Source organism: Nocardioides sp. Z24_21, from assembly GCF_058134345.1.
On record NZ_JBYTTH010000005.1, the window covers coordinates 218,578 to 274,505 of the forward strand.

The following is a 55,928-nucleotide window of genomic DNA, read 5'->3' on the forward strand; positions in this document are numbered from 1 at the left end:
CGGGCGGCGAGGCGTCCACCATCGTCGACGTCACGGTCCCGGACGGACGGGTGCTGCGCCTCGGCGCGCTCTCGCTGGAGCAGCTCAACGCGGCGATCGAGGAGCACGGCGTGGTGCTCCAGGACCAGGGATAGGCGGATGCGGGAGTACCTCCTCGTCTTCCTGGTCGCCCTCTCGGTGACCTACCTGCTGACCGTCATCGCCCGCGAGATCGCCCTGCGCACCGGTGCGGTGGCCGCGGTCCGCGACCGTGACGTGCACGCCGAGCCGATCCCCTACCTCGGCGGCCTGGCCATGCTCGGAGGCCTCTCCGCCGCCTACCTCGTGGCGCGCGAGCTGCCCTTCCTGGGCCAGCGCAGCGAGGGCTTCGTCTTCAAGGACGCCGGCGTGGTGCTCCTCGCCGGGGCGCTGGTCTGCGCCGTCGGCGTCATCGACGACATCTTCGACCTCGACGCCCTGACCAAGCTGGGCGGGCAGGTCCTCGCCGCCGGGCTGCTGGTCGCGATGGGGGTGCGCTTCTACTACTTCCCGGGTGCCGACGGCACGCAGTTCTCACTCGACGACGTGCAGGGCGCGGTGCTGACCCTGGTCGTGGTGATCGGCACGATGAACGCCGTCAACTTCGTCGACGGCCTCGACGGGCTGGCGGCCGGCGTGGTGGGCATCGGCGCGGCCGCGTTCTTCTTCTACTGCTACTTCGCCTCGGCGCAGGCCAACCTCACGCTCGCGACCACGGGGGCGCTGCTGAGCGCCGCGCTGGCGGGGGCGTGCGCCGGGTTCCTGCCCCACAACTTCCACCCCGCGCGCCTGTTCATGGGCGACTCCGGGTCGATGCTGATCGGGCTCGTCCTCTCGGCGAGCGCGCTGACGCTCACCGGCCAGTTCGTCGGCATGCCCGTCACGACCGGCAACAGCCTGTTCGTGACCGTGCTGCCGGTGCTGCTGCCGATCTCCCTGCTGATGGTGCCGATCGTCGACCTGGTGCTGGCGGTCGTGCGACGCACGCGGGCGGGCCGCTCGCCGATGAGCGCCGACAAGCAGCACCTGCACCACCGGCTCCTCGAGATCGGCCACTCGCAGCGCCGCGCGGTGCTGATCATGTGGACGTGGGCGTTCACGATCGCCACCGGCGCGGTCGTGGTGAGCCTGTTCGACGCCGCGTGGGTGTGGTGGAGCGTGGGCACGATGCTGGCGCTGGCGGTCGCCCTGACGTTCGTGCTGCCCAAGATGCACCGCCCGCGCAAGACCGGCCTCGGCGACACCGGACTGCCCCACAACGCGACCGTGGAGGGGCGGGCCGACGAGCCCGCGGCGGGTCCCTGAATTCAGCCGTTCGACGACTTTGTGATAGTTTTCACGAGCGTACCCGCACCGCCCGCACCAGACCAGACAGGCCGCCGACATGACGACCGAGACCAGCGAGAGCAGCGCGGTCACCCGCCGCCGCAGCCTCGCGGCGGGCGCGCGAGTCGTCGCCGGTGCCGCGGTCGCGACGGTGCTCGCCGGCGCCGTGCTGGTGGCCCTCGCCGCCGTGGTGCACGGGTCGGAGGCCGCTGCCGCTGCCGCCGTGGGGGCGGGCCTGGTGGTGCTGGTCGTGTCCTTCGGCACGCTGTCGCTGCACGTCGTCGCCAGCGCGATGCCGACGGCGTCCCTGCTGGTCGCCCTGGCGACCTACGCGACGCAGCTCGCGATCGTGCTGCTGGTGTTCGTGGCCATCACCCGGGGCGGGTTGTTCCCCGGCGACCAGGCCCGTGGCTGGCTGGCCGCCTCGATGGTGCTCGCCACCGTCGTGTGGACCGCCGCTCACCTCGTGCTGACCGCGCGGCAGCGCACGCCCTACTTCGACCTCCCCGGGGGTGAGTCGTGAGTGCCACGACTGCTAAAGTCCGCAGCGCCATGGCCGAGTCCGGTGCCTCTTCCTCCCAGCCGTCGCGCATCAGTGCCCCCAGCTACCTGGTGGCGGGGGTGCTCTTCTACGGGGCGGTCGGTTGGCTGCTGGACCAGTGGCTGGACACCCGCTTCCTCGTGGCGGCGGGGGTCCTGCTCGGAGGCGCGCTGGGCACCTACATGATGGTCGTGCAGCTCAACCGCCAGACGGCCGCCGAGCACGAGCGCGACGGCGGCACGAGCAACACGCGTCACACCACGAGCAACACGAACAACGAGGAGTCGGAGTGATCATCAGCCAGCCTGTCGCGGCAGAGGGCGGTTCGGGATTCCACGCCCCCGGCCCCGGGAGCTTCGAGCTGCCGCCGATCTTCGGTGACGTCACCAAGCCGATGGTGCTGCTGGTCCTGTCGGCGGTGCTGGTCTTCGGGTTCTTCTACGCCGCCTCGCGCAAGGCCTCGCTCGTGCCGGGCCGCCTGCAGTTCGCCGGCGAGATGATGTACGGCTTCGTGCGCAACAACATGGCTCGCGACAACATCGGCAGCGAGCACTACATGAAGTTCGTGCCCTACCTCTTCACGCTGTTCACCTTCATCCTGGTGAACAACTACTACGGCGTGATCCCCTTCCTGCAGTTCCCCAGCTTCTCCCGCATCGGCTTCATCGTGCCGCTCGCCATGCTGAGCTGGCTGATCTACGTCGGTGCCGGCGTCTGGAAGCACGGCCCGCTCGGCTACCTCAAGCACGCCACCATGCCCGGCGGCGTCAAGGGTCCGATCCTGCTGCTGCTCGTGCCCCTGGAGTTCTTCTCCAACATCATCATCCGCCCGGTCACGCTCACGCTGCGTCTGTTCGGCAACATGTTCGCCGGCCACCTGCTGCTGATCCTGTTCGCGACCGGCGGCGCGGCCCTGCTGGCCAGCGGCAACATCCTCTACGGCGCCGTCGGCGTGCTGTCCTTCGGGCTCGGCATCGGCGTCAGCTTCCTGGAGATGCTGGTCATGTTCCTCCAGGCCTACGTCTTCACCCTCCTGAGCTCGATGTACATCGGCGAGGCCCTCGCCGACGAGCACTGATCCGCACCACCCACAAGTTTCGCCAAACAGCGGCGCGAGAGACGCGTCGCCGACGAAAGGAAAAGCCGTGGAAGGCTCCATCAACCTGGTCGGTCTCGGCCTGTCCGCCATCGGTCCCGGCGTAGGCATCGGCCTCATCTTCGCCGCGTTCATCTCCGGTGTCGCCCGCCAGCCCGAGGCCCAGAGCCGTCTGCAGTCGATCGCGATTCTCGGCTTCGTTCTCGCCGAGGCGCTCTTCATCATCACCGTCGCGCTCGCGTTCGTCCTGCCTCTCTGACGACCGTCGCACCCCAGCTCTAGACCGTAGGAGTTCGACTCATGGACCACATCGTCCTGGCGGCGGCGGAGGGCGAGACCCACAGTCCGGTGCTGCCGGTCTGGTCAGAGGTCATCCTCGCCCTCATCGTCTTCGCGATCCTCTATGTCCTCGTGACGAAGTTCGTCGTCCCGATGTTCGAGAAGACGTTCGCGGAGCGCACGGCGGCCATCGAGGGTGGGCTCAGCGCGGCCGAGTCCAAGCAGGCCGAGGCCGACGCCAAGCTCGCCGAGCTCGAGAAGCAGCTCGCCGACGCCCGGCACGAGGCGGCGCGCATCCGTGAGGAGGCGCGCGAGCAGGGCGCCGCGATCATCGCCGAGATGCGGGAGCAGGCCCAGGCCGAGTCCACCCGGATCGTGGAGCACGGCAAGACGCAGATCGAGGCCGAGCGCCAGCAGGCGGTCACCTCGCTGCGGGCCGAGGTCGGCGCCCTGGCGACCGGTCTCGCCGGTCGCATCGTCGGCGAGAGCCTGGACGACGAGGCTCGCCAGAGCCGCGTGGTCGACCGGTTCCTCTCCGAGCTCGAGGCGCGCGGCGGCACCACCGCAGGGAGTGTCAACTGATGTTCCGAGGTGCGTCTGCCGACGCGTACGCCGCCACCGCCGGTGCCCTCACGGGCGCCGGTGACGCGGGGACCGTCGGTCGGGAGCTGTTCGGCGTGGCGGACCTGCTCCGCGCCGAGCCCGCGCTGCGGCGGGTCATGACCGATGCGTCGATCGACGGCGACGCGAAGGCCGGCCTGCTCCGCGAGGTGCTGGCCGGCAAGGTCTCCGAGCTGGCGCTCGCCGTGGTGACCATCGCGGTCGGGCAGCGCTGGACCAACGGCCGCGACCTCGCCGACGCCCTCGAGCGTCTCGGCGTGGTCTCGGTGGTGACGTCGGCCGGCGGCGACGCCGGTCGGCTCGAGGACGAGCTGTTCGCCTTCGGACAGGTCGTGAAGGACAACCCCGGGCTGCGCGACGCGCTGTCCGACCCGGCCCGCAGCCGCGACGACAAGTCGCGCCTGCTGGCCGACCTGCTGGGGGACAAGGTGCTCCCGGCGACGGTGGCGCTGGTGCAGCAGTCGCTGTCCGGCAGCTACCGCACGGTCGGGGTGGCCCTGGCCGACTACCAGAAGGTGGCCGCAGAGGTCCGCGGCCAGGGAGTCGCGACCGTCCGCGTCGCGCGTCCCCTGTCCGACGCCGACCGCCAGCGGCTGGCCGACGCCCTCTCCCGCAACTACGGTCGGGAGATCCACCTCAACGTCGTCGTCGACCCCGAGGTCATCGGCGGCATCCGCGTCGAGACCGGTGACGACGTGATCGACGGGACGGTCTCCAGCCGTCTCGACGAAGCCCGCCGCCGCCTCGCCGGCTGAGCACCCCGGCGCCAGGCACGCCACCCAGCACCACCCAGAACCTTCGAGCAGACCAGACCAGGAACAGGTGAGATGAGATGACGGAGCTTTCCATCCGTCCGGACGAGATCCGGGACGCGCTCCAGCGCTTCGTGTCCGACTACAAGCCCGACACGGCGACCACGGAGGAGGTCGGCACCGTCGCGGAGGCCGGCGACGGCATCGCCCGCGTCAGCGGCCTGCCCTCGGTCATGGCCAACGAGCTGCTCGAGTTCGAGGACGGCACGCTGGGCATCGCCCTCAACCTCGACACCCGCGAGATCGGCGTCGTGGTCCTCGGTGACTTCGACAAGATCGAGGAGGGCCAGCCGGTCCGCCGCACCGGCGAGATCCTCTCCGTCCCGGTCGGCGACGGCTACCTCGGCCGCGTGGTCGACCCGCTCGGCACCCCGATCGACGGTCTCGGCGACGTCGAGACCTCCGGTCGTCGCCCCCTGGAGCTCCAGGCCGCGTCCGTGATGGAGCGCAAGTCGGTGCACGAGCCGCTCGCGACCGGCATCAAGGCCATCGACGCGCTGACCCCGATCGGCCGTGGCCAGCGCCAGCTGATCATCGGTGACCGCGCGACCGGCAAGACCACGATCGCGATCGACACGATCATCAACCAGAAGGCCAACTGGGAGTCGGGCGACCCGGAGAAGCAGGTCCGCTGCATCTACGTCGCCATCGGCCAGAAGGGCTCGACCATCGCCTCCGTGCGTGGCGCGCTCGAGGAGGCCGGCGCCCTGGAGTACACGACCATCGTGGCCTCCCCGGCGTCCGACTCGGCGGGCTTCAAGTACCTCGCCCCCTACACCGGCTCGGCCATCGGCCAGCACTGGATGTACGAGGGCAAGCACGTCCTCATCGTCTTCGACGACCTCACCAAGCAGGCCGAGGCCTACCGTGCCGTGTCGCTGCTGCTGCGCCGCCCGCCGGGCCGCGAGGCCTACCCGGGCGACGTGTTCTACCTGCACAGCCGGCTGCTCGAGCGCTGCGCGAAGCTGTCCGACGAGATGGGCAAGGGCTCGATGACCGGCCTGCCGATCATCGAGACCAAGGCCAACGACGTCTCGGCGTTCATCCCGACCAACGTCATCTCGATCACCGACGGCCAGATCTTCTTGCAGTCCGACCTCTTCGCGGCCAACCAGCGCCCTGCCATCGACGTGGGCGTCTCGGTCTCGCGTGTGGGCGGCTCGGCGATGACCAAGGCGATGAAGGCCGTCACCGGCTCGCTCAAGGTCGACCTGGCGCAGTTCCGCGCGATGGAGGCGTTCGCCATGTTCGCCTCCGACCTCGACGCGGCCTCGCGCCAGCAGCTCGATCGCGGTCAGCGGCTGATGGCCCTGCTCAAGCAGCCGCAGTACTCGCCGTACCCGGTCGAGGAGATGACCGCCTCGCTGTGGCTCGGCACCACCGGCCGCCTCGACCGCGTCCCGACCGACGACGTGCTGCGCTTCGAGCACGAGTTCCTCGACTACCTGCGGCGCAGCCACGAGGGCATCCTCGCCGGCATCCGTGAGACCACGAAGTTCGACGACGACGCCGACGCCGAGCTCGCGAGCGCCTACGACTCCTTCCTCGACCAGTTCGAGACTTCCGACGGCCAGAGCATCAAGGCCGGCAAGGAAGAGCACGTCGCCCTCGCGGACGAGGACGTCGAGCAGGAGCAGATCGTCAAGCAGAAGCGGAGCTGACGCAATGGCCCTCTCCGTACGCGAGTACCGCGCGCGGATCAAGTCGACGGAGTCGATGAAGAAGATCACGCGTGCGATGGAGCTCATCGCTGCCTCGCGGATCATCAAGGCCCAGCAGCGCGCGCAGGCGGCTGCGCCCTACGCCCGCGAGCTGACCCGCGCCGTGTCGGCCGTGGCGACGTTCTCCAACGTCGACCACGCGCTGACCACCGAGCCGGCGGACCCCAAGCGGGCCGCCGTCCTGGTGGTCACCTCCGACCGCGGCCTGGCCGGCGCCTACTCCTCGAGCGTGCTCAAGGAGGCCGAGCGCCTCGTCGAGAAGCTCAAGGGCGAGGGCAAGGACGTCGACCTCTACACCAGCGGTCGCAAGGGTGAGGCCTACTTCAAGTTCCGTCAGCGCGACGTCGTGCGGGCCTGGACGGGCTTCTCCGACCAGCCCACCTACGACGTCGCGGCCGAGATCGGCGCCACGCTGATCGCGGCGTTCCTCGCTGACGAGGACGACGACACCGACGCCCGGCCGGTCGACGAGGTCCACGTGGTCTTCACGCGGTTCCGCTCGATGCTCAGCCAGGAGCCCACGGCCGTACGACTCCTCCCGCTGGAGGTCGTCGAGGGCACCGAGCCGCCCGCCGAGGGCGACCTGCTGCCCCTCTACGAGTTCGAGCCGTCTCCGTCCGACGTGCTCGACTCCCTGCTGCCGCGCTACGTCCAGAGCCGGATCTTCTTCGCCCTGCTGCAGGCGGCCGCCTCCGAGCTGGCCGCCCGCCAGAAGGCGATGAAGTCCGCGACGGACAACGCCGACGAGCTCATCAAGAAGTACACCCGAATCGCCAACCAGGCCCGCCAGGCCGGCATTACCCAGGAAATCAGCGAGATCGTCGGTGGCGTCAACGCCCTTGCCGACGCCAACGCCGGGAGTGAGTGAGAGAAATGACTGCCACTGTTGAAGAGACCACCACGAGCGGCAACGCCGGCTCGGTCGGTCGCATCACGCGCGTCATCGGCCCGGTCGTGGACATCGAGTTCCCGACCGACGCCATGCCGGCGATCTACAACGCCCTGAAGGTCGACCTGACCCTGAGCGGCGAGACCACGACGATCACCCTCGAGGTCGCCCAGCACATCGGTGACGGCATGGTCCGTGCCATCTCGATGAAGCCGACCGACGGCCTCGTCCGAGGCGCCCAGGTGACCGACACGGGTGAGTCCATCACCGTGCCCGTCGGCGACGCGACCCTCGGCAAGGTGTTCAACACCACCGGTGACTGCCTCAACCTGGCGGAGGGCGAGACCCTCGACGTCAAGGAGCGGTGGGGCATCCACCGCAAGGCCCCGGCGTTCGACCAGCTCGAGGCGAAGACCCAGATGTTCGAGACCGGCATCAAGGTCATCGACCTGCTCACCCCCTACGTGCAGGGCGGCAAGATCGGCCTGTTCGGTGGTGCCGGCGTCGGCAAGACCGTGCTCATCCAGGAGATGATCGCCCGCGTCGCCAAGGACCACGGTGGCGTGTCGGTGTTCGCCGGTGTCGGCGAGCGCACCCGTGAGGGCAACGACCTCATCGTCGAGATGGAGGAGGCCGGCGTCATCGGCCAGACCGCCCTGGTCTTCGGCCAGATGGACGAGCCGCCGGGCACCCGCCTGCGGGTCGCCCTGTCGGCGCTGACGATGGCGGAGTACTTCCGCGACGTGCAGCAGCAGGACGTGCTGCTCTTCATCGACAACATCTTCCGCTTCACCCAGGCGGGCTCCGAGGTCTCCACGCTCCTGGGCCGCATGCCGTCGGCGGTGGGCTACCAGCCCAACCTCGCCGACGAGATGGGCCAGCTGCAGGAGCGCATCACCTCGACGCGTGGTCACTCGATCACCTCGATGCAGGCGATCTACGTGCCCGCCGACGACTACACCGACCCTGCGCCCGCCACGACGTTCGCGCACCTCGACGCCACGACGGAGCTCTCGCGAGAGATCGCCTCGCTCGGCATCTACCCGGCCGTCGACCCGCTGACGTCGACCTCGCGGATCCTCGACCCGCAGTACATCGGCGAGGAGCACTACCGCTGCGCGGTGCGGATCAAGCAGATCCTGCAGCGCAACAAGGAGCTCCAGGACATCATCGCCATCCTCGGTGTCGACGAGCTCTCCGAGGAGGACAAGATCATCGTCTCCCGGGCGCGTCGCATCCAGCGGTTCCTGTCGCAGAACACCTACGTGGCCAAGCAGTTCACCGGCATCGAGGGCTCGACCGTCCCGGTGGCCGACACCATCGAGGCGTTCAACAAGATCGCCGACGGCGAGTACGACCACGTGGCCGAGCAGGCCTTCTTCATGTGCGGCGGTCTGGACGACGTCGAGAAGAAGTGGGCCGAGATCCAGAAGAGCCTCTGATGGCCTCCACCGACAAGTCCCTCCAGGTCGAGCTGGTCGCCGCCGACCGGCTCGTCTGGTCGGGCCAGGCCACGATGGTCATCGCCCGCACCACCGAGGGCGACGTCGGCATCCTGCCCAACCACGCCCCGCTGCTGTCCTCGATCATCGAGGGTGTGGTGGACGTGCAGACGGTGGACGGAGAGACCTGGATCGCCGCGGTCGACGCCGGCTTCTTGTCGGTGGCCGACAACCGGGTCTCGATCCTGTCGGAGCGGGCCGAGATGTCGCACGAGATCGACCTGGAGAAGGCACGCCAGGAGCTCGAGCGGGCCCAGGCCTCCGGCGAGAACGACGACGCCGCCAACGAGGCCGTGAGGCGTGCCGAGGCGCGGATCCGCGCCGTGGAGCGGGCCTCCTGACGAGGCCTCCGAGCTGACTCGCTAGGGTGGGCGCACGAACCGACCGGTTCGTGCGCTCACTGCGTTTCGGAGGGTGTGGATGGCGGTCTGGGAATGGGCGCTCGACATCGTCGGGCTCTGCCTTCTCCTCGTCCTGCTCTACGGCATCACCCTCATCGTCCGCCGCCGCCTCCTCGCGCGCCACGGCGGCACCTTCGAGCTCAGCTACCGCGCGCGCACCGATCACCCTGGTCGCGGCTGGCTGCTGGGCATCGGTCGCTACTCGGGCCAGACGCTGGAGTGGTTCCGGATCTTCTCGCTGTCGCCGCGCCCCAAGCGCGTGTGGGCGCGCGACCACCTCGAGTACACCGGCCGCCGCTCGCCGGAGGGGGCCGAGGAGATGTCGCTCTACGCCGGGCACCTGGTGGCGAGCTGCCGCTACGACGGCGAGCCGCTGGAGATCGCGATGAGCGAGGCGTCGCTCACCGGCTTCCAGTCGTGGCTGGAGTCGGGCCCGCCCGGCACGGACTGGAACCGGCGCCAGTAGCGTGCCCGCGCTGAGGGTCGCCCGCAACGCGGTCGGGCTGACGTTCTTCCTCAACGGGCTCGTCTTCGCCAGCTGGGTCTCGCGCATCCCGGAGGTCCGCTCCGGCTTCGACCTCACCAACGGCCAGCTCGGGCTCGTGCTCCTCGCGATCGCGCTCGGCTCCGTGCTCGCCCTGCCCACGACGGGCGCCGCGATCAACGCGCTGGGCACCGTGCGCGTCGTGCGGCTCGGGGCCACGGCGGCGGCGCTCGGCATGGCGGCCGCCGCCCTCGGCCTGGGCCACCTGCTCGCGGTGACCGTCGCGGGGCTGTTCGTCTACGGCCTCGGCATCGGGGTGTGGGACGTGGCGATGAACGTGGAGGGCGCCGAGGTCGAGCGGGGCCTGCGCCGCACGATCATGCCCCGCTTCCACGCCGGGTTCAGCGCGGGCACCGTGGTCGGCGCGCTCGCGGGCGCGCTGCTGATCGAGCTCGGCGTGCCCGCCGCCGTCCACCTCGTCGCGGTGGTCGCGGTGTCCGTCGCGCTGGTGTGGCGCTCCTCGCCGTCGTTCCTGCCCGTGGCCGATCGGCACCAGGAGAGCGCCGCGTCGGCGGCGCGTGCGTGGCTCGAGCCGCGCACGCTCCTCATCGGCGTGATGGTGCTGGCGCTGGCGATGACGGAGGGCACCGCCAACGACTGGCTCGCCGTCGCGCTCGTCGACGGCCACGACGTCTCGCACGCGGTCGGCGTCGCGGGCTTCGCGGTCTTCGTGCTGGCGATGACCGCCGGCCGGTTCGCCGGCACCGGGCTCATCGACCGGTTCGGCCGGGTGGCGGTGCTCTGGGCCACCATGGTCGTCGCCGCCGTGGGGGTGCTGCTGATGGTGCTGGCCGACCACCCGGCACTCGTGGTCACCGGCATCGTGCTGTGGGGGATCGGTGCCTCGCTCGGCTTCCCCGTCGGGATGAGCGCGGCCGCCGACGACCCGGCCCGGGCCGCGGCGCGGGTGAGCGTGGTGTCGACGATCGGCTACGCAGCGTTCCTCGCCGGACCGCCGCTCCTGGGGTTCGTCGGCGACCGGGTCGGCACGCTCGACGCGCTGCTGGTGGTCGCGCTGCTGCTGGTGCCCGCCGCCCTCGTCGTGCCCGCCGCCCGCGAGCAGCGGACGGGGGAGCGGCCGGCCGCCGGCGAGGGGCCCTAGGCCCAGCGCGCGGAGTCGGGGGTCGGCTCCGGGGCGTCCTCCTCGGAGTGCGTCAGCCTGTGGGCGCCCGTCGGGTCAGCGGTCGCCGCCGGGCACCCAGAGCACGTCGCCGTTGGCGCGGTTGGCGTGGCGGGCGAGGATGAACAGCAGGTCTGAGAGCCGGTTGAGGTAGGTGATGGCGAGGATGTTCATGGTCTCCTCGTGCTCGGCCCAGGCCGCCCACGCGGCCCGCTCCGCGCGTCGCGCCACCGTGCGCGCCACGTGCAGGTTGGCCGCGGCGACGGTGCCGCCGTTGAGGATGAACGACCGCAGGGCGGGCAGGTGCTCGTTGTAGTGGTCGCACCACGCCTCGAGGCGGTCGACGTAGTCCTGCTCCACGCGCAGCGGCGGGTACTCCGGGTCGGGCACCACCGGGGTGCAGAAGTCGGCGCCGACGTCGAAGAGGTCGTTCTGCACCCGGGTGAGCACCTCGACGACGTCGTCCTCCAGTCCGCCGTGGGCGAGGGTGACGCCGATGTGGGCGTTGGCCTCGTCGACGCAGGCGTACGCCTCGAGCCGCGGGTCGGTCTTCGAGGTCTCGCTCATGTCGCCGAGCCGGGTGCGGCCGGCGTCACCGGTGCGGGTGTAGATGCGCGTCAGGTTGACCATGGGCGGAGCCTAACGGGCCGGACTCGCCGGAAAAGATGAGGCACGGGGGCAACCTCGCGAGGTACAACTACGTCAGGAGAGGTGACAGCAGTCACAGCAGGCGTCGGGGGACGCCGGTGAGGAGCACCGGATGGACATCGTCTCGGACGGTCACACGCTCGTCCTGCACGGAGCGTTCGACGTGCGCAGCACCGGCGAGGTGCGCCACGCGATCTACGAGCACCTCGACGGGCTCGACGACGACGTGGTCATCGACATGACCGACGTGTCGACCATCGACGCCACGGCCCTCCGTGTCCTGGTGGTCGCCACCCGCCACGCGTGGCTGTCGGGACACAGCCTCACCGTCCGCAACCCCGGGCCCGCCGTGCGCCGGATGGCCCACCTCACCCGCCTCGCCCACGCCATCGAGGTCGAGCGGGTGGCCGCGACCGCCTGACGGTCCGAGGTGAGGCATCAGTCACAGCCCGCGGCGGTGACTGACGGGTAACCGCCGCCCTACTGTGTCGCCATGACGGAATCTGCGGCTCCGGTCCACCAGAAGGACCGCCCCTGGGTGATGCGCACCTACGCCGGCCACTCCACGGCCGAGGCCTCCAACGCGCTCTACCGCACCAACCTGGCCAAGGGCCAGACCGGCCTCAGCGTCGCCTTCGACCTGCCGACGCAGACCGGCTACGACCCCGACAGCCCGCTCAGCCGCGGCGAGGTCGGCAAGGTCGGCGTGCCCGTCCCGCACCTCGGCGAGATGCGCAAGCTCTTCCGCGACATCCCGCTGACGGAGATGAACACCTCGATGACGATCAACGCGACGGCCATGTGGCTGCTAGCGATGTACCAGGTCGTCGCCGAGGAGCAGAACCCCGACCTCGCGCCCGACGAGGTCGCCCACCTGCTCGCCGGCACGACCCAGAACGACATCATCAAGGAGTACCTCTCCCGGGGCACCTACGTCTTCGGGCCCGAGCCGTCGCTGCGGCTGATCGGCGACCTGATCGCCTACACCGTCCACGAGATCCCGAAGTGGAACCCGATCAACATCTGCAGCTACCACCTGCAGGAGGCCGGCGCGACGCCCGTGCAGGAGCTGGCCTACGCCATGTGCACCGCGATCGCCGTGCTCGACCAGGTGAGGGGCTCGGGGCAGGTCTCGGAGGACGACTTCGAGAAGGTCGTCGGCCGGATCTCCTTCTTCGTCAACGCCGGTGTCCGCTTCATCGAGGAGACCTGCAAGATGCGCGCGTTCGTGCGGCTGTGGGACGAGATCACCCGCGAGCGCTACGGCGTGCAGGACCCGAAGATGCGCCGCTTCCGCTACGGCGTCCAGGTCAACTCGCTCGGCCTCACCGAGGCGCAGCCCGAGAACAACGTGCAGCGCATCGTGCTCGAGATGCTCGGCGTCACCCTGTCCAAGGACGCCCGCGCCCGCGCCGTGCAGCTCCCCGCGTGGAACGAGGCCCTCGGCCTCCCGCGTCCGTGGGACCAGCAGTGGTCGCTGCGCTTCCAGCAGGTGCTCGCCTACGAGTCCGACCTGCTGGAGTACGACGACATCTTCGCCGGCAGCCACGTGATCGAGGCCAAGGTGGCCGAGCTGGTCGAGGGCGCCCGGGCCGAGATCGAACGGGTCCAGGCGATGGGTGGCGCCGTCGCCGCCGTCGAGTCGGGCTACATGAAGCAGAACCTCGTCTCGGCGCACGCCGCGCGCCGCGCCCGGATCGAGTCGGGCGAGGAGGTGGTGGTCGGCGTCAACAGGTTCGAGACGACCGAGCCGTCCCCGCTGACCGCCGACCTCGACGCCGCCATCCAGGCCGCCGACCCGGAGGCGGAGCGCTCGGCGCTGGCCAGCCTGGAGGCGTGGCGGGCCGAGCGCGACGAGATCGCGGTGGCCGAGGCGCTGGCCGCGCTGGCCGAGGCGGCGAAGACCGACGCCAACCTGATGCACCCCACGCTCGTCGCCGCCCGCGCTGGCGCGACGACGGGGGAGTGGGCCGGCACCCTGCGCGAGGTCTTCGGCGAGTTCCGCGCGCCCACCGGCGTCAGCGGCGCGGTGGGCGTGGCCGACGCCGGTGCCGAGCTCGGCGCGGTGCGCGAGCGGGTGCGCCGAACGGGTGAGGAGCTGGGCGGCCGGCTGCGGGTGCTCGTCGGCAAGCCGGGGCTCGACGGGCACTCCAACGGTGCCGAGCAGGTCGCCGTACGCGCCCGCGACGCCGGGTTCGAGGTCATCTACCAGGGCATCCGGCTCACGCCGGAGCAGATCGTCGCCGCCGCGGTGGCCGAGGACGTCCACCTCGTCGGGCTGTCGATCCTGTCCGGCTCGCACATGGAGCTGGTGCCCGACGTGCTCGACGGCCTCGCCGCCGCCGGGCTGGGCGACCTGCCCGTGATCGTCGGCGGCATCATCCCCGCCTCGGACGCCCGGGCGCTCGCCGAGCGCGGGGTCGCCGCGGTCTACACCCCCAAGGACTTCGGGCTCACCGAGATCATGGACGGCTTCGTCGACGTCATCCGTCGCGCCCACGGGCTCGAACCAGAGGTAAGGCAACCCTAACCACATGCTAGGGTCCGGGGCGTGGGCAAGGGCAAGCAGGAGGGCAAGCAGGAGGGCAAGCAGGAGGGCAAGAAGGCGCGGGCCACGGCCAAGGCCGCCGCCCGGACGACCCCGCGCAAGCTCCCCAAGACCGAGTGCTGCGTGTCGAAGAAGCGCTGCGAGCGGTGCCCGCTCCGGATGCTGAAGGAGGGCACGCTGCCCGCCGGCTACACGGTCCACAAGCGCAAGCTGGTGCGACTCGACGGCAAGAAGGTCACCAAGAAGAAGCTCGCCAAGGCCGCCTGAGCCTCATCCCACCCCGTTCGTCCCCGACCCAGGAGCCCACGTGCCGGCACCCCGCTTCATCGACCAGCTCAACACCCAGATCGGCAACGAGCTGGCCGCCCACAACCAGTACCTCGCCTGCGCGATCCACTACGACGCGCTGACCATGCCCCGGATGGCGGCCTTCTTCTACGAGCAGGCGCTCGAGGAGCGGGCACACGCGATGATGATGGTGCAGTACCTCCTCGACACCGACGCCGACGTCGTCGTCCCGGCGGTCCCGGCCCCGCGCTCGGACTTCGCCGACGTCGTGGAGCCCGTGCAGCTCGCGCTCGACCAGGAGCGCACGGTGACCGAGCAGATCAACGGCCTGCTGCGCATCGCCCGGGAGGAAGGCGACTTCGCCTCCGAGCAGTTCATGCAGTGGTTCATCAAGGAGCAGGTCGAGGAGGTCGCCACCATGACCGACCTGCTCGCCGTCACCACACGCAACCGCGACGACATCGAGGACATCGAGGAGTACGTCGCGCGCGAGCAGGGCGCCGAGGGCGTCGACCCGACCGCTCCGCGGCAGGCCGGCGCCTGACGCTGGCAGACTGCGGCCATGGCCACCTTCCCGCGACGCGTCATCGTGGTGGGGGCGGGCGTGGTCGGGCTGACCTGCGCCGTGCGCCTGCTCGAGGCCGGGCACCGCGTCGACGTCGTCGCGCGCGACCTGCCGCTCGAGACCACGTCGGCGATCGCGGCCGCGCTCTGGTACCCCTACCGTGCGCTGCCCCAGGACCACGTGACCGCGTGGTCCGCGACGTCGTACGGCGTCCTCGCGGAGCTCGCCGCCGACGACGAGAGCGGCGTGCGGATGCTCACCGGCACCGAGGTGCTCCGCTCACCGCAGCCCGACCCGTGGTGGCGCTCGGCGGTCCCGTCGCTGGACCGCGAGACGGCGCTGCCGCCGGGCTACGACGACGGATGGACCTTCGTCGCGCCGGTCATCGACATGCCGGTCCACCTCCGCTGGCTGGTCGCTCGGATCGAGGAGCTCGGGGGCACGCTGACCCGGATGAACCTCTCGACGCTGCCCGACGACGGCAGTCTCGTCGTCAACGCGACCGGGCTCGGCGCACGGCACTTCGGCGCGGACCCGACGGTGACACCCGTGCGTGGCCAGGTCGTGGTGGTGGAGCAGGTGGGCCTGGACCGCTGGACGCTCGACGGTGGCGGACTGACGTACGTCGTGCCCCGCAGCGCCGAGATCGTGCTCGGCGGCACCGACGTCGAGGGCGAGTGGAGCCGCACGCCGGACCCGGAGGTCGCCCAGCAGGTGCTGCACCGGGCCTGCGCACTGGTGCCCGAGCTGGAGGGCGCCCGCGTGCTGCGGCACAAGGTCGGGCTGCGGCCCGCGCGGCCCGAGGTGCGCCTCGAGCGGGTCGGCGAGGTCATCCACTGCTACGGCCACGGTGGCGCCGGCGTGACCCTGTCGTGGGGCTGCGCCGACGACGTGGTGGGGCTCGCCGGTGACTGACCTGCAGTGCGCCGCCCGGGTGTTCGTGGCCCGGCACGGCGAGGCGTCCTACGAGAGCGAGCTGCTCAGCGACTCCGGCGGCTGGCTGACCCGGCGCGGGCGCGAGCAGTCGCGCGACCTCGCCGCCCGGCTGGGTGGCGAGCGGGTCGCGGCCGTGTGGTCGAGCCCGATGTCGCGGGCCGTGCAGACGGCCGAGATCGCCGCCGTGGGGCTCGGCGTCGACGTGGTGGTGCGGGAGGGCCTGCGCGAGTTCGGCGTCGGGCACGCGGCGGGCACGACCGGTGACCCGGACCCGTTCGCCAAGACGTTCGCCGCCTGGCTCGGCGGCGACCTGTCCGCCCGGATCCCCGGCGCCGAGACGGGTCTGGAGGTGCTGGCCCGCTACGGCGCCGTCCTCGACGAGGTCGCCGACGCGCACCGCGGCGAGGCGGTGCTCGTGGTCAGCCACGGCGGCGCGACGTGCCTGGCGCTGCCGGTGCTGGCCCGCAACCTCGACCCCGAGCACGCCCTCGACCTGCCGCTGGGCAACTGCGAGCTGGTCGCGCTGGAGGCCGACGCCGACGGCTGGGTCGCCCGGTCGTGGGCGGGGCGCACGCTCGACGGACGGCCGACCGGCCCGCCGGCCTCGGTCAGCGCGTCACGCCGAGCGCCCACAGCAGCGCCACGATCGCGGCCATCACGAGCAGCGCGACGCCCATCCGCGCCGCCATCCCCTTGACCCACAGCGACATCAGGCTCTCGCTGCGCCCGCGGCGATCCAGCGGGACGACGTCGACCACGGCGCGGCGGTCGAGGGGTCCGTAGACGTGCGGATAGGTGTCGTCGCCGACGGGCTCGACGCGTACGTCCGCCGCGGTCAGGCGCGCCGGGTCGATGGTGAGCAGGACCAGGTGCTCGCGGACGTCGCGGTAGTAGCGGTCGAAGACGCCCTGCACCTGGTCACGCCGGCTGGCGTGGATGAACCCCTCCTCCTCGAGGCTGCGCCCGAGGGTCGAGGTCGTGTAGGTCCCGGTGGCCAGGGCCCGTCGCCAGTCGGCCGCCGTGGCGATGTGGAAGATGCGCTCGGGCGGGGTGGCGGTCACCGTGCGAGCGTAGCGAGCCCCACGCCCTCACGACCCCGGGCGAGCGCCGACGCACGATCGTGGAGGATCCGACCTTCCACGAGGTCCGCGCCCGGGCCCCGGTGGTCAGAACAGCCGGTGCTCGGCGTCGTCCATCCCGCGCAGGGCGTCGTAGTCGACCAGGGCGCAGGCGATGCCGCGGTCGGTGGCGAGCACCCGCGCCTGGGGCTTGATCTCCTGCGCCGCGTAGATGCCGCGGACCGGCCCCCGGCTGGTGAGCATCGGGTCGCGGTTGAGGAGCTCGAGGTAGCGGGTGAGCTGCTCGACGCCGTCGATCTCGCCGCGGCGCTTGATCTCGACCGCGACCGACAGGCCGTCGGCGTCGCGGCACATCAGGTCGACCGGACCGATGGCGGTCATGTACTCGCGGCGGACCAGGGTCAGCCCGTCGGCGAGCGTGGCGGGGTGCTCGGCGAGCAGCTCCTGGAGGTGCTTCTCGACGCCGTCCTTCTGCAGGCCGGGGTCGATGCCGAGGTCGTGCGAGCTGTCGTGGAGCACCTCGTCGATGAGGATGCGCAGGGTGTCGTCGGACTTGGTGGCGCTCACCAGCCACTCGGCGCGGCCGTCCTCGGAGAGCCCCTCACGCACCGTGCACGGCGGCGACATCCAGTTGAGCGGCTTGTAGGAGCCGCCGTCGGAGTGGATCAGCACGGAGCCGTCCGACTTCAGCATCAGCACCCGGGTGGCCAGCGGCAGGTGGGCGGTGAGCCGTCCGGCGTAGTCCACCTGGCAGCGCGCGACGACGATCCTCACGACGGGGGAATCTACCGTGCGTCCGTGGTGCGGAGTGGGGGAGCACCCGGGGTGCCGGGGCACCCGCCTGCGTGACGCTTCCCACAGCCCCGCGGGCCCCGCGCCGTGGGAGCATGCGTCCATGACTGACACGCCCGTTCGCGAGTTCACCACCGTCGGCGTCATCGGCCTCGGCACCATGGGCGCCGGCATCGCCGAGGTGTTCGCCCGCAACGGCTACTCGGTCGTCGGCGTGGAGGTCACCGAGGCCGCCGTCCAGCGCGGACGCGAGCACCTGGAGCACTCCACGGCGCGGGCGGTGAAGCGCGAGAAGATGACGCCCGAGGAGCAGGCCGCGCTGCTGGGCCGCGTCACCTTCACCACCTCGATGGCCGACCTGGCCGACGCCGACTTCGTCGTCGAGGCAGTGGTGGAGTCGCTGGAGCTGAAGAAGTCGATCTTCCGCGCGCTCGACGACGTGGTGCGCCCCGACGCGATCCTGGCCACCAACACCTCGTCGCTGAGCGTCACCGAGATCTCGACGGCCAGCTCCCGGCCGGGACGGGTCGTCGGCGTGCACTTCTTCAACCCCGCGCCGGTGCAGGACCTCGTCGAGATCGTCCGCACCGTGGTCACCGAGCCCGACGTCCTGGCGAGCGTGCAGGGACTGCTGCGCAGCGTCGGCAAGAACCCCGTCGTGTGCGGCGACAAGGCGGGCTTCATCGCCAACACCCTGCTGTTCGGCTACCTCAACCACGCCGTGTCGATGTACGAGGGCAAGTACGCCTCGCGCGAGGACATCGACGCGGCGATGCGCTTCGGCTGCGGCTACCCGATGGGCCCTCTGGCGCTGCTCGACCTGATCGGCCTCGACACGGCCTACGAGATCCTCGACACGATGTACAAGCAGGGCCGCGACCGCCTGCACGCCCCCGCGCCGATCCTCAAGCAGTACGTCACCGCCGGCCTGCTGGGCCGCAAGTCGGGACGTGGCTTCTACACCTACGAGGCGCCCGACAGCCCGGTGGTCGTCGCGGACGCCCAGACCCCGAGCTCGGAGGACAAGCCCCAGCTGCGCCACGACGTCGAGCTCGTCGGCGTCGTCGGCACGGGCACCATGGCGTCGGGGATCGTGGAGGTCTTCGCGAAGGCCGGCTACGACGTGGTCTTCACCGGCCGCGGGCAGGACAAGGTCGACGGCGTCGTCGCGGGCATCACCAAGAGCTTCGACAAGCAGATCCAGCGCGGCCGGGCCACCGAGGAGCAGAAGGCCGACGCCCTGGCCCGGGTGCGCGGCACCACCTCGCTCGACGACCTCAAGGACGTGGACCTCGTGGTCGAGGCCATCGCCGAGGACCTCGCGGTCAAGACCACCCTGTTCGAGAACCTCGACGAGATCTGCAAGCCGGGCGCGATCTTGGCGACGACCACCTCGTCGCTCCCGATCATCTCCATCGCCAGGGCGACCTCGCGCCCGCAGGACGTCATCGGCATGCACTTCTTCAACCCGGCCGCGGTCATGAAGCTGGTCGAGGTGGTCTCCACCGTGGCCACCGACGAGGCCGTCACCGAGACCGTGCTCGCGATCGCCGAGAAGGTCGGCAAGGTGCCGGTGAGGTGCGGGGACCGCTCGGGCTTCATCGTCAACGCGCTGCTCTTCCCCTACCTCAACGACGCCGTCAAGATGCTGGAGGCGCACTACGCCACGGCCGACGACATCGACACCGCGATGAAGCAGGGCTGTGCGCTGCCGATGGGGCCGTTCGAGCTGCTCGACGTGGTGGGCAACGACGTGTCGCTGGCCATCCAGCGCGAGCTCTACCTGGAGTTCCGCGAGCCGGGCTTCGCCCCGGCACCGCTGCTCGAGCACCTGGTCACCGCCGGCTACCTCGGGCGCAAGGCCGGTCGCGGCTTCCGCGACTACAGCAGCCGCTGAGCCGGCCGGCACCTCAGTCGAGGCAGAACTCGTTGCCCTCGGGGTCGGTCATCACCAGGTGACCCGCGTCCATCGGGGGTGACGGCTCGTGACGCTCCACCCGCGTCGCGCCGAGGGCCACGAGACGCTCGGACTCGGTCTCCAGCGCGGACATCCGCTCCTCGCCCTCGAGGCCGGGGGCGGCGCGCAGGTCGAGGTGCACGCGGTTCTTCGCCGCCTTGCCCTCGGGCACGCGCTGGAAGAACAGCCGCGGCCCCACGCCGTCGGGGTCCTGCGCCGCGGACGCGGAGTTCCACTCCGACTCGGGCACGCCGACCTCGCGGAGGAAGTCGTGCCACGCCTCGAAGACGTCCTGGCCCGGCGCGAGCTCGCGCCCGGGTGGTGGCGGGTTGACGTAGCCCATGGCGGCTGCCCAGAAGCGGGAGAGCGTCTCGGGGTCGTGGGCGTCGAAGGTCACCTGGATGGTCCGGCTCATCCCGTCATCCTGCACCCGCCCACCGACAGTCAGCGGTTGTCGACCACCAGGGCCGCGAGCCGCGCCCGCGTGTTGATGTCGAGCTTGCGGTAGATGTGGGTCAGGTGCGCGTCGACGGTCCGCGGTGAGACGTAGAGCTCCTGGGCGATCTGGCGGCTCGTCAGGCCGTGGGCGACCCGGTCAGCGACCTGCCGCTCAGCGGGGGTCAGGACGTCGAGCACCGAGGGGCGCAGGGACGGCGCGCCGACGAAGATCTCCGTCACGAGCGCGACGGCGTGCGCGGACAGGTCGTCGCCGTCGAGCCACTCCGCGGGCGGCCGGCTCGCGGGCACCACGTCATAGTCGGCGGAGTAGCCCCAGCGCACCGCCATCCGCGGGCTGCGCAGCGCCAACGCCGCCGCCGCGAGCGAGCGCGCCTCGGGCAGCTCGCGTGCCCGGGCCACGCCCGCGAGGCCGTCGAGCACGTCGGCGGCGCGGAGCGGCAGGCGCATCGTGGCGCACTGCTCGAGCGCGGTGAGGTAGGTGGTGGTGGCCTGGTCGAGGTCGTCGAGCTGGACCAGCGCCCGCCCGAGCAGCAGCCGGGCGTCGACGCCGTCGCGTCCGAGCCGCGCCGAGTCGGCCAGCGCGACGACGTCGGCGGCGAGTCCGGCGGCCTGGCGCGCGTCGCCCCGGGCCAGCAGCTCGCGGCCGTCCTGGGCCAGCACCGGCAGCCGCACCGCCCAGGGCAGCGTCTCGCGCACGACGTCGCTGGGCACCCAGGTCGGATCGAGACCGCGCAGCAGTGTCTCGGCCAGCAGCCCGACCCGGTCCTCGGCCAGCTCGCGGGCCTCGACGACGACCGCGCGGGTGCCGGCGACGGCCTCGGCGATGCGGCCCTGCTCGAGCGCGATGCGGGCCAGGATGGTGCGCGCGGACAGGTCGATCCAGCGCTCGTCGCGGGTCGTACGAGACGGCATCGCGTCCGCCACGGCCCGGGTGGCCTCGGCGAAGCGGCCCTGCGAGGCGTAGAGGTCGGCCAGCGTGCGCGTGGCCTGCCGGCCGATCGACCCGTCGGGGTCGAGCTCGATGGCGCGCCTGGCCTCGGACTCCGCGCTCGCCAGGTCGCCGGCGTCGAGGTGCATCTCGGCGCGGATCGAGGCCGTCTTGGCGAGCTGCTCCTCGGGACGGGGGGCCGACGAGGCGTGCTGGTCGGCGCGCTCGAGCAGCCACAGCCCCTCGTAGGTGCCGCGCATCTCGGAGGCGGCGATGCCCGCGCGACGCGCCACCTGCGCGCCGATGGCGGGCGGGCCGTCGCCGCTCGCGAGGGCCCCCTCGAGGATCTCGACGGCCTCCCGGGCGCGCATCGAGGTGTAGAGGGAGGAGAAGATGCGGTTGGCCACGGAGTAGCCCTCGGCCCGGGTGGCCGGGTCGGCGCACGCGGCGAGGACCGCCTGGCGCATCGCGGGCAGGTCGCCGAGCCACTCGGCGTCGGCCGCGCCGTAGTTGTCGTGGGCGGGCGCGTGCGCCTGGGCCCAGGCGAGGAGGCCGGTGCGGACCGCCGCCTCGTCGTCGGGCCCGGCGAGGACGCGGGCCCGACCGCGGATGGGCGAGAGCATGTCGAAGCGACCCTGGGCGTCGACCTCGAGGAGGCTGCGGCGCACCAGGTTGCCGGCGAGCTCGGCGGCCTCGGGCACCGGCACGTCGAGCACCTGCGCGAGCACCCCGAGCCCGACGCCGAAGTCGAGCAGGCCGATGCGGCGCAGCGCGGTGGCGCTGGCGGGGTCGAGGAGGTCGTGGGCGGAGTCGACGGCCTGGTCCAGGCTCACGGTGGCCATCGCGTTGCTGAGCCCGACGAGCGCCGACTGCACGGCGACCTGCTCGATCAGCAGCGGCAGGCCACCGGTGGCGCGCAGCAGGCGGCGTACCTCGGGCGCCTGCACGTCGAGGTCGACCCGCTGGCCCCCGGCCGCGCGGATGCGCTGGAGGAACAGCTCCACCGCGGGTCCCTCGAGCGGCCCGCGGACAGAGGGGACGGGCAGCGGTCCGACCCGGACGACCGACTCGGCGGGCTGGCCGGCCGTCGTCAGCGCCGTGACGACCACGCGCGCGTCGGTGGTGCCCTCCAGCACCGACTGCAGCACCGGGCCGGCGCCGGTGGTGTCGAGGTCGAGCCCGTCGAGCACGAGCAGGCAGTCGCGGCCGTCGACCGCGCGCCCCAGCGCGCCGACCAGCGAGTCGCCCGGGGCGGTCTCCGCGCCCAGGCTCTCGAGCGCCGCCACGAGCACCTCGTCGAGGGTGCGGAGGGTGCGCGCGTCGACCCAGGACACGGGCACGCCGGCGGCCGCGTGGCGCACCAGCAGGGTCTTGCCGCTGCCGGGCGGGCCCACGACCGTCACCCACCGCGCCTCCCCGAGGGCCTCCTCCAGTGCTCGCTGGACGTCGTCGCGACCGAGACAGGGGGACAGCACGGGTACGAATCTATCGCCCCCGGGGACCGCAGTTAGGTAGGACTACGGATGCCGGGCCGGCCTCCGTCGCGGGAGGGTTGGCGTACGCCGAGGGGACGGGGCCGCGCGAGGGGATGGCCCCGCCGCCCACCGGCCGCTTGTCAGGGCAGGTCGCACATCGTCGGGGGTCGATGGGCGACCTGCCCTCGCAGGTCTCGCCCCGCCTTCGCGGGCCGCCGCGAACGGGCGCCGGATCCGGTGCGGGCACGTTGTCGCGACTGCGTAGGCTTGAGCCATGGAACTCGTGCTCGTGCTGATCGTCCTCGGCGGGCTCACCGCGGTCGCGGTCGCCGCGGGGCGGACGGGCAAGAAGCGTGAGCTGGCGCGCGCCGAGGCGGAGGTCGCCCCCGTGAGGAGGCTCGCCGAGGAGGACGTCACCGCCCTCGGCGTGGAGCTGCAGGACCTCGACATCGACCTGGCCGGCGAGCCGCTCGACGCCGGTGCCAACGCCGACTACCAGCGCGCCCTCGACTCCTACGAGTCGGCCAAGACGGCTGCCGCGGGACTCACCCGCGCCGAGGACGTCAAGCACGTCACCGAGATCCTCGAGGACGGGCGCTACGCGATGGCGTGCGTGCGAGCGCGGGTCGCGGGCGAGCCGCTGCCCCAGCGCCGCCCTCCGTGCTTCTTCGACCCCCGGCACGGCCTGTCGGTCGCCGACGTCCCGTGGACCCCGCCCGGCGGCGCCCCGCGCGACGTGCCGGCCTGCGCGCTCGACATCGAGCGGGTGCGGGCCGGCGCCGAGCCCGACATCCGCAAGGTGATGGTCGGCTCGCGCCGCGTGCCCTACTGGCAGGGCGGGCGCGCCTACCAGCCCTACGCCCAGGGCTACTTCGGTGCCTTCTCGCCGATGGACTGGATGTTCATGGGCATGCTGTTCGGGGGCGGCTTCGACGGCCTCGGTGAGGGGATCGGGGCGATCGGTGAGGGGATCGGCGACCTGTTCGGCGGCATCGGCGACGGCATCGGCGACCTCTTCGACGGCTTCGACTTCTGAGTCCGGTCACCACCCGCACCGACCGGCGAAGGGTCGGTGGCGGTCGGTCGGGCGGGGTGCGTCAGGATGGCCGCGTGAGCCTGCACCGCACCGAGCTCGGTGAGTCCGGACCCCGCGTCGTGTTCTGCCACGGACTCTTCGGCCAGGGCAAGAACTGGACGCAGGTCGCGAAGGCGCTCAGCGCCGACCACCGCGTCCTGCTGCTCGACATGCCCAACCACGGGCGGTCGTCGTGGACCGAGCGCTTCGACTTCCTCGAGCTGGCCGACCTCGTCGCCGCCGAGCTCGGCGACGAGCCGGTCGCCCTGGTCGGGCACTCGATGGGCGGCAAGATCGCGATGTGCGTCGCGCTGCGGCACCCCGAGCTCGTCGACCGGCTGGCGGTCGTCGACATCGCCCCGGTGGCGTACGAGAGCGGGCGGGAGTTCGTCGGCTACATCGAGACGATGCGCGCCCTCGACCTCGGCTCGCTCGAGCGCCGCGACCAGGCCGAGGCCGCCCTCGCGGAGGCGGTGCCCAGCCCGACGGTGCGCGGGTTCCTGCTGCAGAACCTGCGCCGCACCGACGACGGCTGGCACTGGCAGGTCAACCTCGAGCTGCTGGGCGAGCACATGGACCAGCTCGTCGGCTGGCCCGACGAGGAGCTCGGCGACGCGACGTACGACGGGCCGGTGCTGTGGGTCGGCGGCGCGCGCTCGGACTACATCTCCGACGAGCACGCCGCCGAGATGGACCGCCGGTTCCCGCGCAACCGCCGGGTCCTGGTCAAGGGCGCCGGGCACTGGGTGCACTCCGAGCAGCCGGAGGTCTTCCTCGAGGTGCTGCGGCGCTTCCTCGCCTGACCTCGGCGTGGATCAGCTGCGCCGGCGCGCCCGGTAGGCGGCGACGGCCTCGCGGTTGCCGCAGGTCGTCGAGCAGAAGCGGCGGGAGCGGTTGCGCGAGAGGTCGAGCACGACGTCCTCGCAGTCGTCGGCCGCGCACGTGGCCAGGCGCGACATCTCGTCGGCGCGGATCACGTCGACCATCGCCATCGCCGTCTCGACGACCACCCGCTCGTCGAGGGGACGGTCGGGGTCGACGGCGTGCAGGTGCCAGTCCCAGTCGCCGTGCCGCTGGAGCTGGGGCAGCGCACGGGACCGGGCGAGCATGTCGTTGACGATCTCTGCGGCCCGGTCGCGCTCGGCGAGCAGCAGGGAGCGGAGGTCGGGACGCAGCCGGCGCACCGCCTCCAGCTCGGCGGTCGTCGCGTCGTGGCGGCCCGTGTAGGTCCACCGGGCGAGGAAGGCGGACAGGTCGTCGATCGAGCCGAGGGGATCTCCGGGCTCGTCGGTGGAGTTGGCGAGGGCGACGGCCGCTTGGAGCGCGGCGTCCGTGTCATCGGTGAAATGCACGTTGACACATTACAGTCACCGCGCCTAGCGTCATGGGTGTGACAGGTTTGACCCATGACGCGCGATCGTCCCGGACCGCAGCGGGCCTGCTCCTCGCGCTCGCGTCGGCGCTCACCTTCGGCCTCTCCGGCGCGCTCGCCCGCGGGCTGCTCGACACCGGCTGGAGCGCGGGCGCCGCGGTGACGCTGCGCACCGCGATCGCCGCGCTCGTCCTGCTGGTGCCCGGCCTGCTGGCCCTGCGCGGGCGCCTCCACGTGCTCCGGGCCAATGCCGGGCTCGTCACCGTCTACGGCATCACGGCGGTCGCCGGCGCCCAGCTGTGCTACTTCTACGCCGTCACCTACATGCAGGTGAGCGTGGCGCTGCTGCTGGAGTACACCGCGCCGGTCGCGGTGGTCGTCTGGCTCTGGGTGCGCCACGGCCACCGGCCCTCGGGGCTCACGGTGATCGGCGCGGCGATCGCCGCTGCCGGACTGGTGCTCGTGCTGGACGTCGTCTCGGGCGCCGAGCTGAGCACGGCCGGGGTGCTGTGGGCGCTCGGCGCCATGGTCGGGGCGGCGAGCTACTTCGTCATCTCCGCCGACGAGGGCAACGGGCTGCCCGGCATCAGCCTCGCCGCGGGCGGGCTGTTCGTCGCGACCGCGGTCCTCGGCGCGGCCGGGGCCATCGGCGTCCTGCCGTTCCGCACCTCGACGGCCGACGCGGCCTACGCCGGCGTCGCGGTGCCCTGGTGGGTCACGGTCCTGGCGCTGGGGCTGGTCACGGCCGCGTTCGCCTACGTCACCGGCATCGAGGCCGGGCGCCGGCTCGGGAGCCGGCTGGCGTCGTTCGTCGCGCTCGGGGAGGTGCTGGCCGCGGTGGTGTGGGCCTGGCTCCTGCTCGACGAGCTGCCGCGACCGATCCAGCTCGCCGGCGGGCTGCTGGTGCTGGCCGGTGTGGTCGTGGTCAAGCTGGGGGAGGAGCGGGCGCCGCTCCTGGCGGAGCCGCTCCCCGCGGCGGACCCTGACCCCGTCAGCGGGCGTCCTGCCGGGTGAGGAAGACCTCGCGGTGCAGCAGGAGCAGCGCCGCGGCGACCGGGACGGCCAGCAGCGCGCCCACCACGCCCATCAGCGACCCGCCCACGAGGGCCGCGACCACGGTGACCGAGCCCGGCAGGTCGACCGACCTCTTCATGATGCGCGGGTAGATCACGTAGGACTCGAACTGCTGGTAGGCCAGGTAGTAGACCAGTGCCACCAGGGCGACCGTGGGGGAGACCGTCAGGCCGAGCAGCGTCATGATCGCGCCGGACACGAAGGCGCCCACGATCGGGATGAGCGAGAAGAGGCCCACGACGAAGGCCAGCGCGAAGGCGTAGTCGCCCAGCCCGATGAGGGTCGAGAACACCAGCGTGCTGATGCCCGCGCACAACGCGACGAAGAAGGCGCCCGCGACGTAGGCGCCCGTCGAGCGGATGATGCCGTCGCCCAGCTCGCTGACGCGCCGACGCCGCGACGCCGGCGCCAGGGAGTAGGCCGCGTGCTTGATGCTCGGCAGCGAGGCCAGGAAGTAGATCATCAGCACGAGGACGATGAGGCTGTTGGTGACCACCGAGAGCACCCGCAGGCCGACGCCGAGCGCGCCGCCGAAGACGCGCTGGCCGAAGTCGCCGTTCTGGATGTAGTCGCGCACCTTGGCGATCACGTCGTACTTGTCGTCGAGCCTCTGCACCTGGGCGTTGGACTGCAGGTCGTCGAGCCAGCCGGGGGCGCTCCGGGTGATCGCGGCGATCTGCTCGCTGATCACCGGCGCGACGGCCACGACGAAGAGGGCGAGCACGCCGAGCACGACGACGAGGACCAGGAGCACCGACAGCCCGCGCCGCACGCCGCGCCGCATGAAGAACTCGACCGTGGGATTGAGGCCGATGGCCAGGAACATCGACATCACCAGCAGCACGAGGATCGAGGAGATGCTCAACAGCTGCTGGCTGAGGAAGATCGCGACGACCGCGCCGAGCGCGCCGAAGAACCCGATGTTGAAGGGGGAGTGCCGCAACAGCATCGGCGAGGGGACCGGCTCGGCCGGGACGTAGGGCACGTCGAGGGCCTCGTCGACCACGAGATCGGTGGCGTCGTCGATCCGCTCCGCGATGTCGACGGCCGAGCGCGCGGAGTCGTGGGCCGCCCCCTCTGCCGCGTCGGCGGCCGCCTCGGCGCGGTCGGCGTCATCGGCGACCTGCTCGGCGACCCGTGCGGCGACCCCGTCGAGCGAGCGCGGCGTCTCGGCGGTCCGGGTGTCCACGGAGATGCGGCCCGAGTGGTCGGGCGAGTTCCCGGACCCGGAGGCGACCAGCGCCCGGAGCCGGTCGCGCCAGCTCAGGACTCGTCCTCGGCGAAGCCCGCGACCACGTCGCGCAGGGCGCCGAGCTGGGCGGTGATCGCGTCGCGGCGCTTGGCCGCGCGATCGACCTCCGCCTGGATGTTGGCCAGCTCCCGCTCCGCCTGGGCGATGCGGGTGGCGCCGATGGAGTCGGCCTGGGTGCGGGCCGAGGCGACGATCTGCTCGGCCTCGCGCCGGGCGCGGGAGAGCAGGCCCTCGGACTCCGACTGGGCCTGCTGGCGGTGGGCCGTGGCCTGGGCCGTCGCCTCGCGCGCTCGCTGCTCGGCGGCGTTGGCGCGTGCCTCGGCCTCGGCGACCAGGCGCTGGGTCTCGGCGGTGGCGTTGCTGTGGTGCTCGGCGGCCTCGCGGGCGAGGCGCTCCTTCTCCACCGCCAGGGTGCGACGCGCCTCCTGGACCTCGCGGTCGGCGGCGGCGCGGGCCTGCTCGGCCTCGCGGGTCGCCGTCACGCGCACCTCGTTGGTCTCCTGCTGTGCGGCGAGGCGGAGCTGGTCGGCCTCGCGCCGGGCGGCCGCAAGCAGGTCGTCGGCCTCGGCCTTGGCGAGGGCGCGCTCGGTCTCGGCGTCGGTGGTCAGGCGCGAGCGCATCTCGTCGAGCTCCTTGAGCTGGACCATCCGCATGTCGTCGGCCTCGCGGGCCGCGTCGGCCCGGATGCTGTGGGCGTCGCGCTCGGCCTGCGCGCGGATCTCGTCGGCCTCGCGGCGGGCGGCGGCGCGCACGTCGGCGGCCTCGTCCTCGGCCATCTTGAGCATGGAGGTCGCCCGGCCGCCCAGTCCGGCGTAGGTCGGGTTGGCGTTCTCCGCGACCTCGACCCGCAGCCGCTCGAGCTCGGCCTCGAGCTCGATGACCTGCTGCTCGCTGCTGGCCAGGCTGGTGGCCAGGCCCGACTTCTCGCTCAGGAGCTGGCCGAGGCGCTGGTCGACGGCCGCCTTGTCGTAGCCACCGCGCCGCACCACCGGCAGCGGACCGGCTGCCGGTGCGGGCACCGGGGGGAGCTGCGCGGGCGGGGGGACCACGGGCGCGCGCCGGGTGGTCTCGCCCCGCGGCACCGGGGCCGCTGCGCGGACCGGCTGGTTGGCCTGCGGGGTGGCCGGCGGGGTGGCCGGCGGGGGAGCGGGGGTCGTCGCCCCACCGGCGGGGGCGCGGCGTGGCTCGTCGTCCGGCGTCTCCTTCGGGGTCACCGGGAGGACCTGGGTCTCCTCGGCGGCGGAGTCCGGGGTCGTCCGACTCTCGGTGCCGGCCCCGCCGGTGCCGGTGCCGGCGGGGCCGGAAGGGGTGGCCTTGCCGTCGGCGGGCTCCGGCTCGTCGAAGATGGACAGGCCCTGGTCGGAAGCCATGCTGCGGCACCCACTCTCACGTCGTACGGACTGCGTCCCGGCCAGTCTCTCCGATGGGTCCTCAAGTTCACACCCCGGCTCGCGGGCGACCGGGATCTGGTCGGCGAACCGGGGTGTGACGACCCTCGCAGGCCGGGTGCGGGTGCGGGGCGTTCAGACGCCGCGGAAGCGGTTGATCGCGGTCTCGTGCTGGGCGCGCATCTCGTGGTCGAGGACGCCGAGGCCCTCCTCGGGGGCCAGGCAGAGCACGCCGACCTTGCCCTGGTGGGCGTTCTGGTGGACGTCGAGGGCCGCCTGCCCGACCTCCTGGAGGGTGTAGGTCTTCGACAGGGTCGGGTGGATCTTGCCCTTGGCGATGAGGCGGTTGGCCTCCCACGACTCGCGGTAGTTGGCGAAGTGGCTGGAGATGATGCGCTTGAGGTTCATCCACAGGTAGCGGTTGTCGTACTCGTGCATGTAGCCCGAGGTGGACGCGCAGGTGGTGATGGTGCCGCCCTTGCGGGTGACGAAGACCGAGGCGCCGAAGGTCTCCCGGCCCGGGTGCTCGAAGACGATGTCGATGTCCTCGCCGCCGGTGAGCTCGCGGATGCGGGCGCCGAAGCGCTTCCACTCCCGCGGGTCCTGCTGGGTGCCCTCGTCGTTCCAGAACCTGTAGTCCTCCTCGGAGCGGTTGATGATCAGCTCCGCGCCCATGCTGCGGGCGATGGAAGCCTTCTCCTCGTTGGAGACCACGCACACCGGGGTCGCCCCGCCGTTGAGGGCGTACTGCGTCGCGAACCCGCCGAGGCCGCCGGAGGCGCCCCAGATCAGGACGTTGTCGCCCTGCTTCATGTCGCCGCCGTTCTTGCTGACGAGCTGGCGGTAGGCGGTGCAGTTGACCAGGCCGGGGGAGGCGGCCTCCTCCCAGGTCAGGTGCTCCGGCTTGGGCATGAGCTGGTTGGCCTTGACCATCGCCACGTCGGCCAGGCCGCCGAAGTTGGTCTCGAAGCCCCAGATCCGCTGCTCGGTGTCGAGCATGGTGTCGTTGTGGCCGTCGGGACCCTCGAGCTCGACGGAGAGGCAGTGGGCCACCACCCGGTCGCCGGGCTTCCACTTGGTGACGCCGGGGCCGGTCTTGAGCACGACGCCGGACAGGTCGGAGCCCACCACGTGGTAGGGCAGGTCGTGGCGCTTGGTCAGCTCGCTGTTGCGGCCGTAGCGCTCGAGGAACCCGAAGGTGGACACCGGCTCGAAGATGGAGGTCCACACCGTGTTGTAGTTGATGGCGCTCGCCATCACGGCCACGAACGCCTCGCCGGGTCCGAGCTCGGGCAGCGGCACGTCCTCGACGTGGAGCGACGCGCGCGGGTCCTTGTCCTTCGACGCCACCCCCTCGAACATGTCGACCTCGTCCTTCTTGACGAAGGCGGCGCGGTAGGACTCCGGGAGGTCGAGGCTGGCGAAGTCCTCCGCCGTGGCGCTGCCGGACTGGATGGCGTCGAGGATGTGGTGCACGGGTGTCTCCTGGTGCGGCATCGGGGGGACGAGTGCCGGGGACGATACCGGCGAGTAACCACTGGTGGTGGATGGTGTGACGTACGTCGCGGTGGGGCCCGGGGCGAGCCCGCGGGTGCTGGTGGGCGGGGGCGTCAGTGCGCGGACGCGGCGGGCTCGACGAGCTCGACCAGCACGCCGCCCGCGTCCTTGGGGTGGATGAAGTTGACCCGGCTGTCGGAGGTGCCGCGGCGCGGGGCGTCGTAGAGCAGGCGCAGCCCACGCTCGCGCAGGACGCCCGCCACGTGCTCGACGTCGTCGACGCGGAAGGCGAGCTGTTGGATGCCCGGGCCGTTGCGGTCGAGGAACTTCGCGATCGTGGACTCGGGGGTCAGCGGGGCGAGCAGCTGGATGCACGAGCCGGAGTCGCCGACCCCGACCATCGCCTCGCGCACGCCCTGCTCCTCGTTGACCTCCTCGTGGAGGACCTCCATGCCGTAGGTGTCGCGGTAGAAGGCCATCGCCTCGTCGAGGTCGGGGACGGCGATGCCCACGTGGTCGATGGCGGTGAACAGGTGCTGGACGTCACCGAGGGGGTGTCCGGGCAGGTCGGGGCTCATGCGCACATGGTGGCCGACGCGGCGCCCGGGGGCGAGGGGGTGTGAGCGTCACCACGCGGACTGAGCGGGGGTCCCGGAACGAGAGCGCCGACCCGGGGTGTGACGCGTGCCTCACGGGACGCCGGCACCACACCCTCCCGGCGCCGTCACCGAGGTGGGTAGGGTCCGAAGGAGCAGCACCTCGATCCTTTCGACTGGAGGCACCTCAATGTCCGGATCCGTCATCGTCGCCGGGGCCCGCACCCCGATCGGCCGCCTGCTCGGCGGGCTGAAGGACCTCACCGCCGCCGACCTCGGCGGCGTCGCGATCAAGGGCGCCCTCGAGAAGGCCGGGGTCACGGGCGACCAGGTCGACTACGTGATCATGGGCCAGGTCATCCAGGCCGGCGCCGGCCAGAACCCGGCCCGCATGGCCGCGGTGAAGGGCGGGGTCCCGATGGACGTCCCCTCGATCACGATCAACAAGGTCTGTCTCTCCGGGCTCAACGCCATCGCGCTGGCCGACCAGCTCGTGCGGGCGGGCGAGTGCGAGATCGTGGTCGCGGGCGGCATGGAGTCGATGACCAACGCGCCCCACTTCCTTCCCAAGTCGCGCGAGGGCGTGAAGTTCGGCGACGTCTCGCTCGTCGACTCGATGGCCTACGACGCGCTGTTCGACCAGTTCACCTCGCAGGCGATGGGCCTGCTGACCGAGGAGTGCAACGCCGCGGGCGCCAACCTCACCCGCGAGGAGCAGGACACCTTCGCCGCCTACTCGCACCAGAAGGCCGCCGTCGCCTGGAAGAACGGCGTCTTCGCCGACGAGGTGGTGCCGGTCGAGGTCCCGCAGCGCCGGGGCGAGCCGGTCGTGGTGGCCGAGGACGAGGGCGTGCGCGGTGACACCACGGTCGAGTCGCTGGGCAAGCTGCGGCCCGCCTTCAGCAAGGCCGGCACCGTCACGGCGGGCTCGGCCTCGCAGATCTCCGACGGCGCCGCCGCGGTGGTCGTGATGAGCAAGGCGAAGGCCGAGGAGCTCGGTCTGACCTGGCTCGCGGAGATCGGCGCGCACGGCCAGGTCGCCGGGCCCGACTCGACCCTCCAGCTGCAGCCGGCCGCCGCCACCGCGAGGGCCTGCGAGAAGGAGGGCATCTCGCCCACCGACCTCGACCTCGTGGAGTTCAACGAGGCGTTCGCCGCCGTCGGGATCGCCTCGGCGCGCGAGCTCGGCATCGACGACGCCAAGGTCAACGTCAACGGCGGCGCGATCGCCCTCGGCCACCCCGTGGGCATGTCCGGCACCCGGGTCGTGCTCACCCTCGCGCTGGAGCTCCAGCGCCGCGGCGGGGGCGTCGGCGCGGCCGCGCTGTGCGGCGGTGGCGGCCAGGGCGACGCCCTGATCGTCCGGGTCCCCTCTGCCTGAGCGCACCGGCGCGGCGGCGGGGGCGTGTCCGGCGGCATGACGAGGCGTGGCGCCGTAACGGTGCCCGACCTCGTCGATCGCGCCCGCCGGGGCGACCCGGCCGCCGTGGCCCGGCTGATCACCCTCGTCGAGGACGCGTCCCCGCTCCTGCGGGAGGTGATGGCCGCGCTCGGCCCGCACGCCGGGCGCGCCCACGTGCTGGGCATCACCGGCGCGCCGGGCGTGGGCAAGTCGACCACGACCAACGCGCTCGTCACCGGGCTGAGGCGCTCGGGCAGGCGCGTCGGCGTCCTGGCCATCGACCCCTCGTCGCCGTTCTCCGGTGGGGCGCTGCTCGGCGACCGGGTCCGGATGGGCGACCACGCCCTCGACCGCGACGTCTACATCCGCTCGATGGGTGCCCGCGGCCACCTCGGCGGGCTCGCGTGGTCCACGCCGCAGGCGGTCCGCGTCCTCGACGCGGCCGGGTGCGACGTCGTGGTCGTCGAGACCGTCGGCGTGGGGCAGAGCGAGGTCGAGGTCGCCGGGCTGGCCGACACGACGCTCGTGCTGCTCGCCCCGGGAATGGGTGACGGGATCCAGGCCGCCAAGGCGGGGATCCTCGAGGTCGGTGACGTCTACGCGGTCAACAAGGCCGACCGCGAGGGCGCCGACCGCACCCGCCGCGAGCTGCGCACCATGCTGTCCATGGCGGAGCGTCGAGACGGGGCGTGGCGTCCGCCCGTGGTCCAGACCGTGGCGAGCACCGGCGAGGGGGTCGACGCGCTGCTCGGCGAGGTCGACCGGCACGCCGCGTGGCTCGCGGAGTCGGGCGAGCTCGCGCGCCGTCGTACGCTCCGTGCCCGGCACGAGGTCGAGGCGATCGCGCTCGCCGCGCTGCGGGAGCGTTGGGGGCGCACCGAGGCGGGAGCCGAGCTCGACGTCCTGGCCCGGCGGGTGGCCGCGGGCGACGTCGACCCCTACGCGGCGGCCGACGAGCTGCTGGCCGACTGAGCGGGAACCGCCCGGGGCTGCGGCGTCAGCTGATCAGCAGGGTCTGGCCGGTGATCCGGGCGGCGGCACTGCTCGCCAGGAAGAGCGTCGCATCGGCGACGGCGTCGGCGACCTGCGGCGAGCGGGCCCGCACGAGCGTGCCGCCGGCGGTCCGGCTGCCGCCGCCAGACGCGGGGCCGGGGGCGTACTGGCGCGGCAGCACCGACGGCGACATCGGGAGCACGGCGTTGACGCGCACGCCGAGGCCGGCCCAGTTGTGGCCGGCGCGGGCCGTCGTCTCGACGAGGTCGCGGCGGGCCGCCTCCGGGGTGCCGGAGAGCTGCAGCCAGCTCGTCACCGCCCCCGTGTGGACGACGCACCCCCCGCCCAGGGCCGGGCTCTGCCCGAGCTTGAGCCGTAGCCGAGTGGTGAGGAACGTCGGTCCGAGCAGCCCCGACCGGACGGCCTGGGCGATGAAGGCCTGCTCGTCGGGGGGAAGGCCGTGGGGGAGCGCGCAGGGCGCCGCCAGCACCAGGACGTCGATGTGCGTGATCGACGCGGCGAGGTGGTCGATCGAGTCCTGCCGAGCGAGGTTGACCGACTCGTAGTCGAACGCCGAGAGATCGGTGTCGTAGAGGGAGCGCAGCATCATCGTGCCGGTCACGGTCACGGAGGCGCCGGAGGACGCGAAGTCGGAGGCGATGGCGTGCCCTTCGCCGCGCGCGCCACCGACGACCAGCACCTGGTAGCCGGTGAAGTCGTACGACCCGGATGTCGTCATGCCCGTCGCACCCCTCCCGTCGGACCCCGGCTTGTTGTACCACGCAGTAGCCCCCCAGTGACAGGTGCTGGAGGGGGCCTCTTCAGCCCCGTCGCGCGCCGACGCTCACCGCGTCCGTACGTCGTCGGCCCGGCGCGGCTCGCCCAGGTCTACGCGGGCCGTGCGCACCGCGGCGAACGTCCAGAGCTTGTTGACCACGAACGACAGGGGGGTCACCAGCGTGATCACGATCAGTTGGGCCCAGTAGAGCCGGTTGCGCAGGCCCGAGGAGTCGTCGAGCAGCTCGCGCGACAGGCCGATCGGGGAGTGGGGATGCATGAGAAGGGTGAGCAGCGCGAGTCCGACCACCTGGCAGCCGACGCCCACCACGAAGAACGGCCAGTACTCGCGCCACCAGGGCGCGGCGCCGCTGCTCTTGAAGGTCCACGTGCGGTTGAGCTGGAAGTTGGACAGGTTGGCCACGAGGAAGGCGATCGTGGAGTAGACGTGGTACCAGCGCAGGTTGAAGCCGGACGAGCCGATCGCGACGACGGCGTCGTCGAAGTGCGGGCCGAGGCGGCGCAGCACGACCAGCGTGAGCAGGTTGACCAGCACGCCCGAGGCGCCCACCACACCGAAGCGGGCGAGCAGGCCGACGTTGCGCCGGTGCCGCGTCAGCAGGGCGGCCGCCCGGGATCCCATGCCGTGAGGCTACCGACCCGGGCGCGCGAGCATGGTCGCGCTCCCTAGGATTGGGCCCATGACGCAGCAGCCGTTCAGCCGCCCCGGTGCCATCGACCTGTCCGGTCTCGGCCGGCCCGCACCCCAGGCGGGCGCACCCGCTCCCCACCCCACCTCGCCGACCGGCGCGCACTCCTACAGCGTGACCGTCGACGAGCAGAGCTTCCAGGGCCTGCTCGAGCAGTCGATGACCGCGCCCGTGCTCCTCGCCTTCTACTCGCGCTCCCGGATGCCCGAGAGCGGCCAGCTCGCCGACGACCTCGCGACCGTGGTCGAGGAGCACGAGGGTCGCTACCTGCTCGGCCTCGTCGACATCGACGCCACGCCGCAGATCGCGCAGGCCATGCAGATCCCGTCGATCCCGCTGGTCGTCGCCGTGGTCGACGGCCGCCCGATGCCGCTGCTGCAGGACCCGCTGCCGATCGACGAGCTGCGCACCGCGCTCACGCAGGTCGCCCAGCAGCTCACCGCCCAGGGCATCACGGGCCGCCACCAGCCGCGCACCGGCGCGGTGCCCGACGCCGAGGGCGAGGAGGAGACCGTCGACCCGCGCTACGCGCCCGCCCAGGACGCGCTCGCCGCCGGCGACATCGACGCCGCCGTCGCGGAGTACCAGAAGCTCGTGGACGCCAACCCGGCCGACGTCGAGGCCGCGGGCGGGCTCGCGATCGCCAAGGTCATGCAGCGTACGCAGGGGGTCGACCTCGCCGCCGCGCGTGCGGCGGCCGCCGACAACCCCGACGACGTCGATGCCCAGACCATGGTCGCCGACCTCGACATGCTCGGCGGCCACGTCGAGGACGCCTTCGCCCGGCTGGTCGGCCTGGTCGCCCGCACGAGCGACAAGGACCGCGAGCGCGCCCGCGACCACCTGCTCGGTCTGTTCGCGGCCGTCGGCAACGACGACCCGCGCGTGCTGGCGGGTCGTCGCAACCTGGCCTCAGCGCTCTTCTGAGTCGCGCTTCGCCAGCACCGAGCGTCCGGCCTCGAGGCGTGCGACCGGCACGCGGAAGGGCGAGCACGAGACGTAGTTGAGGCCGACGTCGTCGAAGAAGTGCACCGACCGCGGGTCGCCGCCGTGCTCCCCGCAGACGCCGACCTTGAGGTCGGGACGGGTCTCGCGGCCCTTCGTCGTGCCCATCTCCACCATGCCGCCCACGCCGCGCTGGTCGAGCGACTCGAACGGCGAGACGTCGAAGATGCCGTGCTCGAAGTAGCGGGAGAAGAACGACGACTCCACGTCGTCGCGGGAGAAGCCCCACGCCATCTGGGTGAGGTCGTTGGTGCCGAAGGAGAAGAAGTCGGCCGCCTGGGCGATGCGGTCGGCGAGGAACGCCGCGCGGGGGAGCTCGATCATCGTGCCGATCGCGATGTCGAGCGTGATGCCGCGTTCCTCCTCGACCGCGGCGATCTGCTGCTCGATCGCGGCGCGCACGATCTCGAGCTCGCGGACGCTGGCGACCAGCGGCACCATGATCTCGGGGCGGGGGCTGCCGTTGGCGGCCATCCGGTCGGCCGCGGCCTCGGCGATGGCCCGGGCCTGCATGCGGAACAGTCCGGGGATCTGGATGCCGAGCCGCACGCCGCGCAGGCCGAGCATCGGGTTCTGCTCGTGCAGGCGCCGCACGTGGGTGAGCAGGGTCGCCGCGCGCTCGTCGACCTCGCCCCGCTCCTCGGCGAGCGCCACCTCGACGCTCAGGTCGGTGAGGTCGGGGAGGAACTCGTGCAGGGGCGGGTCGAGGAGCCGGATCGTCACCGGGAGCCCGTCCATCGCCTCGAGGATCTCGGTGAAGTCCTGGCGCTGCAGGGGCAGCAGCGCGGCCAGCGCGTCCTCCACGCCGTCCTCGCCCTGGGCCACGATGAGCTGCTCCACGAGCTCGCGGCGCTCGCCGAGAAACATGTGCTCGGTGCGGCACAGGCCGATGCCCTGGGCGCCGAAGCGGCGGGCGCGGGCGGCATCGTCGGGGGTGTCGGCGTTGGTGCGCACGCGCAGCCGCCGGGCGCCGTCGGCGTGGGCCATGATGCGGGCGACGGCGTGCGCGAGGTCGTCGTCGAGGCTCTCGCCCTCGAAGTGGCGCACCACGACGGAGTCGGCGACGGGCACCGCACCGGCGAACACCTCGCCGGTCGTGCCGTCGATCGAGATCACGTCGCCCTCGCGGACGGTCTCGCCGTCGCGCACGCGGAACTCCTTGGCCCGCGCGTCGACGTCGAGCGACTCGGCCCCGCACACGCACGTACGTCCCATGCCGCGCGCGACGACCGCCGCGTGGGAGGTCTTGCCGCCGCGGCTGGTGAGGATGCCGCGGGCGGCGACCATGCCGCGCAGGTCGTCGGGGTTGGTCTCCTTGCGGACCAGGATCACGTCCTCACCGCGCTCGGCCCACTCGACCGCGGTGTCGGAGTCGAAGACCGCCTTGCCCACGGCCGCGCCGGGGGAGGCGTTCATGCCGGTGGCGAGCAGGGTGCGCTCCGACGTCTCGTCGAAGCGGGGGAACATCAGCTGGGCGAGCTGGTCACCGCTCACCCGGAGCACGGCCTCGTCGAGCTGGATCAGGCCCTCGTCGACCATGTGCACCGCGATGCGGAAGGCCGCCTCCGGCGTGCGCTTGCCCACGCGCGTCTGGAGCATCCAGAGCTTGCCGCGCTCGACGGTGAACTCGATGTCGCACATGTCGCGGTAGTGCCGCTCCAGGCGCGTCATGATCCCCATCAGGTCGTCGTAGGACCGACGGTCGATCTCGGCCATGTCGGCGAGGGGGACGGTGTTGCGGATGCCGGCGACGACGTCCTCGCCCTGGGCGTTCTGGAGGTAGTCGCCGTAGACCCCCTGCTCGCCGCTGGCGGGGTCGCGGGTGAAGGCCACGCCCGAGCCGGAGTCCATGCCGAAGTTGCCGAAGACCATCGCCTGCACGTTGACCGCGGTGCCGAGGTCCTCGGGGATGCGCTCCTGGCGGCGGTAGAGGCGGGCGCGATCGGTGTTCCAGGAGTCGAAGACCGCCCGGACCGCCAGGTCCAGCTGGTCGCGGGGGTCCTGCGGGAACTCGCTGCCGGTCTGGTCGACGATGATCGCCTTGAACGCCTCGACGACCCCGCGCAGGTCGTCGGCGTCGAGGTCGAGGTCGGAGTCGGTGCCCTTGGCCCGCTTGGCCTCGTCGAGCGCGTCGGAGAACAGCTCGGCGTCGACGTGCAGGACGGTGCTGCCGAACATCTGGAGGAGCCGACGGTAGGAGTCCTGGGCGAAGCGGTCCGACTCGCTGCGCGCGGCGAGACCGGCGACGGAGGTGTCGTTGAGGCCGACGTTGAGGACGGTCTCCATCATGCCCGGCATGGAGAACTTCGCGCCCGAGCGCACCGAGACCAGGAGCGGGTCGTCGGCGTCGCCGAGCCTCTTGCCCATGGCCTCCTCGAGCGCCGCGAGGTGGGCGGTGACCTCCTCGGCCAGGCCCTCGGGCTCGCCACCCTCGGCGAGGTAGGCGCGACAGGTCTCGGTCGAGATGGTGAAGCCCGGTGGGACCGGCAGCCCGAGCCTCGTCATCTCCGCCAGGTTGGCTCCCTTGCCGCCCAGGAGGTCCTTCTGGTCCTTGTTTCCGTCCGCAAAGTCGTAGACCCAGGTCATGGTCGCATCCTGCCTCAGCGGCCGGACTCCGTATACGGCAGTGTCCCCTCAACGGCCGCGCGCACCCGCCTGGCGGTGAAGTCCGCGGCCAGCTCGTCGACCTCCTCGAGCGTGCAGAAGCGCACGTCGCGGATCTCGCGCTCCTGCATCACCACGTCCTCCAGCACCTCCGGGGCGTGGGTGCCGCCGTCGTAGACCAGGCACAGCGCGTCGTCCCAGCCGCCCCACGGCGGCAACCAGTCGGTGAGCACGAGGGCGCCGGGCTCCACCTCGAGGCCGAGCTCCTCCTCCACCTCGCGCTGCACCGCGAGCCGCGGGGACTCGCCGACCTCGACGACGCCGCCGGGGAGGTCCCAGTCGCGCTTGTAGGTGAGCTGGCACAGCAGCACGCGGCCGTCGGGGTCGCGCAGCAGCATCTGGGAGATGGCCCGCTTGCGGGGCAGGAAGGAGTTGAGCAGCGAGCGGAAGCTCTCGGGGTCCGACAGCGGCGGGTCGCCGGCCAGCCGCGCCAGCACGACGTACTCGGTGGTCTCCGGGCGGTCGCCCGACCCGGGCTCGACCCGCTGGACACCCTCCTGGCGCAGGCCGGCCCGGGTGGCCACGCGCATGCTCGCCCGGTTGCCCGGCTCGACCCGGGCCTGGACGCGGGTCGCGCCCCAGCCGCCCTGGTCGGCGCCGGTCAGCGCCCAGTCGGTGACCACGCGCACGGCACGCGTCGCCAGCCCGCGACCGCGCCGGCCGGCGTACAACCACCAGGAGAGCTCGACGCCCCGCTCGGCGATCCGGCGCACCTCGACCACCCCCGCCGGTCCGCCGGTCGTCGCCTCCTCGATGACGAAGCTGGCGAAGTCGCCGCTCGCGGCGCGCTCGCGCCACCCGCGCACGATCTCGCGCTGCGCCTCGACCGTGGGGCGCTCGGCGTTGCCGAACCAGAAGTCGATGTCGTCGTCGTGTCCCGCCGCGGCGGGCTCGATGTCGTCGTCGCGCCACGGTCGAAGCGTGACGGTCCCGTCAGTCAGCGTCGGCTGGGGGGCAGGCACCGGACCACCCTAGCCAGAGCGGGGTGGGCGCGGCCCCCTGCTGGTTCATCAAGGTATGCAGCCCAGCCCGCACTTCCCTCGGCGAGTTGAGCGCGGGAAGTGCTGGTTCGGCTGCATACCTTGATGAACCGTCACCGCTCATGCGGCCCGCGAGCGGGGCGCACGACGTCAGCTGGCCGCGGACATCAGCCGGCGCAGGCGTGCGGCGGTGGGAGCAGGCTGGTCGAGGTCGGCCCAGACGAGCCGGACCATCCAGGCGCCGGTGACCTCGCGGAGCTCGTCCTCGCGTCGCTTCTCGCGAAAGACCACCTCGCCGGGCGCCTGGTCCGGCCGGAGGAGCCGGCCGTACTTCACCCTGCCGTCGAACTCGCCCAGGCCGTGGTGACGCGGCCACGCCCAGTCCGTACGCCCCACGAGCCGTCCGCCGGCGTACACCTCGTGCTGCAGGACGGGCGCGGGCAGGTGCTCGACCCAGAAGAGCCACAGCCCGCGGGACTCCCCGACCGACTCCGCCTGGTCGGTCGCCATGCGCACCGGCACGTGGAGATGGCGCATGCGCGGCCACCGAGCCATGAGGTCGAACTGGTTGCCGATGTCGGCGATCGTGCACTCTCCTCGGTGCAGCGCTGAGTTGAGCAGCACGAGCGCCGCCTCCGCGGTCGCCGCGGAACCCGCCTCGAGGACGCATCTCGGCGCCGTCAGCACGCGGACGCCGCCAGCCTCGGTCACCTCGTCGTCGGCCACGAAGCCCTCGTGGTGGACCACATCGCCCTCCACGCGCCCGGGGCCACCGTCGAGCCGGGTGACGTGGACGCGGTCCAGCGGCACGCCCCAGACGTCGATCCCCCACGCGAGGCACGCCGAGACGTGGCTCAGGGCGACGACGTCGCCCAACGAGTCGAGGACCGCACGACAGCGCACGAGGTGTCGTTCCTCGGCACTGGCGGCGTGCCACACGTCGGGGAAGACGTAGTAGCCGCGCCGGATCCGCAGCCACCTGCCCGACCGGTGCTCGCGCGCCACCGCGCGATCGTCGTACCCGGCCTCACGGGCGTGGGCACGCGTGAAGAAGCCGCTCTCCCGGGAGACGGCACGAAGCGGGTCATCCATGGGAGCACCCTCGACCGCGCAATGCCACGCCGGCAGTGGCGGTCCACCTCACTGTGGACAACCACCCGCGAAGGAGGGCTGGGGACGGCTCGTGGTCCGCGCACCTCTCCGTGTCGCCGTCTGCTGGTTCATCAAGGGATGCAGACGAACCCGCACCTCCCACGGTGAGCTGACCATGGGAAGTGCGGGTTCGACGACATACCTTGATGAACCAGCGGCGAGCGCGGGGGTCAGTCGGCCTTGCGGAACCAGACGGTGGCGAGCGGGGGTACGACGATGTCGGCGTACGCCGGCTGCCCGTGGTGGTCGCCCGCGACCGCCGTCACCGAGCCGAGGTTGCCCACGCCGGAGCCGTGGTAGGCGTCGGCGTCGGTGTTGAGGATCTCGGTCCACGTGCCGGCCGACGGCATGCCGAGGCGGTAGCCCTCGTGGGGGGTGCCGGCGAAGTTGGCCACGCACACCAGGTCGGGCTCGCCGGGGGAGCGGCGCACGAACGAGAAGGTGTTGCGCCCCGCGTCGTTGGCGTCGATCCACTGGAACCCGGACGGGTCGTTGTCCCGGCCCCACAGCGCGGCGGTCTCGGTGTAGGCGTGGTTCATGTCGCGTACGAGCGCGTGGACGCCGGCGTGCTCGGGGTGCTCGAGGAGCCACCAGTCCAGCTCCCGGCTCTCCGCCCACTCCGACTCCTGGCCGAACTCGCAGCCCATGAAGAGCAGCTGCTTGCCGGGGTGCGCCCACATGTAGGCGAGGTAGGCGCGCAGGTTGGCCAGCTGCTGCCACCGGTCGCCCGGCATCTTGCGCAGCAGGGAGCCCTTGCCGTGCACGACCTCGTCGTGGCTGATGGGCAGCACGTAGTTCTCGGCGTAGGCGTAGACCAGGGAGAAGGTCAGCTGGCCGTGGTGGTGGCTGCGGTAGAGCGGGTCCTTGGCGACGTAGTTGAGCGAGTCGTGCATCCAGCCCATGTTCCACTTGAAGCCGAACCCGAGGCCGCCCTCGCTGGTGGGTCCGGTGACCCCGGGCCACGCGGTCGACTCCTCGGCGATGGTGACGATGCCGGGTACCCGCTTGTAGACGGTGGCGTTCATCTCCTGGAGGAACTGCACGGCCTCGAGGTTCTCGCGTCCGCCGTGCTTGTTGGGCGACCACTCGCCGTGCTCGCGGGCGTAGTCGAGGTAGAGCATCGAGGCGACGCCGTCCACGCGCAGACCGTCGGCGTGGTACTCCTCGAGCCAGTAGACCGCGTTGGCGTAGAGGAAGTTGCGCACCTCGTTGCGCCCGAAGTTGAAGATGTGGGAGCCCCACTCCTTGTGCCACCCGCGCTGCGGGTTGGGGTCCTCGTAGAGCGGGGTGCCGTCGAAGCGGGCCAGCGCCCACTCGTCGGTGGCGAAGTGGCCGGGCACCCAGTCGAGGATCACGCCGATGCCGGCCTGGTGCAGCCGGTCGATGAGCCGCTTGAGGCCGTCGGGGTCGCCGAAGCGCGAGTCGGGGGCGAAGTAGGAGGTGACGTGGTAGCCCCAGGAGCCGCCGAACGGGTGCTGCATCACGGGCATGAACTCGACGTGGGTGAAGCCGAGGTCGGAGACGTAGGGCACGAGCGCGTCGGCGATCTCGTCCCACGAGTAGAGCTCGCCGGAGTAGTGCTTGCGCCACGACGCGAGGTGCACCTCGTAGGTGGACATCGCCTCGTCGACGGGCTGGGCGGTGCGGCGCCTCTCCAGCCACGCGTCGTCGTTCCACTCGTGCTGGGACCTCCACACGACCGAGGCCGAGCGCGGCGGCTTCTCGGCGTACTGGGCGAGCGGGTCGGCACGGTCGACCCACTGCCCGTCGGCGCCACGGATGCGGTACTTGTAGTGCGAGCCGACGCCGGCGGCCTCGACGTGGGCGTGCCAGACGCCCGAGCCGTCGAGCCGGGTCATCGGGTGCGCGGCACCGTCCCAGCCGGCCCAGTCGCCGGCCACCTGGACCTCGAGCGCGTTGGGGGCCCAGACGCGGAACGACGTGCCGTCGGCGCCGGCCTGCGCGCCGAGCACGGTCCACAGCAGCTCGTGGCGGCCCTCGCCGATCAGGTGCAGGTCGAGCTCGCCCGGGGCGTGCGGGTCGCCGGCCGGGGTCCCGGGGGCGGAGACGGGGGGAGCAGGCGGGGACACGGGAGGGGCCTCGACGGGAGGGGAGGCGGGAGGGGAGACCGGCGAGGCCGGGGGAGTGACGGGGGGAGCGGCGGGGGCCGCGGGCGCCTGGCTCGGGGACCCCGAGCGGGGGGTGCGGGGGGTCTGGGTCATGACGTCTCCTCCAACGCTGCCAGGGGGATGGAGATCCATCCCGGACGGTTGCGGGCTTCGTAGACCGCCTCGTAGACGACCTTGTCGGCGAGGTAGGCGTCGAGCAGTACCCCGTTGGCGTCCTGGGAGTCCTCGCCCAGCTGGGCGGTGTAGGCGTCCAGGAACGCCGCACGGTTGCGCGCGGCCCACTCCGAGGCCCGGTAGGCACGCTGCTCGGCCTCGCCGGGCGCCTCCGCGCCGGTGCTCGAGAGGGCCACGACGCGCGGCGCGTAGTCGAACGAGCGGACCATGCCGGCGACGTCGCGCCACACCGAGTCGGGCCGGAGACGCTCGGCGAGCGGCTTGGCCGGCTCGCCCTCGAAGTCGACGATCTTCCAGCCCTTGACCGTCCGCAGCGTCTGCCCCAGGTGCAGGTCGCCGTGGACCTGCTGCACCTCGACGGCGTCGAGCTCGCGCAGGCGGGCGAACCGCTCACGCAGCCCGGCCTCGTAGGGGGCGAGGTCGGGCACCACGTCGAGGGCCGCGACCAGCCGCTCCTCCATCGCCCTGGCGAGCTCGTCGATGGCCGTGGCGTCGCGCCGCTCGACGGGGAAGTGCGCGGCCAGGTCGGCGTGCACCTCGGCGAGCGCCACGCCGAGCCGGGCGGCCTCGCCCGCGAAGTCGCCGCCGACCTCGTCGGCGTGCAGGTCGGCCTCGGCGAAGAGGTTGCGCACACTGGCCAGCGCGAGGTCCCACCCGTCGCTGGCGGTGCGGAGGAACTGCTGGAGCATCGCGAGCTGGATGGTGGTGTTGGTCTCCTCGTCGACCAGGTCGAGCCACCCGTAGAGCGCGGCGACGTGGGTCGAGCCGGCCTCGGTCAGCACCTGGTGGATCGCGATGTCGGGGTTGACGCCCGGGGTCACCTTGCGGAAGACCTTCATCAGCGCGTCCTCGCCGAAGGCGACCGAGGAGTTGGACTGCTCTCCGGAGAAGAGCGTGGAGTGCGCCTCGAGGTCGAGCTCGTGGCCCGGGAGCCGGTGGAACATCAGGTCGCCGCGTGCGTCGGACGGCGGTGCCGGGGCGACTCCGTGGCGGGCGAACCCGGCCAGCCACAGGGCCATCGCCTGCCGGTCGTGGAGTGCGTCGTAGACGAAGGCGTGTCCCGCCTCCTCGTCGTCCCACTCGCCGATGAGGGCGTGCGCGATGCGCTCCTGCGGCTCGGTGTAGAACGCCAGCGGCAGCTGGTAGAGCTCGCTCGACCCGTCGTCGAACGCCACCTCGGCGAGCTCGACGGTCACGCGCAGGCCGTCGGGCGCCCCGGGCAGGACGCCCACGCGGCGTACGTCGCCCAGCTCCCAGTCGCGCCCCTTGCCGCCGAACCAGCGCGCGCCGTCGATCCAGCTCCTGATCTCTGTCCTGCTCATGGCTCCACCCTCGTGGTGCTCGGATCGGTCAGCCTCAGCCAGAGGAAGCCGTAGCCGCCCAGCGTCAGCAGGTAGGGCAGCTCGCCGATCGCCGGGAACGGCACGCCGCCGAGCAGCTCCACCGGGACCATGCCCTCCCACTGCCGCAGGTCGAGCTCGACCGGCTGCGGGAAGCGCGACAGGTTGTTGACGCAGAGGATCACGTCGCGCCCGTCGGGTCCGTCGTGCTGGCGGATGTAGGACAGCACGCTCGGGTTGGAGCCGCCGAGGTCGACGAAGTCGCCGAGGCCGAACGCGGGGTGCCGCCGCCGCGCGTGCACGAGCCGCCGGGTCCAGTGCAGCAGCGAGGACGTGTTCTCCAGCTGCGCCTCGACGTTGACCGACTGGTAGCCGTAGACCGGGTCCTGGATGGCCGGCAGGTGCAGCTTGCCCGGCGTCGCCGCGGAGAAGCCCGCGTTGCGGTCGGGCGTCCACTGCATCGGCGTACGCACGCCGTCGCGGTCGCCGAGCCAGATGTTGTCGCCCATCCCGATCTCGTCGCCGTAGTAGAGCACGGGGGAGCCGGGCAGCGAGAGCAGCAGCGCGGTGAACAGCTCCATCCGGTTGACGTCGTTGTCGAGCAGCGGCGCGAGCCGACGGCGGATGCCGATGTTGGCCTTCATCCGCGGGTCGTGGGCGTACTCCGACCACATGTAGTCGCGGTCCTCGTCGGTGACCATCTCGAGCGTGAGCTCGTCGTGGTTGCGCAGGAAGATGCCCCACTGGCAGCCCTCGGGGATCTGGGGCGTCTGCTCGAGGATCTCCGAGATCGGGAAGCGCGACTCGCGCCGCACCGCCATGAAGATGCGCGGCATGACGGGGAAGTGGAACGCCATGTGGCACTCGGTGCCGACCCAGCGGCCGTCCTCGGTGCGCTCGGGGCCGAAGTACTCCACCACGTCGGCCGGCCACTGGTTGGCCTCGCACAGCAGCACGCGGCCGGGATAGTTCTCGTCGACGAAGCGGCGGCACTTCTTGAGGAACTCGTGGGTCTCGGGGAGGTTCTCGCCGTTGGTGCCGGGGCGCTCGTAGAGGTAGGGCACCGCGTCGAGGCGGAAGCCGTCGAGGCCCATGTCGAGCCAGAACGCCATCGCGTCCAGCATCGCGTCGTGGACCTTGGGGTTGTCGAAGTTGAGGTCGGGCTGGTGGTGGAAGAAGCGGTGCCAGAAGTACTGCTGGCGCACCGGGTCCCACGTCCAGTTGGACGGCTCGGTGTCGACGAAGATGACGCGGGCGTCCTGGTAGAGCTCGTCGGTGTCGGACCACACGTAGAAGTCGCCGTAGGGGCCCTCGGGGTCGCTGCGGCTGGCCTGGAACCACGGGTGGGCGTCACTCGTGTGGTTCATGACGAAGTCGATGATCACCCGGATGCCGCGCTGGTGGCAGGCGTCGATGAACTCGTGGAAGTCCTCGACCGTGCCGCACTCGGGGAGGATGTTGTTGTAGTCGGCCACGTCGTAGCCGCCGTCGCGCAGGGGCGAGGTGAAGAACGGCGGCACCCACAGGCAGTCGACGCCCAGCCACTCGAGGTAGTCGAGCTTCTCGATCAGCCCCTTGAAGTCGCCCGTCCCATCCCCGTTGGAGTCGTGGAAGGACCGCACCAGCACCTCGTAGAACACCGCCGTGCGGAACCACTCGGGCTCCGCGTTGAGCACGGCGGTCGCACGGGTGGCGTCCGTCGGCATCGCGGCGGACGTGGGGTGGTCGGTCAAGGGGTCCTCCTGATGGAGATGACGTGGGCGGGTTCGTAACCGGGGTCGAGGCGTACGTAGTTGTGCGCGGTCCAGCTCCAGTCGGCGCCGGTGATCTCGTCGTGGGCGATGAAGGAGTCGTGCCAGTCCATGCCGAGCGCGGGCATGTCGAGGTGGACCATCGTCTCGCGGGTGCCGTGCGGGTCGAGGTTGATGACGCTGATGACGATGTCTCGCTGCCCGTCGGGGAGGGTGTGCGACTTGGAGAACACCAGCACCTGCTCGTCGTCGCTGGAATGGATCGTCACGTTGCGCAGCAGCTGGAGCGCGGGGTGCTGTCGACGGATCTCGTTGAGCCGGGTCAGGTAGGGCGCCAGGGTCGTCCCCTCGGCGTCGTGCCGCTCCCAGTCGCGGATGCGGATCTGGTACTTCTCCGAGTCGAGGTACTCCTCCGAGCCGGGCTTGACGGCCACGTGCTCGAAGAGCTCGTAGCCGGCGTAGACGCCCCAGCTCGGCGAGCCGGTGGCCGCGAGCGCGGCGCGCACCTTGAACGCCGCCGGGCCGCCGTACTGCAGGTAGGCGTGGAGGATGTCGGGGGTGTTGACCCAGAAGTTGGGCCGCATCAGGTGGTCGGACCGGTGCGAGAGCTCGAGGAGGTAGTCCTCGATCTCGCGCCGGGCCGTGCGCCAGGTGAAGTAGGTGTAGCTCTGGTGGAAGCCCACCGCGCCGAGGCCGTGCATCATCGCCGGCTTGGTGAACGCCTCGGACAGGAAGACCACGTCGGGGTCGGTGCGCCGGACCTCGGCCAGCAGCCACTCCCAGAAGGCGAGCGGCTTGGTGTGGGGGTTGTCGACGCGGAAGACCCGCACCCCGTGCGCCATCCACAGCTTGACGATGCGCAGCACCTCGCGGCAGATGCCGGCGGGGTCGTTGTCGAAGTTGACCGGGTAGATGTCCTGGTACTTCTTCGGCGGGTTCTCCGCGAAGGCGATCGTGCCGTCGGCCCGGGTGGTGAAGAACTCCGGGTGCGTGGTCACCCACGGGTGGTCGGGCGCCGCCTGCAGCGCCAGGTCGAGGGCGACCTCCAGGCCGAGCTCGCGCGCGCGGGCCACGAACGCGTCGAAGTCCTCGAACGTCCCGAGGTCGGGGTGGATGGCGTCGTGACCGCCGTGCCGGCTGCCGATCGCCCACGGCGAGCCGGGGTCGTCGGGGCCGGGGTCGAGGCTGTTGTTGGGTCCCTTGCGGTTGACCTCGCCGATCGGGTGGATCGGGGGGAGGTAGATGACGTCGAAGCCCATCTCGGCGACCCGGTCGAGCCGCTCGGCGGCCGTGCGGAGGGTGCCGGTGGTGACCTTGCCGGTCCTCTCGTCGCGGGTCGCGCCCTCCGAGCGGGGGAAGAACTCGTACCAGCTGCCGTAGAGGGCGCGGGTGCGGTCGGCGCGGAAGCGGAACGGGCCGGTGACGGTCAGCAGCTCGCGCACCGGGTGGGCGAGCAGCACGGCGTCGAGCTCGGGGTCCTGGAGGGCGGCCAGCCGAGCCGCCACGGGCCGCTCGGTGTCGCTCGCGGCCGCGTGGGCGCCGGCCACCACCGCTGCCGCGTGCTCGTCGAGCGCGTCGGCCCCGGTGGCGCTGGAGACGCGCTCGAGCAGCAACCGGGCCTCGGTGAACATGAGCTCGACGTCGACGCCGGCAGGGATCTTGAGACCGGCGTCGTGCTGCCAGGTCGCGATCGGGTCGGACCAGGAGTGGATCTCGAAGGTCCACTCGCCCTCGACGTCCGGGGTGATGTGCGCCACGTAGCGGTTGGGCTCCGCGCCTTCGGAGGTCATCCGGACCGGGGGGCGCGAACGGCCCGACGGATCGATGGCGACCACCTCGGCGGACAGCTGGTCGTGCCCCTCGCGGAACACCGACGCGCGTACGGGCATCGGCTCGCCGACCGTCGCCTTGGCCGACTGCCGACCGAGGTCGACCACGGGCGAGACATCCATCACGGGTATCCGTCCAACCATGGCCCCACACTTGCGAACCCGACCCCGCGCACGCAAGCCGACCGGGGTCGAGGCCACCCCTTGGGACGGCTCGCTGGTGGCCGGCCGGGGCGTGCGTGTGACGCACGCGACCGACGGTGTCGTGGCGACACGGTCCGGCGAAGCGGGGGCGCCCTTTGAGCGTTCCAACAAATGCCCTAGCGTCATGCCGGTGCGAGCGTTCAGACGAATCACTGTCCGTCCCGTCCTGCCCGAGCCGCTGACGGCGCTGTCCGTCCTGGCCGGAAACCTGCGCTGGTCGTGGCACCCGCCCACCCAGGACGTGTTCTCCTCGATCGACCCGGCGCTGTGGCGCGAGGTGTCCGGCGACCCGGTGCGCTTCCTCGGCGCCGTCGGTCGCGAGCGGCTCGACGAGCTGGCCGGCGACGCCGACTTCCGCGCGCGCCTCGACGCCGCCCACGCCGACCTGGAGCGCTACCTCTCCGAGGACCGGTGGTACGCCCGCAAGGCGGGCGCCGACGCCCCGCGCGCGATCGCGTACTTCTCGCCCGAGTTCGGCATCACCTCGGTGCTGCCGCAGTACTCCGGCGGCCTCGGCATCCTCGCCGGCGACCACCTGAAGGCCTCCTCCGACCTCGGCATCCCGCTGATCGGTGTCGGGCTGTTCTACCGCCACGGCTACTTCGAGCAGTCCCTCGACCGCGACGGCTGGCAGCAGGAGAGCTATCCGGTGCTCGACCCCGACGAGCTCCCGCTCTCGCAGCTGCGGGAGGCAGACGGCACCCGCGCCACGGTGTCGATCGCGCTGCCCGACGGCCCCGACCTCATCGCCCGGATCCTGGTCGCGCAGGTCGGGCGGGTGCCGCTGCTCCTGCTCGACACCGACATCGAGGACAACAGCGCCCACTACCGCGACGTCACCGACCGGCTCTACGGCGGCACCTCCGAGCACCGGCTGCGCCAGGAGCTGCTGCTGGGCGTCGGCGGCGTCCGTGCGCTCCGGGCGTGGTCGCGCATCACCGGCGCCCCGGTCCCGGAGGTCTTCCACACCAACGAGGGGCACGCCGGGTTCCTCGGCATCGAGCGCATCCGCGAGCTCACCGTCGCCGACGACGGACCGCACCTCGACTTCGACACCGCGCTCGAGGTCTCCCGTGCCGGCACCGTGTTCACCACCCACACGCCGGTGCCCGCCGGCATCGACCGCTTCCCGCGCGAGCTCGTCTCGCAGTACTTCGGGGGCAACTCCCCGACGCCGGGCGTGCCGGTCGAGCGCGTGCTGGCGCTGGGCGCCGAGGACTACGAGGGCGGCGACGCCAACGTGTTCAACATGGCGGTGATGGGCTTCCGCCTCGCCCAGCGCGCCAACGGCGTCTCCGAGCTGCACGGGCACGTCTCGCGCGGCATGTTCAACGGCCTCTGGCCGGCGTTCGACGAGGCGGAGGTGCCGATCACCTCCATCACCAACGGCGTCCACGGACCGACGTGGATCGCACGTGAGGTCGTCGAGCTCGCCGCCAGTCGCGGCGCCGACGTCGACGGCGACGACACCGACGCCCTGTGGCCGCTGGTCGACCAGGTCGCCGACAGCGAGATCTGGGACCTCAAGCGCCGCCTGCGCACGCGCTTCGTCGACGACGCCCGCGACCGGATGCGTCGCTCGGCGGCCAAGCGGGGCTTCGCCCCCGCCGAGACGACGTGGATCGACACCGCACTCGACCCCGACGTGCTGACGATCGGCTTCGCGCGGCGCGTGCCGACCTACAAGCGGCTCACGCTCATGCTGCGCGACCCCGCGCGCCTGAAGAGGCTGCTGCTCGACCCCGAGCGTCCCGTCCAGCTCGTCATCGCCGGCAAGGCCCACCCGGCCGACGAGACCGGCAAGCGGCTGATCCAGGAGATGGTGCGCTTCGCCGACGACCCCGAGGTCCGCCACCGCATCGCGTTCCTGCCCAACTACGACATCGCGATGGCGCAGCCGCTCTACCCCGGTTGCGACGTGTGGCTCAACAACCCGCTGCGGCCCTACGAGGCCTGCGGCACCTCCGGCATGAAGGCCGCGCTCAACGGCGGCCTCAACCTCTCGATCCTCGACGGCTGGTGGGACGAGTGGTACGACGGCGACAACGGCTGGGCGATCCCGTCAGCCGACGGGATCGTCGACCCCGACCGGCGCGACGACCTCGAGGCCGCCGCGCTCTACGACCTCATCGAGATCGAGGTCGTCCCGCGCTTCTACGAGACCAACGACGAGGGCGTGCCCCCGCGGTGGCTGGAGATGGTGCGCCACACGCTCAAGTCGCTCGGCCCCAAGGTGCTCGCCACCCGCCAGGTGCGCGACTACGTCCGTGAGCTCTACGCCCCGGCCGCGCGCACCGCGCGCACCCTCAACTCCGACTACACCGGCGCCCGCACGCTGTCGCACTGGAAGGCCGAGGTGCGCGCCGCGTGGCCCGGCGTCCGTGTCGAGCACGTCGACTCCGAGGGCGTCGGCGACCAGGCGGTGGTGGGTGCCACGCTCGGCGTGCGCGCCTACGTGGCGCTCGGCTCGCTCTCCCCGGACGACGTCGAGGTCCAGGTCGTGCACGGCCGCACCGGCGCCGACGACGTGCTGACCGCGACCACGGTCACGCCGATGCAGGTGGGGGAGTCCTACGACGGCAACCGCCACCGCTTCGACGCCTCGGTGCCGTTGGCGGTCTCCGGACCGTTCGGCTACACCGTCCGCGTGGTGCCGCGCAACCCGTCGCTGGCCTCGGTGGCCGAGCTGGGCCTGGTGGCCGAGCCCGCCTGAGCGTCGCGCGCGGGGCGGGCGACACCCCGTTGCCACCGCCGGGCGTCGCGACGACGATGGCCCCATGGCCGCGCCGCCGCCCCCGGACCTCCTGGCACCCTTCCTCGCTGCGGCCGACTCGGCGGCCGCTGCCCGGCCCGAGGTCGACGGGGAGCTCGCCCGGGAGCTGATGGCGGAGGCGGCCGGGCGGTTGCACGACAGCCTCGCGCTCGACCACCTCGACGAGCACGACCGCACGATCGCTGTCACGGCGCTCGCCGCCGACCTGGTGGCGTCCGACCCGGGCGCGGCCGTGCGCTCGCGCGCGGCGGGCGTCGAGGGCCACGCCTGCCCCCACGACCCCGACGGGGTGCGCGCGGCCTACCTGGTCGCCGTCCGGGTGCTGGGTCTGTAGGGCCGCGTCGACGGTCAGGCGAAGGTCAGCCAGAGCCCGACGCCGGTGGGGACCAGCCCCAGCAGCAGCCACGGCGACACGATGCGCCGGCCGTGGATCGCCAGGCCGGCCGCGACCGCGAAGGCGCCGAAGATGCCCGCGATGATGGTGAGCCCGATCTTGGAGGAGTCGGGGACGTCGTCGAGCATCACGGCCGCGGCGACGAGGCCGACGACGAGGTGCAGGATCGTGCTGACGGCGAGGGTGGACATCACCCATCGCTGCACGCGGGCGAGGTCGCGGGCGTCCTTCTCGGGATCGGCGACCACCCGGCGCGGCGCGTCGAGGTCGAGGAGGTGGCCGCGGCCCTTCTCGGTACGTCGCGCGGGGACGCTGCCAGCCATCTGAGGTGCCTCTCTCGACGAATCGGTTGTTGCGACAACGATTGCTAGGCTAACAAGGTGTCCACGCCGCGCCCAATCGAGGATCCCCTCGCCCTCGAGCAGCAGGTCTGCTTCGCACTCGCGGTGGCGTCCCGCACGGTGATCTCGGTCTACCGGCCCGTGCTGGAGCCGATGGGGCTGACCCACCCGCAGTACCTCGTGATGCTGGCGCTGTGGGGCGAGGAGCCGCTGTCGGTGACCGAGCTCAGCCGCCGCCTCGAGCTCGACCCGGGCACGCTGTCGCGGCTGCTCAAGCGGCTGGAGGCGGCCAAGCTGGTCCGCCGCGACCGCAACCCGGCGGACGAGCGCAGCCTCGCGGTGGCGCTGACCGAGAAGGGCCGCGGCCTGCGGGCGCAGGCGCTCGAGGTGCCCGACACCATCCTGCGCCGGCTCGGGATGGACCTGGCCGATCTGGTGGACCTGCGCGACCGGCTGACCGAGGTCATCGGCGCCGCCAAGGCAGCGACGGAGACCGCGCCGGCCTGACGGGTGCAGACTGCGCACGTGCGATCAAGCGCCCCGTCCCGCCACGGACGAAGGTGGTGGTGATGACGACAGCGGCCGACACCTTCGCGGCCTTCCTCGACGCCCTGGCCGAGACCCTCGACCTCGGTGGCGAGGCGCGGGCCCGCCGGCTCCACCTGTCCCGGTTCCACCTCACCCGGGTGGTGTCGGCGGCCGGTGGGGAGGCACCGGAGCGGATGCGTCGCCGGCTGCTGCTCGAGCGCGCGGCCCACCGCCTGATCACCAGCGACCACCAGGTGGTCGACATCGCGTTCGAGGCCGGCTTCGGCTCCCACGAGGCGTTCACCCGGGCGTTCGCGCGGGAGTACGGCACCCCGCCGAGCCGCTGGCGTCTGCACCCCACCCGCACCCAGATCGAGGGCGCGAGCGGAGTGCACTTCCACCCGCCCGGCAGCCTGCGGCTGCCGACCTCACGAAAGGTGACACCGATGGACCTGGTGACACGCATGATCGAGCACCACATCTGGCTGACCGGCGAGATGATCGAGCGGGCCTCGCGCCTGACCGACGAACAGCTCGACGCCCCGATCGAGGTGCCCATCGGCACCATCGACGACGACATGACCGTCCGGTCGGTGCTCGGCCGCCTGGTCGGCCAGCTGGCCCAGTGGAACGCCGCCGTCGACCAGCGCTCCTACGACTGGGCCCAGGAGCGGGGCAAGTCGCCCAGCGCCCTGCGGCGCGAGCTCGCCGAGGAGGGCCCGGCGTTCCTCAGCCAGGTGCGCACGACCGTCGAGGAGGGGCGTCTCGACGACACCTTCGTCGACGTCACCTGCGAGACGCCGCGGGTCTTCACCTACGGCGGGATGATCGCGCACGTGCTGACCTTCGCGGCCGTACGACGCCTCGTCGTGCTCGGCGCGTTGGAGAAGCTGGGGATCACCGACCTCGACGCCGGCGACCCGATGGAGTGGGTGGGCGCACCCGCCTAGCCGTACCTGGCCGGGGTCTCAGGTCTCGCGCAGCACCAGCACCGAGCGGGCCTGGAGCCCGAGCGTCCCGCCCGCCACGACCGGCGTGCCGACCGCCACGTCGGGGTTGGTCGACAGCACCACCTCGCCGTGGTGGACCCACGTGTTGGCGGGCAGGACCAGCTCGACGTCGTCGACCCCGGCGTTGAGCCAGATCATGAACGAGCGGTCCCGCACCTGCTCCCCGCGTGGGCCGGGGGAGCGGAGCGGGGCGCCGTTGAGGAACATCCCGATGGTCCGGATGGAGTCGTCGTTCCAGTCCGCGACGGTCATCTCGCGTCCGCTCGGGTGCACCCAGACGAGGTCCTTCATCCCGCCCTTGATGGTGGGGCGGCCCGCGAACCAGTGCCGCTGGCGCAGCACCGGGTGCTCCCGGCGCAGTCGCAGCGCGGCCTTGGTGATCTCGTAGACGTCGAGCCACGCGTCGTCGGGGCGCCAGTCGATCCACGACGTCTCGTTGTCCTGGCCGTAGGCGTTGTTGTTGCCGTGCTGGGTGCGCCCGCGCTCGTCGCCGGCGGTGAGCATCGGCACGCCACTGGAGAAGCAGAGCGTGGCCATCAGGTTGGCCGCCTGGCGGCGGCGCAGCGCGAGGATGGTGGGGTCGTCGGTCTCGCCCTCGACGCCGCAGTTCCACGACCGGTTGTTGTCGCTGCCGTCGCGGTTGTCCTCCCCGTTGGCCTCGTTGTGCTTGACGTCGTAGGACACCAGGTCGCGCAGCGTGAAGCCGTCGTGGGCGGTGATGAAGTTGACCGACGCGTAGGGGGAGCGGCCGTCGTCTGCGTAGAGATCGCTCGATCCGGCCAGCCGCGTCGCGACCGTGCGTACGCCGCCGGAGTGGCCGCGCCAGAAGTCGCGCACGGTGTCGCGGAACTGGTCGTTCCACTCGATCCACGGCGGGGGGAACTGTCCGACCCGGTAGCCCTCCATGGAGGCGTCCCACGGCTCCGCGATCAGCTTCACGTGCCGCAGCACGGGGTCCTGGCCGATCGCCGTGAGCAGGTGCGAGCCCATGTCGACCGCCTGGTCGGTGCGCGACAGCGCGCTCATCAGGTCGAACCGGAACCCGTCGACGTGCATCTCGTCGACCCAGTAGCGGAGCGAGTCGAGGATCAGCCGCAGGCTCTGGGTGCGGGTGGCGTCGACGGTGTTGCCGCACCCGGTCACGTCCCAGTAGCGCACCGGCTCCGGCGCCTTGCCCGTCGCGGGCTCGCGCGGCACGACGTGCTGGTAGTAGCCGCGGTCGTCGAGGCCCCGGAAGCTCAGCGTCGGCCCCGACGGACCCGCCTCGGCGGTGTGGTTGTAGACCACGTCGAGGATGACCTCGAGCCCGGCGGCATGGAGGTCCTTGACCATCTGCTTGAACTCGGCGACCTGCTCGCCGCGGTCGCCCGAGGAGGAGTACGCGTTGTGCGGGGCGAAGAAGCACAGCGAGTTGTAGCCCCAGTAGTTGACCAGCCCACGCGCGGAGAGGGCGGGCTCGGAGAAGAACTGGTGGACCGGCAGCAGCTCGACCGCGGTCACGCCGAGGTCCTTGAGGTAGTCGGTCACCGCGGGGGCGGCGAGGCCGGCATAGGTGCCGCGCAGGTGCTCGGGCACGCGGTCGTGCAGCTCGGTCATGCCCTTGACGTGCAGCTCGTAGATGACCGTGTCGCGCCACCGCCGGTCCGGCGACCGGTCCTCGCCCCAGTCGAAGTCGTCGTGGACCACGACGCTGCGCGGGACGTAGGGCGCCGAGTCGAGGTCGCTGCGCCTCGCCGGCTCGCCCTTGACGTAGCCGAAGATGGCGTCGTCCACGACCAGGTCGCCCGAGACGGCCCTGGCGTAGGGGTCGAGCAGCAGCTTGGCGGGGTTGAACCTCAGCCCGGCGTCGGGGTTCCACGGACCGTCGGCCCGGTAGCCGTAGCGGGTGCCCGGCGTCACGTCGGGCAGGGCGCCGTGCCACACGCCCAGCGAGTGCTCGGTGAGCCGGTGGCGGGTCTCGGAGCCGTCCTCGTCGAACAGGCACACCCACATCGCCGTCGCCTCCGGGGCGTAGACGGCGAAGTTGGTCGACTCGGCGGACCACGTCGCCCCCAGCGGGTGGTTGCGACCCGGCCACACCGACCGGGTCTCGCCGTCGTGGTTCCACACGGGCGTCGTCTCCGGGGGTGGCGTCACGCGGGCCATTGTGGTGCCATCGCCGCGGCACGGCACAATGCGCCACGCACGGGCCGCGCCAACCACTCGACCAGGGAGCCACCATGGAGTTCGTCTCGATCGACGTGACCGACGGGGTCGCGGTGCTGCGGCTGGACCGTCCGAAGATGAACGCGATCAGCAGCCAGGTGCAGGCCGACCTGCGCGAGGCCGCCGCCGAGGTGACCGAGCGCGACGACGTACGGGCCGTGGTGCTGTGGGGCGGCGAGCGGGTCTTCGCGGCCGGCAACGACGTCAAGGAGATGGCGGGCATGACCCACGCCGAGATGGTGAAACTCTCCGCGTCGGTGAGCTCGGCCACGACGGCCATCGCCCGGATCCCGAAGCCCGTCATCGCCGCCGTCAACGGCTACGCCCTGGGCGGCGGCTGCGAGCTCACCCTCGCCGCAGACCTGCGCTTCGCGGCCGAGGACGCCGTGTTCGGCCAGCCCGAGGTGCTGCTCGGCATCATCCCCGGCGCGGGCGGCACGCAGCGGCTCGCCCGCCTGGTCGGGACGGCCAAGGCGAAGGACATCGTCTTCACCGGCCGCTTCGTCAAGGCCGACGAGGCGCTCCGCATCGGACTGGTCGACCGGGTGGTCCCGGCCGCGAAGGTGCTGGAGGAGTCGGTGGCCTACGCCGCGCAGTTCCGCGGGGCCGCCGCGCTGGCGATCCGCGCCGCCAAGGAGTGCATCGACCGGGGGAGCGAGGTCGACCTCGAGACGGGGCTGGAGATCGAGCGCCAGCAGTTCGCCGGCATCTTCGCGACCGAGGATCGCACCCGCGGCATGACGTCGTTCGTCGAGAACGGGCCCGGCA

At 72.0% G+C, this 55,928-nt stretch carries 53 protein-coding genes (2 of these 53 only partly in view); 32 read left to right on the plus strand and 21 right to left on the minus strand.

From position 1 onward, the window contains the following. The 14 genes from AC3X7Z_RS16510 to AC3X7Z_RS16575 form a co-directional block, all read left to right on the plus strand. Nucleotides 1-134, plus strand: partial view of an L-threonylcarbamoyladenylate synthase gene (locus AC3X7Z_RS16510; protein ID WP_489976625.1) — the 3' portion only. 532 nt of this gene lie to the left of the window's left edge; only the last 134 of its 666 coding nucleotides appear in the window; the start codon falls outside the window, past its left edge; the stop codon is at nt 132-134. Between the two features lie 4 nt (nt 135-138). Next, on the plus strand, nt 139-1,323 hold the full coding sequence (locus tag AC3X7Z_RS16515; protein WP_186341637.1) for an MraY family glycosyltransferase: 1,185 nt from the start codon (nt 139-141) through the stop codon (nt 1,321-1,323). Nucleotides 1,324-1,402: 79 nt separating this feature from the next. Continuing rightward, entirely contained in the window at nt 1,403-1,867 is a 465-nt protein-coding gene (locus tag AC3X7Z_RS16520; protein ID WP_489976626.1) for a hypothetical protein, read from the plus strand. Nucleotides 1,868-1,896: 29 nt separating this feature from the next. Further along, complete coding sequence (locus AC3X7Z_RS16525) at nt 1,897-2,178, plus strand: AtpZ/AtpI family protein (RefSeq protein ID WP_489976627.1); 282 nt, start codon at nt 1,897-1,899, stop codon at nt 2,176-2,178. Then, nucleotides 2,175-2,963, plus strand: coding sequence for a F0F1 ATP synthase subunit A (gene atpB, locus AC3X7Z_RS16530; RefSeq protein WP_489976628.1), 789 nt, complete (start codon nt 2,175-2,177; stop codon nt 2,961-2,963). Before AC3X7Z_RS16525 ends, atpB begins: the two co-directional genes overlap by 4 nt. 67 nt (nt 2,964-3,030) lie before the next feature. Then, complete coding sequence (gene atpE / locus AC3X7Z_RS16535) at nt 3,031-3,240, plus strand: ATP synthase F0 subunit C (RefSeq protein ID WP_030482691.1); 210 nt, start codon at nt 3,031-3,033, stop codon at nt 3,238-3,240. 41 nt (nt 3,241-3,281) lie between these two features. Next, nucleotides 3,282-3,842: a F0F1 ATP synthase subunit B gene (locus tag AC3X7Z_RS16540; RefSeq protein WP_186341640.1), complete on the plus strand. Its 561-nt coding sequence runs from the start codon at nt 3,282-3,284 to the stop codon at nt 3,840-3,842. Then, a complete protein-coding gene (locus AC3X7Z_RS16545) occupies nt 3,842-4,636 on the plus strand; it encodes a F0F1 ATP synthase subunit delta (protein WP_186341641.1) in 795 nt (264 codons plus the stop codon). The genes AC3X7Z_RS16540 and AC3X7Z_RS16545 overlap by 1 nt, the downstream gene beginning before the upstream one ends. A 77-nt stretch (nt 4,637-4,713) precedes the next feature. Beyond that, nucleotides 4,714-6,354, plus strand: a complete 1,641-nt coding sequence (atpA, locus tag AC3X7Z_RS16550; RefSeq protein WP_186341642.1) for a F0F1 ATP synthase subunit alpha — start codon at nt 4,714-4,716, stop codon at nt 6,352-6,354. Nucleotides 6,355-6,358: 4 nt separating this feature from the next. Then, on the plus strand, nt 6,359-7,282 hold the full coding sequence (locus tag AC3X7Z_RS16555; RefSeq protein ID WP_186341643.1) for a F0F1 ATP synthase subunit gamma: 924 nt from the start codon (nt 6,359-6,361) through the stop codon (nt 7,280-7,282). Nucleotides 7,283-7,287: 5 nt separating this feature from the next. Then, entirely contained in the window at nt 7,288-8,745 is a 1,458-nt protein-coding gene (atpD, locus tag AC3X7Z_RS16560; protein ID WP_186341644.1) for a F0F1 ATP synthase subunit beta, read from the plus strand. Further along, nucleotides 8,745-9,146 carry a F0F1 ATP synthase subunit epsilon gene (locus AC3X7Z_RS16565; RefSeq protein WP_186341645.1) on the plus strand — a complete coding sequence of 134 codons (402 nt, stop codon included), beginning with the start codon at nt 8,745-8,747 and terminating at the stop codon, nt 9,144-9,146. Before atpD ends, AC3X7Z_RS16565 begins: the two co-directional genes overlap by 1 nt. A gap of 79 nt (nt 9,147-9,225) precedes the next feature. Next, nucleotides 9,226-9,672 (plus strand): DUF2550 domain-containing protein, encoded by a 447-nt coding sequence (locus AC3X7Z_RS16570; RefSeq protein WP_186341646.1) that lies wholly within the window; start codon nt 9,226-9,228, stop codon nt 9,670-9,672. A 1-nt stretch (nt 9,673) separates the two neighbouring features. Next, entirely contained in the window at nt 9,674-10,852 is a 1,179-nt protein-coding gene (locus tag AC3X7Z_RS16575) for an MFS transporter (RefSeq protein WP_489976629.1), read from the plus strand. A gap of 75 nt (nt 10,853-10,927) precedes the next feature. Here the strand turns inward: AC3X7Z_RS16575 and AC3X7Z_RS16580 are convergent, their stop codons facing one another. Next, a complete protein-coding gene (locus AC3X7Z_RS16580; RefSeq protein ID WP_186341648.1) occupies nt 10,928-11,500 on the minus strand; it encodes a cob(I)yrinic acid a,c-diamide adenosyltransferase in 573 nt (190 codons plus the stop codon). A 130-nt stretch (nt 11,501-11,630) separates the two neighbouring features. Here AC3X7Z_RS16580 and AC3X7Z_RS16585 point away from each other — a divergent pair, with 130 nt between their 5' ends. The 6 genes from AC3X7Z_RS16585 (at nt 11,631) to AC3X7Z_RS16610 (ending at nt 16,552) form a co-directional block, all read left to right on the plus strand. Beyond that, on the plus strand, nt 11,631-11,939 hold the full coding sequence (locus tag AC3X7Z_RS16585) for an STAS domain-containing protein (protein ID WP_186341649.1): 309 nt from the start codon (nt 11,631-11,633) through the stop codon (nt 11,937-11,939). A gap of 72 nt (nt 11,940-12,011) precedes the next feature. Continuing rightward, entirely contained in the window at nt 12,012-14,048 is a 2,037-nt protein-coding gene (locus AC3X7Z_RS16590; protein ID WP_489976630.1) for a protein meaA, read from the plus strand. 21 nt (nt 14,049-14,069) lie between these two features. Then, nucleotides 14,070-14,333: a hypothetical protein gene (locus AC3X7Z_RS16595; protein ID WP_489976631.1), complete on the plus strand. Its 264-nt coding sequence runs from the start codon at nt 14,070-14,072 to the stop codon at nt 14,331-14,333. Nucleotides 14,334-14,373: 40 nt separating this feature from the next. Further along, a complete protein-coding gene (locus tag AC3X7Z_RS16600) occupies nt 14,374-14,898 on the plus strand; it encodes a ferritin (RefSeq protein ID WP_186341651.1) in 525 nt (174 codons plus the stop codon). Nucleotides 14,899-14,916: 18 nt separating this feature from the next. After that, nucleotides 14,917-15,834 (plus strand): FAD-dependent oxidoreductase, encoded by a 918-nt coding sequence (locus AC3X7Z_RS16605; RefSeq protein WP_489976632.1) that lies wholly within the window; start codon nt 14,917-14,919, stop codon nt 15,832-15,834. Continuing rightward, nucleotides 15,827-16,552: a histidine phosphatase family protein gene (locus tag AC3X7Z_RS16610; RefSeq protein WP_489976633.1), complete on the plus strand. Its 726-nt coding sequence runs from the start codon at nt 15,827-15,829 to the stop codon at nt 16,550-16,552. The genes AC3X7Z_RS16605 and AC3X7Z_RS16610 overlap by 8 nt, the downstream gene beginning before the upstream one ends. Here AC3X7Z_RS16610 and AC3X7Z_RS16615 read toward each other — a convergent pair. Then, entirely contained in the window at nt 16,464-16,916 is a 453-nt protein-coding gene (locus tag AC3X7Z_RS16615; RefSeq protein ID WP_241005364.1) for a DUF952 domain-containing protein, read from the minus strand. The two genes, AC3X7Z_RS16610 and AC3X7Z_RS16615, sit on opposite strands and share 89 nt — an antisense overlap. Nucleotides 16,917-17,021: 105 nt before the next feature. After that, complete coding sequence (gene nucS / locus AC3X7Z_RS16620) at nt 17,022-17,708, minus strand: endonuclease NucS (RefSeq protein WP_186341654.1); 687 nt, start codon at nt 17,706-17,708, stop codon at nt 17,022-17,024. Nucleotides 17,709-17,829: 121 nt separating this feature from the next. On the opposite strand from nucS, the gene AC3X7Z_RS16625 reads away from it, so the two are divergent. Further along, on the plus strand, nt 17,830-19,623 hold the full coding sequence (locus AC3X7Z_RS16625; RefSeq protein WP_489976634.1) for a 3-hydroxyacyl-CoA dehydrogenase family protein: 1,794 nt from the start codon (nt 17,830-17,832) through the stop codon (nt 19,621-19,623). A 13-nt stretch (nt 19,624-19,636) separates the two neighbouring features. Here the strand turns inward: AC3X7Z_RS16625 and AC3X7Z_RS16630 are convergent, their stop codons facing one another. After that, on the minus strand, nt 19,637-20,098 hold the full coding sequence (locus AC3X7Z_RS16630; protein ID WP_186341656.1) for a VOC family protein: 462 nt from the start codon (nt 20,096-20,098) through the stop codon (nt 19,637-19,639). A 29-nt stretch (nt 20,099-20,127) separates the two neighbouring features. Further along, nucleotides 20,128-22,545, minus strand: a complete 2,418-nt coding sequence (locus AC3X7Z_RS16635; protein ID WP_489976635.1) for a LuxR C-terminal-related transcriptional regulator — start codon at nt 22,543-22,545, stop codon at nt 20,128-20,130. Nucleotides 22,546-22,819: 274 nt separating this feature from the next. Here AC3X7Z_RS16635 and AC3X7Z_RS16640 point away from each other — a divergent pair, with 274 nt between their 5' ends. Next, the gene (locus AC3X7Z_RS16640) at nt 22,820-23,581 is read left to right on the plus strand and encodes a hypothetical protein (protein ID WP_186341658.1); all 762 of its coding nucleotides are present in this window, start codon (nt 22,820-22,822) and stop codon (nt 23,579-23,581) included. 74 nt (nt 23,582-23,655) lie between these two features. Continuing rightward, complete coding sequence (locus AC3X7Z_RS16645) at nt 23,656-24,423, plus strand: alpha/beta fold hydrolase (RefSeq protein WP_186341659.1); 768 nt, start codon at nt 23,656-23,658, stop codon at nt 24,421-24,423. 12 nt (nt 24,424-24,435) lie between these two features. On the opposite strand, the gene AC3X7Z_RS16650 is transcribed toward AC3X7Z_RS16645, so the two are convergent. Beyond that, nucleotides 24,436-24,972 (minus strand): CGNR zinc finger domain-containing protein, encoded by a 537-nt coding sequence (locus AC3X7Z_RS16650; protein ID WP_186341660.1) that lies wholly within the window; start codon nt 24,970-24,972, stop codon nt 24,436-24,438. 38 nt (nt 24,973-25,010) lie between these two features. On the opposite strand from AC3X7Z_RS16650, the gene AC3X7Z_RS16655 reads away from it, so the two are divergent. Beyond that, a complete protein-coding gene (locus AC3X7Z_RS16655) occupies nt 25,011-26,006 on the plus strand; it encodes an EamA family transporter (RefSeq protein ID WP_489976636.1) in 996 nt (331 codons plus the stop codon). Here the strand turns inward: AC3X7Z_RS16655 and AC3X7Z_RS16660 are convergent. The 4 genes from AC3X7Z_RS16660 to mce all read right to left on the minus strand — a co-directional run bounded on the left by AC3X7Z_RS16660 (nt 25,984) and on the right by mce (nt 30,781). Beyond that, entirely contained in the window at nt 25,984-27,255 is a 1,272-nt protein-coding gene (locus AC3X7Z_RS16660; protein WP_186341662.1) for an AI-2E family transporter, read from the minus strand. The two genes, AC3X7Z_RS16655 and AC3X7Z_RS16660, sit on opposite strands and share 23 nt — an antisense overlap. A gap of 74 nt (nt 27,256-27,329) precedes the next feature. Then, a complete protein-coding gene (locus AC3X7Z_RS16665) occupies nt 27,330-28,688 on the minus strand; it encodes a hypothetical protein (RefSeq protein ID WP_489976637.1) in 1,359 nt (452 codons plus the stop codon). A 153-nt stretch (nt 28,689-28,841) separates the two neighbouring features. Beyond that, entirely contained in the window at nt 28,842-30,182 is a 1,341-nt protein-coding gene (gene ccrA / locus AC3X7Z_RS16670) for a crotonyl-CoA carboxylase/reductase (RefSeq protein ID WP_206054540.1), read from the minus strand. Nucleotides 30,183-30,316: 134 nt separating this feature from the next. Further along, nucleotides 30,317-30,781, minus strand: coding sequence for a methylmalonyl-CoA epimerase (mce, locus tag AC3X7Z_RS16675; protein WP_186341665.1), 465 nt, complete (start codon nt 30,779-30,781; stop codon nt 30,317-30,319). Between the two features lie 208 nt (nt 30,782-30,989). On the opposite strand from mce, the gene AC3X7Z_RS16680 reads away from it, so the two are divergent. Continuing rightward, complete coding sequence (locus AC3X7Z_RS16680; protein ID WP_186341666.1) at nt 30,990-32,180, plus strand: acetyl-CoA C-acetyltransferase; 1,191 nt, start codon at nt 30,990-30,992, stop codon at nt 32,178-32,180. 36 nt (nt 32,181-32,216) lie between these two features. After that, nucleotides 32,217-33,173: a methylmalonyl Co-A mutase-associated GTPase MeaB gene (gene meaB, locus AC3X7Z_RS16685; RefSeq protein ID WP_186341667.1), complete on the plus strand. Its 957-nt coding sequence runs from the start codon at nt 32,217-32,219 to the stop codon at nt 33,171-33,173. Between the two features lie 25 nt (nt 33,174-33,198). Here meaB and AC3X7Z_RS16690 read toward each other — a convergent pair whose 3' ends face one another. Both AC3X7Z_RS16690 and AC3X7Z_RS16695 read right to left on the minus strand, forming a co-directional pair. Continuing rightward, nucleotides 33,199-33,933, minus strand: a complete 735-nt coding sequence (locus AC3X7Z_RS16690; RefSeq protein ID WP_186341668.1) for an SDR family oxidoreductase — start codon at nt 33,931-33,933, stop codon at nt 33,199-33,201. Between the two features lie 105 nt (nt 33,934-34,038). Beyond that, entirely contained in the window at nt 34,039-34,614 is a 576-nt protein-coding gene (locus AC3X7Z_RS16695; protein WP_186341669.1) for a GtrA family protein, read from the minus strand. Nucleotides 34,615-34,672: 58 nt separating this feature from the next. On the opposite strand from AC3X7Z_RS16695, the gene AC3X7Z_RS16700 reads away from it, so the two are divergent. Continuing rightward, a complete protein-coding gene (locus AC3X7Z_RS16700; protein ID WP_489976638.1) occupies nt 34,673-35,608 on the plus strand; it encodes a co-chaperone YbbN in 936 nt (311 codons plus the stop codon). Here the strand turns inward: AC3X7Z_RS16700 and ppdK are convergent. The 7 genes from ppdK to AC3X7Z_RS16735 form a co-directional block, all read right to left on the minus strand. Next, on the minus strand, nt 35,594-38,272 hold the full coding sequence (gene ppdK / locus AC3X7Z_RS16705; RefSeq protein ID WP_489976639.1) for a pyruvate, phosphate dikinase: 2,679 nt from the start codon (nt 38,270-38,272) through the stop codon (nt 35,594-35,596). The two genes, AC3X7Z_RS16700 and ppdK, sit on opposite strands and share 15 nt — an antisense overlap. A 14-nt stretch (nt 38,273-38,286) precedes the next feature. Beyond that, nucleotides 38,287-39,312, minus strand: coding sequence for an NUDIX hydrolase (locus tag AC3X7Z_RS16710; RefSeq protein WP_186341672.1), 1,026 nt, complete (start codon nt 39,310-39,312; stop codon nt 38,287-38,289). A 168-nt stretch (nt 39,313-39,480) separates the two neighbouring features. Further along, nucleotides 39,481-40,422, minus strand: coding sequence for a type IV toxin-antitoxin system AbiEi family antitoxin domain-containing protein (locus tag AC3X7Z_RS16715; RefSeq protein ID WP_489976640.1), 942 nt, complete (start codon nt 40,420-40,422; stop codon nt 39,481-39,483). Between the two features lie 230 nt (nt 40,423-40,652). Further along, entirely contained in the window at nt 40,653-42,704 is a 2,052-nt protein-coding gene (gene glgB / locus AC3X7Z_RS16720; RefSeq protein WP_489976641.1) for a 1,4-alpha-glucan branching protein GlgB, read from the minus strand. After that, on the minus strand, nt 42,701-44,107 hold the full coding sequence (locus AC3X7Z_RS16725; RefSeq protein WP_489976642.1) for a maltokinase N-terminal cap-like domain-containing protein: 1,407 nt from the start codon (nt 44,105-44,107) through the stop codon (nt 42,701-42,703). Before AC3X7Z_RS16725 ends, glgB begins: the two co-directional genes overlap by 4 nt. Then, nucleotides 44,104-45,831, minus strand: coding sequence for a maltose alpha-D-glucosyltransferase (gene treS / locus AC3X7Z_RS16730; protein ID WP_489976712.1), 1,728 nt, complete (start codon nt 45,829-45,831; stop codon nt 44,104-44,106). Before treS ends, AC3X7Z_RS16725 begins: the two co-directional genes overlap by 4 nt. A 23-nt stretch (nt 45,832-45,854) precedes the next feature. Next, nucleotides 45,855-47,849: an alpha-1,4-glucan--maltose-1-phosphate maltosyltransferase gene (locus AC3X7Z_RS16735; RefSeq protein WP_489976643.1), complete on the minus strand. Its 1,995-nt coding sequence runs from the start codon at nt 47,847-47,849 to the stop codon at nt 45,855-45,857. Between the two features lie 190 nt (nt 47,850-48,039). Here AC3X7Z_RS16735 and glgP point away from each other — a divergent pair, with 190 nt between their 5' ends. Further along, entirely contained in the window at nt 48,040-50,622 is a 2,583-nt protein-coding gene (gene glgP / locus AC3X7Z_RS16740) for an alpha-glucan family phosphorylase (RefSeq protein WP_489976644.1), read from the plus strand. 64 nt (nt 50,623-50,686) lie between these two features. Further along, on the plus strand, nt 50,687-51,016 hold the full coding sequence (locus AC3X7Z_RS16745; RefSeq protein ID WP_489976645.1) for a hypothetical protein: 330 nt from the start codon (nt 50,687-50,689) through the stop codon (nt 51,014-51,016). 14 nt (nt 51,017-51,030) lie between these two features. Here the strand turns inward: AC3X7Z_RS16745 and AC3X7Z_RS16750 are convergent, their stop codons facing one another. Continuing rightward, complete coding sequence (locus AC3X7Z_RS16750; protein ID WP_186341679.1) at nt 51,031-51,399, minus strand: hypothetical protein; 369 nt, start codon at nt 51,397-51,399, stop codon at nt 51,031-51,033. A 57-nt stretch (nt 51,400-51,456) separates the two neighbouring features. On the opposite strand from AC3X7Z_RS16750, the gene AC3X7Z_RS16755 reads away from it, so the two are divergent. Continuing rightward, nucleotides 51,457-51,924, plus strand: coding sequence for a MarR family winged helix-turn-helix transcriptional regulator (locus AC3X7Z_RS16755; protein WP_489976646.1), 468 nt, complete (start codon nt 51,457-51,459; stop codon nt 51,922-51,924). Nucleotides 51,925-51,986: 62 nt separating this feature from the next. Next, nucleotides 51,987-52,895 (plus strand): helix-turn-helix domain-containing protein, encoded by a 909-nt coding sequence (locus tag AC3X7Z_RS16760; RefSeq protein WP_489976647.1) that lies wholly within the window; start codon nt 51,987-51,989, stop codon nt 52,893-52,895. Between the two features lie 18 nt (nt 52,896-52,913). Here the strand turns inward: AC3X7Z_RS16760 and glgX are convergent, their stop codons facing one another. Further along, the gene (glgX, locus tag AC3X7Z_RS16765) at nt 52,914-55,091 is read right to left on the minus strand and encodes a glycogen debranching protein GlgX (protein ID WP_489976648.1); all 2,178 of its coding nucleotides are present in this window, start codon (nt 55,089-55,091) and stop codon (nt 52,914-52,916) included. 83 nt (nt 55,092-55,174) lie between these two features. On the opposite strand from glgX, the gene AC3X7Z_RS16770 reads away from it, so the two are divergent. Further along, nucleotides 55,175-55,928, plus strand: partial view of an enoyl-CoA hydratase/isomerase family protein gene (locus AC3X7Z_RS16770; RefSeq protein WP_186341682.1) — the 5' portion only. It continues 23 nt past the right edge of the window; the window shows 754 of its 777 coding nt (coding positions 1-754); it begins with the start codon at nt 55,175-55,177; its stop codon lies beyond the right edge, outside the window.

Bases quoted from the DNA above. Each gene is read 5' to 3' on its own strand.
- glgB (WP_489976641.1), bottom strand. From the start codon at position 42,704: ATGACCCAGACCCCCCGCACCCCCCGCTCGGGGTCCCCGAGCCAGGCG.
- AC3X7Z_RS16525 (WP_489976627.1), top strand. From the start codon at position 1,897: ATGGCCGAGTCCGGTGCCTCTTCCTCCCAGCCGTCGCGCATCAGTGCC.
- ppdK (WP_489976639.1), bottom strand. From the start codon at position 38,272: ATGACCTGGGTCTACGACTTTGCGGACGGAAACAAGGACCAGAAGGAC.
- AC3X7Z_RS16605 (WP_489976632.1), top strand. From the start codon at position 14,917: ATGGCCACCTTCCCGCGACGCGTCATCGTGGTGGGGGCGGGCGTGGTC.
- treS (WP_489976712.1), bottom strand. From the start codon at position 45,831: ATGCCGACGGACGCCACCCGTGCGACCGCCGTGCTCAACGCGGAGCCC.
- AC3X7Z_RS16515 (WP_186341637.1), top strand. From the start codon at position 139: ATGCGGGAGTACCTCCTCGTCTTCCTGGTCGCCCTCTCGGTGACCTAC.
- AC3X7Z_RS16760 (WP_489976647.1), top strand. From the start codon at position 51,987: ATGACGACAGCGGCCGACACCTTCGCGGCCTTCCTCGACGCCCTGGCC.
- AC3X7Z_RS16750 (WP_186341679.1), bottom strand. From the start codon at position 51,399: ATGGCTGGCAGCGTCCCCGCGCGACGTACCGAGAAGGGCCGCGGCCAC.
- AC3X7Z_RS16690 (WP_186341668.1), bottom strand. From the start codon at position 33,933: ATGACGACATCCGGGTCGTACGACTTCACCGGCTACCAGGTGCTGGTC.
- AC3X7Z_RS16745 (WP_489976645.1), top strand. From the start codon at position 50,687: ATGGCCGCGCCGCCGCCCCCGGACCTCCTGGCACCCTTCCTCGCTGCG.
- AC3X7Z_RS16700 (WP_489976638.1), top strand. From the start codon at position 34,673: ATGACGCAGCAGCCGTTCAGCCGCCCCGGTGCCATCGACCTGTCCGGT.
- atpD (WP_186341644.1), top strand. From the start codon at position 7,288: ATGACTGCCACTGTTGAAGAGACCACCACGAGCGGCAACGCCGGCTCG.
- AC3X7Z_RS16565 (WP_186341645.1), top strand. From the start codon at position 8,745: ATGGCCTCCACCGACAAGTCCCTCCAGGTCGAGCTGGTCGCCGCCGAC.
- atpA (WP_186341642.1), top strand. From the start codon at position 4,714: ATGACGGAGCTTTCCATCCGTCCGGACGAGATCCGGGACGCGCTCCAG.
- AC3X7Z_RS16695 (WP_186341669.1), bottom strand. From the start codon at position 34,614: ATGGGATCCCGGGCGGCCGCCCTGCTGACGCGGCACCGGCGCAACGTC.
- AC3X7Z_RS16555 (WP_186341643.1), top strand. From the start codon at position 6,359: ATGGCCCTCTCCGTACGCGAGTACCGCGCGCGGATCAAGTCGACGGAG.
- AC3X7Z_RS16520 (WP_489976626.1), top strand. From the start codon at position 1,403: ATGACGACCGAGACCAGCGAGAGCAGCGCGGTCACCCGCCGCCGCAGC.
- AC3X7Z_RS16540 (WP_186341640.1), top strand. From the start codon at position 3,282: ATGGACCACATCGTCCTGGCGGCGGCGGAGGGCGAGACCCACAGTCCG.
- mce (WP_186341665.1), bottom strand. From the start codon at position 30,781: ATGAGCCCCGACCTGCCCGGACACCCCCTCGGTGACGTCCAGCACCTG.
- AC3X7Z_RS16680 (WP_186341666.1), top strand. From the start codon at position 30,990: ATGTCCGGATCCGTCATCGTCGCCGGGGCCCGCACCCCGATCGGCCGC.
- AC3X7Z_RS16570 (WP_186341646.1), top strand. From the start codon at position 9,226: ATGGCGGTCTGGGAATGGGCGCTCGACATCGTCGGGCTCTGCCTTCTC.
- AC3X7Z_RS16590 (WP_489976630.1), top strand. From the start codon at position 12,012: ATGACGGAATCTGCGGCTCCGGTCCACCAGAAGGACCGCCCCTGGGTG.
- meaB (WP_186341667.1), top strand. From the start codon at position 32,217: ATGACGAGGCGTGGCGCCGTAACGGTGCCCGACCTCGTCGATCGCGCC.
- AC3X7Z_RS16580 (WP_186341648.1), bottom strand. From the start codon at position 11,500: ATGGTCAACCTGACGCGCATCTACACCCGCACCGGTGACGCCGGCCGC.
- AC3X7Z_RS16715 (WP_489976640.1), bottom strand. From the start codon at position 40,422: ATGGATGACCCGCTTCGTGCCGTCTCCCGGGAGAGCGGCTTCTTCACG.
- AC3X7Z_RS16725 (WP_489976642.1), bottom strand. From the start codon at position 44,107: ATGAGCAGGACAGAGATCAGGAGCTGGATCGACGGCGCGCGCTGGTTC.
- AC3X7Z_RS16630 (WP_186341656.1), bottom strand. From the start codon at position 20,098: ATGAGCCGGACCATCCAGGTGACCTTCGACGCCCACGACCCCGAGACG.
- AC3X7Z_RS16735 (WP_489976643.1), bottom strand. From the start codon at position 47,849: ATGGTTGGACGGATACCCGTGATGGATGTCTCGCCCGTGGTCGACCTC.
- AC3X7Z_RS16640 (WP_186341658.1), top strand. From the start codon at position 22,820: ATGGAACTCGTGCTCGTGCTGATCGTCCTCGGCGGGCTCACCGCGGTC.
- AC3X7Z_RS16625 (WP_489976634.1), top strand. From the start codon at position 17,830: ATGACTGACACGCCCGTTCGCGAGTTCACCACCGTCGGCGTCATCGGC.
- AC3X7Z_RS16545 (WP_186341641.1), top strand. From the start codon at position 3,842: ATGTTCCGAGGTGCGTCTGCCGACGCGTACGCCGCCACCGCCGGTGCC.
- AC3X7Z_RS16585 (WP_186341649.1), top strand. From the start codon at position 11,631: ATGGACATCGTCTCGGACGGTCACACGCTCGTCCTGCACGGAGCGTTC.
- AC3X7Z_RS16665 (WP_489976637.1), bottom strand. From the start codon at position 28,688: ATGGCTTCCGACCAGGGCCTGTCCATCTTCGACGAGCCGGAGCCCGCC.